Consider the following 56867-nt stretch of genomic DNA (forward strand, 5'->3'; position numbering starts at 1 on the left):
GAGCGACAGAAGCTCAAGCTGGCACGCACCTGTAGGTGTCATGAATTAGATAACGTTTACCTGAAGACTTAGGTGAACTGGTCACATCTTGGGCTCTTTCAAGCCCCCGTCACAGCGTAGCTTGACGGTGGGTTTGTGACTTAACAATTGCTTCAGTTAATCCCCCCAGGGTGTATTCTGTTGCTTCTATGTCAACTTTTCCTAGTAGTTGTTGACAGGTTTTGGAGGTTTGGGGGCCGATCGAAGCCACAGTAATTTTTTCTAACTTATCTAATGTTAATTTATCTTTAACTAACTGATAAAAATATTGCACAGTTTTGGAGCTAGCAAAAGTAATGATATCTATAGATTGCTGCTGTAATGCTTCTAAAATTTCCGGTGCAATTGAACTAGGACAACCGGACTGGTAAGCGGGAACTTCTGCTACTTTTGCACCTTTAGCGGTTAATTCTTGGACTAAAACTTCCCTCCCGCCTGTTTCCACTCTGGGAAAAAGAATCTTTTGGTTTGCTAACTCTTCAGGAAAATGTTCTACTAAAGAATCTGCCACAAAATCAGGCGGAATAAAGTCAGGAGATAAGCCATATTGTGCTAGAGATCCCGCCGTTTTTTTTCCGACAACCGCAATTTTAACTGGCTCTAAAATGTGCGGATTTTGCCCTTTGTCTTGCAATCGGCTAAAGAAGTAATCTACACCGTTAGTCGAAGTGAGAATTAACCAATCAAAAGTATGTAAATTAGCGATCGCTTCATCCAAAGCAAACCAACTCGAAGGAGGAGTAATTTCTAAAGCGGGCATTTCGATCGCTACTGCCCCTTGCTGTTGCAACAATTGGCAAAACTCGCTAGATTGTCCAGCCGCACGAGTTACTAGTATAGTCGTGCCTGCCAAAGGAAGTTCTGGGTTAATCTGATTCACGTTGTTATTAGTTCCAGAGCAATCTTGATAATTAAGCAGTTTAACTTAATCTGCTATCAAAATATATGATCTGAATCAATACTTTGCAAATAGGGGTGTAACCCTACAACCGCACCTATTACTATTACTGCTGGTGAAAGAGAAAAATTAGCTGTTACCTGAACGACATTTTGCAGTTCTGCTGTCCAAACTTGTTGTTCGGGATGTCCCGCCCAACGAATTACGGCGATGGGGGTTTTTGGCGATCGACCAAACCTCAGCAACCGAGTCACAATTTCCGCCAGATTTCTCCCCCCCATTAAAATCACCAAAGTTTCCATCCGAGAGATTGCCTCCCAATCCAACTCATCTGGTTCATGGGCGCTAAACACCGTAAAACAGCGACTTAACACGGGATCGGTCAAAGGAATTCCGGCTAATAAAGGTGCTGCTAAAGCCGAAGAAATTCCGGGTATGACTTCAAAACTACAACCAGAGCTTTTCAACGCTTGAATTTCCGAAGTACTGCGACCAAAAATAAACGGATCGCCACTTTTTAGCCGGACTACTTGTTTTCCTTGCTGACATTTTTCAACTAGCAAACAATTAATTTCAGCTTGTTTTGTGCTGGGTTTACCGCCACGTTTTCCCACATCAAACAGGCAACAATTTGCTGGTACTAACTGCAAAAGTTGAGCATCCACCAAAGCATCATACACTAAAACTTCCGCTTGCATTAACACTTTTTGTGCCCGCACAGTCAAGTAATCTAAATCACCTGGGCCAGCACCAACAATATAGACTTTGCCTGCTTGAATCGACATAAATTACTGCTTTGTGTTCAGTTGTTGGATCAATGTATCAATTTTTTGTGCTTCCTCATTTCTGCCTTGATTTGTAAATAACTCTTTAGCCTTTTGGAAATTAGCGATCGCCTCACTATTATTACTTTGGACTTTTGCCACTTCCCCTAATACCAAATAAGCCGGAGCAAAATCAGGCTTTAATTGCAACAACTCTCTAGCTTCCGCACTAGCTTCCGAGTATTTCTTTAGCTGTCCAAAAACCACTGCCAACTGCATTTGAGTAGCTGCCAATTGGTCATTTTGTTGTTGTTTTTTAAACAAATCCTTAGCCTTTTGCAAACTAGTTACAGCCTCCTCTGGTTTAGCTTGTCGCAGAGCAATTTCCGACACCAAAAGATGTGCCGGAGCAAAATCTGGCTTTAACTGCAACACTTCTCCCACTTGGGTGCTAGCTTCCGAGTATTTTTTTTGCTGTGCCAAAACCGCTGCCAACTGCATTTGAGTAGCTGCTAATTGGTCATTTTGTTGCTGTTTTTTCCACAAATCCCTAGCCTTTTGCAAATTAGTGACAGCTTCTGCTGGTTTACCTTGTCGCACAGCAACTTCCGACACCATCATATATGCGGGAGCAAAATCTGGCTTTAATCGCAACAGTTCTTTCGCTTGAGTACCAGCTTCGGCGTATTTTTTTTGTCGTCCCAAGAGCATTGCCAACTGCCATTGAGTAGCGGCTAATTGATCGTTTTGTTTTTGTTTTTTAAATAAATCCTTAGCCTTTTGCAAACTACTAATAGCTTCCTCTGGTTTATTTTCTCGCACAGCAATTTCTGCTAACAAAATATGAGCCGGAGCAAAATCAGGTTTGAGTGCAATAGCTTGCTGAATTTGAGTTCTAGCTTCCGCGAATTTACCTTGTTTTCCTAACAAATTAGCCAACTGAGCTTGCACGCCGACAGCTTGTTCTGTTCGCCCTTGTTTCTGCCATAAACCCTGAGCTTTTTTCAAACTTGCGATCGCCTCATCAGCCTTACCTTGCTCAGACAAAGCCATAGCTAAGACAATGTGAGCAGGTGCAAAATCCGGCTGCAAACGAATAGCTGTTTGTGATTGTGCGATCGACTCATCAAACTTCTTCTGTTCACCCAAAGCCACAGCCAACTTCATCACCGTCTCCACATCATCAGGCTTCAGACGCAAAGCTTCCCGATATTGAGAAGTCGCCTCATCCAACTTACCCTGACGCTGCAACAGCACCCCCAAATTAGTATGAACTACCGAATTTTTCGGATCTAACTCAATAGATTTACGCCAAGACTCTTCCGCACTTTTAAGATCCCCTTGTTGAGCACTAGCAATTCCCTTTTGATAAAAATCTGCCGCACTACCAGACGCAGGTGCAGCAGCTGTTGTAGCTGATTGGTCAATATTAGTTGGTTGGCTAATATTAGGAATACTTTCTACACTTGAACTCCCAGCCGTTGTACCCGGACTAGATTGTGCAATACTCGGCGTATTAGGAGCAGCCGGAACCGTACTAGGAACAGGTGTCGTAGCCGTTGAACTACTAGGTTGCCCAGAAGTTTTGCCATTCGTCGAGTTCGACGGCGAAGAAGAACACCCAACCGCAGCAAAGCCACAGCAAAGTACAGTAATCAGCAACAGGTGAATAGACTTGTGTTTTTCAGACATTCTTAAACAAAGGTTTTAACAATAACTCTTAGCCTAGTTTAAGCGCTCAAATCAAATAAAGGCAGAAGGGGGAGAAGAGGTAGGGAGGTGGGGAGATGAGAAGGTGAGGAGGTAGCAAAACCTCTATTCGTAGGGTGCGTTAACTAAGCGTGTAACGCACCATCCCACCTATTTGTAGGGTGCGTTAACTAAGCGTGTAACGCACCATCCCACCTATTTGTAGGGTGCGTTAACTAAGCTAGGACTTACGCACTCAGCCAGATTTTCAACGAGAGAATCAGCCTTGCAGCCTCATAACCAATGCCTAGAACAACGAAATTTCGTTTCAGTGCGTAAGTCCTATAAGCGTGTAACGCACCATCCCACCTATTCGTAGGGTGCGTTAACTAAGCGTGTAACGCACCATCCCACCATATTTAGTGGCGTAAGTCCTGAGTTAGTTAAATTATCTTCCCCCCCATTCCCTCATCTCCCCATCCCCCCATCCCCCCATCTCCCCATTCCCTCAGCGCCACTTCAGGAAATTCGATAACCAAAAAGGCTCTTTAGAAGGAGTGGGTTCAGGGTAGCCGCCTCGCAATAATGTCCAAGTAATACTATTGACGATGCCGTTATCTTTTAATTTATGCTTTTGTTGAAAGTCCTTAATAGCTAACTTAGTCTTCTGGTCAAAGATGCCTGTTCGGTTGATCTCATAACCATTGACTTGCAAGAGTCCCTGTAATTCATATACATCGCTGCCACTGTACCCCTGTCTGAGGACACGAGCACCTGGTTTCACAGAAGATTTTAAAGCAGCCCAGGTTTGCGGCCCGACTACGCCATTAATTCTTAAGCCGTGTTTTTTTTGAAATGACCTGACAGCGGCTTCTGTCAGGCTACCAAAGTCTCCGTCAATAATTCTAATAGTGTAACCGTGAGCGCGTAAGAGTCCTTGCAACTCTGCTACCGCAGGGCCAGAATCCCAAGGATGAATTTCTTTTCCTGTGAACGCCGCATCACAGGCGGTATCTGTAATTTTTTGATTCAAATTCATAGTAGCGACCTCCGCCGTAGGTTTTCAGTTTATGTTTTTTGGACAGCATAAGGCTGAGAAATAATATATTCCGTTGTGTTACTACAATAGCTATCGTTCTCTCGCCAGGATAGTTGCATGAGGGTAGAAGACAGGAGACAGAACTCAGGAGACAGGAGAAAGAAAATTATTCTGTTTTCTGTACAGACGTTGTATACAACGTCTCTACGGGCTCGTGTCTCCTAAAAAATGCTTTTTGTCCTGTTTTAGGTTGGTAGCCAATAAAATTTTTCCTGGGAAAAGCCTCTATCTCTGGAGAGAAAACGGTTACTTTTCTATATTTACTCTAGTAGTTTTGCCAAGCAAATACCAGCTTTAACAATCAAAATTTTGGGAACTAAAAGAAAAGACAGTCGCATTATCTGCCACTGTCTCTCTCTCACTCTCTCTAATGACCGCTAGCGTCTCCAAACAAATCTTCGGCAGAACAATTACCAGGAATTCCTTCTATTGTTGCCTTCCTCTTCGTAGTAGTCTTCATCACCAAACTCACCACCGCGAGACATTACCTCTTCTTGGGGATTGGTATATGGGTCGCCAGCATAAGGATCGGGCATATAACCACCGCCAGACATTCCCATATCCGCTGGGTCGCCGTAAGGGTCTTCACTGGCAGGACGCACATCACCGAACATCCCCATATCCGCTGGGTCGCCGTAAGGGTCTTCACTGGCAGGACGCACGTTACCATACATTCCTACATCAGCGGGATCGCCATAAGGGTCTTCACTGGCAGGACGCACGTTACCATACATTCCTACATCAGCGGGGTCGCCGTAGGGGTCTTCACTGGCAGGACGCACATCACCATACATTCCTACATCAGCGGGATCGCCATAAGGGTCTTGGCTAGCTGGATATACCTGTTCATCCTCTTGGTCATTATTGGAACCAAAAGCGATTTCGCCGATTTTTCTGAAAAATCCATCCACCATGATTCATTCTCCTATTTAAAGCTTTGGTTAAACGGCTGTGTAGATGGTTGAACTTCCACATAGCCTTGATTTGTCAAATGGTCTTTATCTTTGCTGGATACTAATGCGGAAAAGTCTTACAAAATGGGTTATTGTACTGGAGCTAAGTCTCTGAGATCTCTGCCTGTGGTTCTTCCGTTGTAACCTTGGAAGTCTTGGTATTGTCGGGCTTGTTCTTCGGGAACTCTGATTCCTCCGGGTGGTGGTGTTACCCACTGAGCACGACCTTGAGCATCACGATAGTAGACACGCCCGTTTTTGGAAAGATAATATTTGCCTGTTGACCCTTGCTCTTGTTTGTTCTTGTGTTGGTTGTACAGATAATAAAGTGCTGCTGCACCAGCCAAAATTGCTACTTTTTGTCCGGTTGATAGTCCTTGACGGGCTTGGGGTCTAGCAGGAGTTACAGGCGCGGTTCTATTAGCTGTATTTTGGACTGCGGGACGAGAATCGTTAACCGGAGTTTGGTTGGCTGTATTTGAGCCTCCACAAGAAGCAAGTATTGGTGCGCTTAAGCTTGTTGTCAGCAACAATGCTACGGTTTGTGTAAATTTTTTTCCTTTCGTAAGTATTTTATCCATTAATCTTTCCTGGTCTTTCTGGCGAGTAAGTTATGGTCGATGCAAGGGCTTGTAATTTTGCTTGATTACCAATAACTCTTTTGACTTTATAATTAAGTCTTTTCCTGACAAACTAAGGTTTGCAGATACTCGAATTTAGCCAAGATAGTTATTGGGTTTGATTTATTATTGCTGGCTATCCCAAATAGGTTCCTCCAACTTGGGATAGAATAATAGGTCATCCTGAAGAATGACCTGTTTTTGATTCGGCTAAGTGTAATGCTGTCAATTGTTAATTGTTGTACTTGAGCAGGCAAGTTAGGGGAAAGAGGAGATATTCTAAGAAGAATAGTTTCCAGATAAATTGATAGAATTTGGCGATCGCAGTTTTATCTTGTAAATCTACTTTTTGACTTTGCCACCAAAGTAAGCCTAGTGTGAACAGATGGGTGATGACTAGAAATATTCTATTAACTGAAGGTAGCCAGAAAATTCCCGCTATTATCATGCCTAAGTAGCAGGTGCTTAATAGCCAGAGTGAGAGGTTGAAGACGGTTTTTTGTCCTAGTTGAATGGTGAAGGTGGTAATGTTGTATTGTTTGTCGCCTTCCAGGTCGGGTATGTCTTTAAAGATGGCGATCGCAATTGTAAACACCAGAATAAATAAGGTTAATGCCCAAACTTCTGGGGTAATTACTTGTTTGGCTTGCAATACCCAACGAAAGTGTAGATATAGTCCTAAGTTGACGATCGCTCCTCGCACTGTAAAAATACAGATCGCTGCCCAAAATGGAAACCGCTTTAAGCGAATCGGTGGTAAGGAATAAGCTGTGCCAATGGCTAAACTAATTCCTACCATTCCCAGGAGAAATGGCCCCATTAATCCGGCGATTAATAAGGCTAAAATTCCTGAAATGCTGATAATTAAGATTGCTTGTTTGCGGGTAAATTCTCCTGATGCTAAGGGCAAATGTGGTTTATTAATTTTGTCAATTTCTACGTCTTCTATTTGATTTAATCCGACTATGTAAATGTTGCCGCCAAGACAAGCAACCCAAGCGCCTAACAATTGCCAGAGTAGTGATAGGTTAATATTGTGATTTACCGATGCGATCGCTATTAAATACAGCCCGATCGCACTGCAAGTAGTACCAATTACAGTGTGAGGACGGGAAAATTTCCAATAGGGATAAAACCAAGGTTTTGCTGGTTGGTTACAGGCAGAATCTACAATTGTAGCGGGAAATGAGGAAGTTTTTTGTCTAATTTCTTTCATTATCTTCTTGATCGGGTTTCTCGCTTGATTTTAATCTAAATATTAATCAAAAGATAACTTCCGATCGAGGTTTTTATTGCCAATCGATTCTGTTAAAATAGAAATTTTTATGCTGTGTAATTAATGTAGAGACGTTTCATGAAACGTCTCTACATCTGTTGTAAATTTGGGATTATTTATTGCCACAAAGCAAGCCGAATCTGATTAATCCGCGTTCGTATCCTCGCTGCATTAATCCGAGAGACATTGCGCCTTGAATTGTAGACCAACCGGAAAAGAGTAAGCCGATTATTGCTTCTAAACTAAAAGCTGAATCAATGACGACATTCCAAAAAGGTGCGACGGCTTTTGACCAATCTGCGGTGCGGATGTTTTGGAAAGATAGATTTTTGGCGATCGCTTCATATTCTGGCAAAGATATCACGAATGGTAAACAATAAACTCGATAAATTTCTGCCAAATGATGTAGTTCATCAGGTGTTAATGGCTGATTTGGCGACATAGTTGGACGATGACACCAAGTAGCCATTAAAAAAGTTCCACCTGGCTTTAATACTCGATAACATTCTCGTAAAAATTGCTCTTTATCTGCCATGTGTTCCCCACTTTCCATTGACCAAACAAAGTCAAAAGAAGCATCAGCAAAAGGCATTTGCAAAGCATCTGCGACTAAAAACTGGGTTTTTTCACTCATTCCGGCTGTCGCCGCCCTTTCTTTCGCCCTAGCCGCTTGTACAGGACTCAGGGTAATTCCCGTAGCTGTAGCGTTGTATTTTTGCGCCAAATATAAAGAACTTCCACCAATACCGCAACCTACATCTAGAATTTTCTCAGCTTGCTGTATTCCCGACCATTTCAGGAGTTCTTCAATCAAATCAATTTGCGCCTGACGACGTTCCTTTTTGATGTTTCCCTCCGAACCATAGTAACCGTGGTGCATGTGTTCGCCCCACACCTTTTCCCAAAGTCCAGAGGAAGCGTCGTAAAATTCCTGAATTCTTTGATTTAGGGTAGATGGCATAGAAGATGTCTCTGTGTTAAGTTCTGTAACATTAACAATTAGCCTAACAGAGGAGGTCAATCGATTTTAATTTTTCGATTTTTGATTTTAAACTAAAGTACTCAGAAAGCAGTAAGCTGCAAAAAGACTACTAAGTAAAGATTCGATGACCATATCTAGAACCATTTGTTTAGGTTTTCTCGCTGTAATCACTTTTGGGGCTCTCCTTTTAATGATGCCTTTCTCGACTAGCAGTGGGAATTGGAATGACCCTATTGTGGCATTGTTTACCTCTACCTCTGCGGTTTGTGTGACTGGGCTATCTGTGGTAGACCCTGGAAGTTACTTTTCTTTTTGGGGACAGTTGATTCTAGTTGCTCTTGTCCAAATTGGGGGACTGGGGTATATGACAACGACAACTTTTTTAATTTTGCTGGTGGGAAGGAGGTTTGATTTACGGCATAAAATGGCGATTCAACAAGCGTTGGATCGCCCAGGATTGCAAGAAGCTCCCCAATTAATTCGCTCAGTTATCGCTACTACGATGATTTTTGAAATAACAGGGATTTTCTTATTAATGCCTGTGTTTGCGCCCAAGTATGGGTTAAGTAAAGGTTTGTGGCTGTCAATTTTTCACAGTGTTAATTCTTGGAATAATGCTGGTTTTAGTTTGTTCAACGATAGTTTTATTGGCTTTCAATCCTCGGTTTTGTTAATTGCTGTAGTGACGGGATTAATTATTTTTGGGGGAATTGGCTATGGGGTGATTTTTGAGCTTTTTTTGTGGTGGCGCGATCGCATTCAAGGCAAAAAAGCTTGTATTAGATTCTCTTTAAATTTTAAAGTTGCCCTGAGTACAACGATCGCGCTTTTAGTCTTTGGCACAATTGCTTTCTTTTTTATCGAATGGAGGAACCCAGGAACATTTGGGCCGATGAATTTTGGGGAAAAAGTACTCAATGCTTGGTTCCAATCTGTGACTCCCAGAACTGCTGGATTTAACACTATTGATATCGGAAAAATGACCACTGCAGGGTTATTTTTAACTATTGCTCTGATGTTTCTTGGTGCTAGTCCGGGAGGTACAGGCGGAGGAATCAAAACTACAACTGTGCGCGTTCTCACTAGTGCGACAAAAGCTATTTTACAAGGGCAAGAAGAAGTTGTTCTCTATAAACGCGAAGTAGCTATTTCGTTGATTTTAAAAGCGGTTGGAGTCTTAATTGGTTCAGTTGCTACTGTGCTACTTTCGACAATTTTGATTTCCCTTACCGATCCAAATTTCGACTTTCTGCAAATTCTTTTTGAAGTTGTCTCAGCTTTTGCTACGGTCGGTCTTTCGACGGGAATTACTGCTAGTCTCTCAGTATTAGCCAAGATAGTTTTAATTTCCACTATGTACATCGGTCGGGTGGGAGTTTTATTGTTGATGGCAGCACTTTTAGGAGATCCCCGTCCTAAATCAGTTCGTTATCCAGAAGAAACTCTTTTAGTGGGATAATGTTTATATTGCCCATACCTTGTTACCCTAAAAAGTAATAGTAATCAATTCAATTTCAATATAAGTTATGAGTCTGTCATCGTTGAATTTTTTCCGCAGTTTACGTAAAGGAAATAACCAGTTTGCTGTAATTGGTTTAGGTCGTTTTGGTAGGGCTGTCTGCTCCAGCTTGTATAAAATGGGATACGAAGTAATGGGAACAGATGTAGACGAAAAAAGAGTTTCCCAAGCATTAACAGATCAGGTACTTTCTCATGCGGTGCAGCTAGATTCTACTGAACCTTCAGCGCTCAAGGAATCAGGAATTTATGAGTTTGATACGGTAATAGTGGCGATCGGGAATTATCTGGAAGAAAGCATTATTACTACACTCAATTTAAAGGAAGCTGGTGTTCCTCATGTGGTAGCAAAAGCTTCTTCGGAAGTTCATGTTAAGCTATTAAAACGAGTTGGTGCAGATCATGTGGTTTATCCAGAACATGAAGCTGGGTGTGAGTTAGCGCGAGCTTTAACTAAACCAAACATTATCGAAAGATTTGAGTTAGACCCAGAAAATAGTATCGTAGAATTGATTACTCCCGATGTGTTTCACAATAAAACTATCGCCGAATTACAACTGCGTAATCGCTACGGGGTGAATATGTTGGCTGTCAGTTATGATGGCAAGTTTGAGATTAATCCTAACCCCAACAAACGATTAGAGAAGGGTTCAGCAATGGTAGTGATTGGTTCTAATAAAGATATCAATCGCCTACCAATTTAACTAATTTTGCTATTTCTTAGTCTCCCAGCTTTGTTTAATTTGATTGATTAATTCGGTAAGTTCTGTCGCCTTGGAGTTGTTACCTTGGTCTTCATAAATTTTCCTAGCTCTTCTTAAGGATGAGAGGGCATTTTCTAATTTACCTTCCTCGTACAACAGCATACCTAAATTGTAGTGAGCAACGGGATCTTTTGGCTGACGACGAATTGCTTCGTTGTAAGCTGCGATCGCTTCTTCTGGTCGATCTTGTTGAACTAAAAGATTCGCTAAACTAATTTGTGCTGTCACTAATTTAGGATCGAGAACTGTGACTCTTTGGTAAGCTTCTATCGCCTCATCAAAGTTTCCTTGTTGCTCTAAAGCTATGGCTAAATTTAACAAAGCGTTGACTTTTCTGGGATTGAGAGCGATCGCTTGACGATAAGCATCAATTGCACCATCCAACTGTTTTTGCTCATACAATGCTACTCCCATATTGTAGTAAGCATTTGGGTTACGGGAATTAATAGCAATCGAACGTTGGTAAGCTGCGATCGCATCATCTAATCTACCTTGGCGATACAATGCTATGCCTAAATTGTAATGAGCCTCAGCTAAAGAAGGATCTAATTGAATGGCTTTAGAAAATTCTGCGATCGCATCTGCATTCCGACCATTTTGCAACAACACATTGCCCATATAATGATAAGCCATCGCAATACTAGGGTCACGTTCCACAGCTTTTTGAAAAGCCGAATAAGCTGCGGCTAAATTTCCCTCAGTGTATCTGTTAACTCCTTCCTGAAAATAACCCGCTGCTTCCAAATCTTGAGTATAAACGCCTTGAATTAGCTGTTTTGTTCCTGGCAAACTAATAGCAGGTTTACCCACAGCAATAGGTGTGAAAAACACAGCGGTAACAATGACAAGTAGATGACTATAAAAGATCTGTTTCAACATATTCGGTCGAGCGGAGAATTGTAGTTAAGGGTGGACAAAATTGGTTAACATTAAGTTAACAAACCACTAAATTTTAATTAATCCTGGCTTCTGGCAAAATCAGCATAGCATCGCCAAAAGAATAAAAGCGGTAATTTTGTGCGATCGCATCCTCATACAAAGACAACAACCGTTTCCTTCCGATCAAAGCACTAACCAGCATCATTAAACTAGAACGTGGTAAATGAAAATTCGTAATCAATCCCTCCACCACACGCCATTTATAACCGGGATAAATAAACAATTCAGTTTGACCGCAAAAAGGTCGTAATTCCCCATTTTGCGCTGCTCCTTCTAAAGAACGCACTGCTGTCGTTCCCACCGCAATAATTCTACCCCCTCTAGCCTTAGCCTCCTGAATTTTTGCCACTGTCGCCGCTGAAATCTCTACCCATTCCCCGTGCATTTGATGATTAGTAATTTTTTCTACTTCCACAGGTCGAAAAGTACCTATCCCAATATGCAAGGTGACAAAAGTTTGTTCAATTCCTTTCGCTGTTAATTTCTCCAATAACTCAGGAGTAAAGTGTAACCCAGCTGTCGGCGCTGCTACTGAACCTGGAGTCTGTGCATAAACAGTTTGGTACTGTTCTGCTAGAGATTGCGACTCTTTAATATAAGGAGGTAAAGGTACATGACCAAACCGATCTAAAATTTGAATTAAAGATTTTCCTTCCGGTAATTTAAATTGTAAAATTCGCCCGCCTGTAGCTTCATCTTTTTCCAGAATTTTTGCACTTAAAATAAAATCTGGCTGCCGATCTAAAGAATTTTTAGCTTCCAAATAAATTTCCGCTCCCGGTAGTAAGCGTCTACCCGGTTTTACCAAAGCTAACCAACAGTTATTCTGTTGCTCTTGAAGTAGCAAAATTTCTACAGGTGCGCCTGTAGATTTACGCCCGTAAAGTCTAGCATGAATCACACGAGTGTTATTCATCACCAGTAAATCTCCCGGGAGGAGCAATTCTACTAAATCGCGAAACACTCGATCACTGTGCTCGGTGGGGGAATCAACTACCAACAAGCGAGCGCTATCTCTCGGTGTTACCGGATTTTGGGCGATGCGCTCTTCAGGAAGTTGATAGTCGTAAGCAGATAATAAGAGGTCTTCGTTGCTCTCCCCAACAGGACTGGAAGATAAAAAGGATGCAGATTTTGGCTGGTTCATGCAAGATTTCAGTTCAGTTATAGTTCTTAATTTAACTCGTTAAAATCCCTTTCCTTTTACATACTTGAAAAATTTTTGAAATTTTTCGCGGACTATGAGATATTAATGATATATGAGCCGGAAATTTATTTTGCTCCTAATTCAACATCTTTCCCACCGAGTGAGAGTAAGAATTGGCATATCTTTATAGTTTTGTAAAGTTTTTATTCTACCTTGCGATACTTGATTTTATTATCTTAATAAAGCGGCAAAGATTAGCAACTAAATTGGGTAAACCTACCCAAGCAAATTAGGGGGGTTTTCCCCAGTATAAATTCCTCTTTTTTAGTGACAATATAAGGTGTAGCATTTGCTTTGCCCCCAAGCACCCCTTATGGATTACCTGTACTTCTTAGCTAACGCCAGTCTTACCCAAAGAGTAGTTGAGTTTTTACATAAAAATAACCAACTTCCCCTGTACTCTGTAACCGTTTTGCACCAAATTGACGGTTGGGTAATTAAAGTAAAAATGAGTAAGGAACTAGACTCTTATCTAGATGGCAACTTTAGAGCTTATCTGAGTGAATTAGGCATTCCTTACCAACCGGAAGTGCGCGTGAAGATGGCGCTTTGGAGTTTGGATGCAGGTGAACCACCGATCGAAGTAATGCGCCGTTATCAAGTAGCAATAGTGTCTCATGGTAGACCAGACAAAGAAGAAATTGAGACATTCCGTAAGCAATTTGTCAATGGGTTAGGATATTGCCCAGAAACTTTGGCTTAACCTGTATTTACCCCCTAATGTTTTTCCAATTTGTCATCGATCGTAAGTCAGGAATAGAAATATTTATAATATAAGACTTTAGATAGATGACAAATTAAAAATCATAGTTTATTGCTGACTCAATGTAGTGTTGTAAAACGAGTCGATATTCCGCAATATGTACAGTTGACTGTTGAATGAAGTCATCTGTATTTTTTAAGGGGCTAAAGCAGGAATAATTAGTAGTAATACTACTGTTAGAATTGGTTTCTTGAGATAAATTATTTTTTACCCTTTGACAAGTAACTAAAGCGACATCAAATCTACAGATTTTTTCAGCAAAATTGCCTGAAGCGAGAAATAATTGTGCTGTTTGCCAAAGTTTAGCTTGTTTTTGGGGAGTGATAGATAATAAACCATCATGATCCCAATTTCCGCGACTTCGAGTTTTGACTTCGACAAAGAGCAATAAATTTGACTGGTTTTCGGCGATGATGTCTATCTCTCCCCAGCGACAGCGCCAGCGACGATGGAGAATGCTCCAACCTTGTTCTTGCAACCATTGTGCAACTAGGTCTTCTCCTAATGCACCGAAATCGGGATAATTAGATACTGAACGATTCGCCATTTACTGTAAGCAGCATGAATTTTCGACTAGACAATCGGATTTCCAGGATATTACTCAGTTTATGGCTCTGGGCAGTAATTTGCTTAGTAGCTTTTGTAGGAACTGCGACTCCAGTTCTAGCTTTGGATTATAACAACGAAGCTCTGGTTGGTGCAGATTTTTCTAATCGGGAGTTAACTGATTCTAGCTTTACTAAAGCAAATCTCCGCAGTAGCGATTTTAGCCATGCAAATTTACGGGGAGTGAGTCTTTACGGGGCTAACTTCTTATATGCTAATTTGGAAGGTGCCGATCTTTCATATTCAACGATCGCAACTGCTCGTTTTACCAAAGCTAATTTGAAGGATGCAATTTTAGAAGGTGCTTTTGCTTTCAATGCTAAGTTTGAAGGCGCAAATATTGAAGGTGCTGATTTCACGGATGTTTTATTCCGGGACGATCAGCTAGAATTCCTTTGTAAAATTGCTACAGGTACTAATCCTGTTACCGGACGTGATACCCGCGAAACTTTAATGTGCCCTTAAAGTTGTAATAAATCGGAGATGGAAACTTGGCATTGTGCTTCTAATTCCATACTCCGTTGTCTGTAATGTATTAATTCATGGGAAGATTTTTCCCACAGTTCTGTTGCTGTGAAGTAGTCTGTTTTTTTCAACAGTTCACTAAAGTAAAAATATTGTTTCTCACACATTACTTGTTCCATACGAATAATCGCTGCTTTGATTAATTCCCCTGCTCGTTGTAAGTCTTTCTCTGCGAGTTCATCTAAAATAAATAGGCGGGAAGCTTGCGCCATTTCTTTGGGAAATTCTATCGCTTTATCTTGCAGTTTAGAAATCAGGTTTTCCGTAGTTAAATTAATATCAAATTCTCGGATTTGTTGCCACAAAAACCGATGATGAGAAAAGCTAAATTCTAGTTCCTGTTTTTCTAAACGATCGATGATATCTTGGCGATATTCGGGACAGTGAATATAAAGACGCAATAATAAAGCTTCGGCTATTTTTAAAAGGTCGTCTCGCTGAGTTGTGACTACTTTTTCTGCGTCAGCATTTTGCTTTTTAACTATGCGAAGTTGGGGTTTGACTTGGGGATAATTACGCTTAACTAAGTTCTCTACCAATAATGGCATTTGTAGAGATTGATTCTGGCAAATTAATGCTTTCCAGTGTTGAACAACTTTATTAAGTAGATTTTGAGAAATTAATGGTATTTGCCGGGAATCGCCTTTGCTCAAGCGTTCGGCGCATTGATTAACATAATGGGTTAGCTGATTATCGTCGATGATGCTACTAAGAATTTTCACCATTTCTTCGGCAACTTGCTGATATTGATTTGCTTGTTTGAGGTCTTTTCCTTCTAACAATTGTTCAAGTTGCCAAGCTAACCACAAAGGCGCTTCATTTAATAAATTTTGATATTGTTCTGCGGAATATGTTCTTAAGTATTCGTCCGCATCTTTGCCATTGGGAAGGTTGAGAATGCGGAGTTGAATTTCGCCTCGATAAGCTAAGTTAGCGATTTCTCCGATCGCTCTTTTGGCGGCGGTATTACCAGCTTTGTCAGCATCGAAATTTAAAACTAATTGTTTGGATTCGTTATAACGCAAAAGTAATTTTACTTGGTCTAAACTTAAAGCAGTTCCCAAGGAGGCGACGGCGTTAGTAATTCCCTTGGCGTGGAGTGCGATCGCATCAAAATAACCTTCCACTACTACTGCTAAATCTTGCTTGGAAATCGCATCTTTCGCCTTATCCAAAGCAAACAAAGTTTTGCCTTTATTAAATAGTTGTGTGTCGGGAGAGTTGAGATATTTGGGTTGTTCGTCAGCGAGAGTTCTGCCGCCAAAACCGATAATTCTGCCTTGGAAATCGTGAATGGGAATAATTAGGCGATCGCGAAAATAATCATAATAGCTAACTTGGGATTCTTTGCGCCGACGAATCAATCCCGCCTGTTCTACCAATTGCACAGAAAAACCCTTTTGTTCTACCAAATATCGATAAAGAGTTTCCCAACCCGCAGGCGCATAACCTAACTGAAACTTTTGAATTGTTTCATCATTTAACTGTCGTTGCGATCGCAAATATTCTAAAGCTGCTTTTCCTGAAGGTTGATACAAAGCGTGTTGATAAAACGCTGCTGTTACTGCCAGAATTTCAAATAATTGCTCTCTTAAAGTTAGTTGGCGTTGCAGTTCTTGACGTTGTTCCGATTCCAATGTTTGCACTGGTATGGAATAGCGTCGTGCTAAATTTAACACTACGTCAGCAAAAGATTGTTTTTCTAGTTCCATGAGGAACGTAATTACATTTCCCCCAGCTTGACAACCGAAGCAATAATACATTTGCTTGTGGGGACTGACGCTAAAACTGGGAGATTTTTCATCATGAAAAGGGCATAAACCTTGGAAATCTTTACCTCGTTTGCGTAAAACGACTTTTTCCGAGATGACTTCTACGATATCAGCCCGTTGTTTAACTTGTTCGATCGTGTCTGGATGCAGGCGAGGTATTTGCATCGGTGGCTTATCTTTTGCAACTTAAATTGCCATTCCATTATAGGCTACCCAACCCAGATCCCCGACTTCTTCAAGAAGTCGGGGATCTACGAGTAACTTACCATTTTCTCCCTTCTGTACCTCAGAGTACTTAAGTGATATTACGGTAATTGTTAATAATTGTCTCACAGGCGACTAAAAAATTGGTGGTTTTACTGTATCTTTAAGATAAATAGATAGTTTTGCATCGCGATCGGAAAAAGTTAGGAAAATTTTTCTGAATCCGATGCTAAGGGGTGCATCTATATATTGGATAGAGCAGAGAGAAAAAATAATCCAACTGATCGATAAGTAAGAATACGGGAAAGTGAAGTTCGACACTAAGTAATCTTACAAGCCGATCGGTTTCCGATTACAGGCGGCGCTGTGAGAGGAATTCAAGATTTATCATCTTGAACTATTAAGTCCTGCTTGTTTTCAAGCTAATTTCCCTGTCTTTAAAAAATTGGCGAGGTTGAATTATGGAACTGCTAGCTTATATCTACATGACTTTGGCGCAAAAACCAGACTTACAAAAAGGCTCTAAATCTAAGAATTTGGAGAAACAAGAAAGCCAAGAAATTTTTCAATATGTAGCTGTGGGATTATAGTTAGCTACTCTCTCGATCGTTCAGCGATTGAAATTGCGACTACACAAAACTTAGTTTGCTTGACAAGGACTAAAGAATCAAGGGGTATTTAAGCCGGATTGGGTATGAAGTTTTATTTGGCAATGATTCCCGGAATTTGAAGATATTTTCGGGAATCATTTAGCATAAATATTTAGTTTACTATAGCTCAAGCTGACTTGAAAAAGCGAATAATTTCCCGGACATGATCGAGAAATTGTCCATCGGTGGAAAGTTGGGCGATCGCTTGTTCTGCTTCTCGCGATAATCTGTTATGTTCGGCTTGATTATTAGCTTTTAAGTCTTCTAAATTAGCAGCAATGCGGTTTAAATCATGGCGTGTTGCTTCCCCTTGTCTTTGTTGTCTAGCTACCCAAGAGTCGGGATATTCGGGATTTAAGTTTTCTTCGATTCTTTGCACAGTTGCTTCTAATTGCGTAAAGCGGCTGCGTAATTCTAAAATATCTTCACGAGGATATTTAACTTGTTGGCGAATCATGGTTAATCTGGCGGCTAAATATTGATAGGCGCGAACTGCTGGACGTAAAATTGTTAGTAATAAAGCCGCAACAGAACCAAGATAACCGATCGCACTAATCCCCAGAACTGCTAAAGTATAGAAGCCGATCGCAGAAATTAGGTGGAGAGTGATGGCGATGAAGAGCGATCGTTTGGCGATAATTCGAGCATAATTTACTTGTTTTTGGTCAATTTTAATCCCTTTTTCAGTTGATTCTGTAGCCTCGGCAATTACTTCTTTAGCTTCAAAATGGATATTCCAAGGTATAGTGACAATTGCTAACAACCATTCAAAAATAGCCACAGCAATTACCCAGTCAAGAAAACTACCTGTGGGAATTTGTAACCATTTTAAAATGCCAAAAACTAACAATACGGAAAAGACTATGCCAATGTTAATACTGATGACGCTGTAATACATTTGAGTCACCGAAAAGATATTGTTTATTGTGTCGATCTTGGCTAATTGTAAAAATAATGATTGCTGGTATGTGACGGTTTTATAGGCTTCACATGGGTTTTTGCAGGGGTTAGATTAACTGAGATCGATCGATTTCAGTTGTCCGTATTTGTCAAACTGAATTGTTACCATTCCGTAGGGGCAATCAGCAGTGATAGTTTGATTTTGCAATTCTTCATCAACAACTTTAGCATCTAATTGAGGGTCATCGAATCTAATTTCTAGAAAGTATCCTGAGTTAGAATTTGGCTTGGCATCTTCTGCACCTTTTTGTGCTAAGATTTCTTGGATTTCGGAAATATGAATTTTCGCCATTATCATTACCTCTAGGTCAGTGGAATAAAGTCACCGCTAGCAATGCGGTTTCTGACTAAGTTTGTCCGAATTGGCCCGACTGAAATTATTCGCTGACTGTCGCCAGAAAGAGTAATTCTTAGAAGTCGGCCTTCTACTTCTTGGATTATATTAATATTGTTGCTTCTGGTGTCTAAGAAACGTTGCGCTGATGGGTTGTTTGCTAAACGCAGTAAGTCATCTACATTAAGTTTACCAGTCAGGCTGCCTAACCGCTCATCGTTTAACTGCTGAAATACGCGAGGATGAATATCCAATCAGTTTAATAACTCCTTTACACCAGATCTTGATTGATTATTATTTTAAGCGATCGTACTCTCTAAATTTCACTTTTTATGGTTAATGTAATAGTATATCCTGGCGTGAACAATGACGAATTCTCTAAATAACAATGACAAAAAAGACACTTGGCTTAGACAATCAACTCTATGATTACTTTTTATCTGTTTCTGTCAGACAGCCAGATGTTTTGCGGCGGTTGCGCGAAGAAACAGCTAATCATCCTTATGCTACAATGCAAATTTCGCCAGAACAAGGTCAATTTATGGCTTTGTTAGTGCAGTTAATTGGCGCAAAGAAAACTTTAGAAATTGGCGTTTTCACAGGTTACAGTTCTCTTTCTGTAGCTTTAGTTTTGCCCCCAGATGGCAAGATAATTGCTTGTGATATTAGTGAGGAATATACTAATATTGCTCGTCGCTATTGGCAAGAAGCCGGAGTAGCAGAAAAAATTGATTTGCGAATTGCACCCGCTTTAGATACTTTAGCGCAATTATTAGCTTCGGGAGAACAAAAAACTTTTGATTTTGCTTTTATCGATGCGGATAAAGGGAATTATCAAGAATATTATGAACGCTGTTTAAAATTAATCCGTCCTGGTGGGTTAATTGCCATTGATAATGTACTTTGGTCGGGAAGAGTTGCCGATCGCCAAGTGCAAGATGAAAGTACGCAGGCGATCCGTAAATTTAACGAGAAACTATTCCAAGATGAACGAGTCAGTATCAGTATGGTACCTATTGCTGATGGTTTGACTTTGGCACTGAAACGTTAATAGACATCTGCTTTCAAAGATTGTAGAGACGTTGTATACAACGTCTCTACAAGGTTCCTTGTATACAACGTCTCTACAAGGTTCCTTGTTACGAATTAGTGATAACGTTCTTCGATCCACATCCGCATTTCGGCTTCAGAATCTAAGCTAATAGAATTACCTGTATTGGGGTCGTAAGCGTTCCACCATGTATGACCTGCGCGATCGCGACTTTGCCAAACTCTTAATTCGCTTGCCTGATTAATTAATGTGACAAATCGTTCACAAATATTGTTAATCAATGTTGCTAATTTGGACTTAATTCCTTGCAAGTGAATACTGGAAGTTAACGGTGAGTTTGATTGATTTTTATGTAAAGAATTGTGCAGCATTTTTTTAGACTTCTCCTGATAAAGGCTTTTTTAAATCTGTCTATAAATCTAATGTACCCTTGATTCAATTAAGGAACCATCTATTCCTTGAATAGCTTATATGAATAAAATCGATAGATAGGAAGAGGAATGAGGCTGCGGTTTTTGGGACAATCTAAACAGTGCGTGTGAAAGCTATATGAATGAAATCAATAAAAGTCAGATCAAACTCTCTCAGTTGCTTGCTTTAGTTGCAGTAGCAGAACACAGAAATTTCAGCGAAGCAGCATTGCATTTAGAAATGTCTCAATCAGCAGTTAGTCATGCTATTGCTAGCTTGGAAGAACAGTTGGGAGTGGTGTTATTTTACCGAGGTCGTCATGGCGCACATTTAACGCCTGTGGGAGAACGAATTAAAGTTCATGCAAGGGAAATATTACGATCGGTATATGCCATTGAAAAAGAAGCTGATTTAGAAAAAGGTTTACAAGGCGGAGTTGTACGAATTGCTTGTTTTCGCAGTGTAGCAACGCATATTTTACCGACTGCGATCGCCAAATTTCACACCCTATTTCCTGATATCAATGTCAAAATTACAGAAAATGACAGTTTTTTTAGCATAGAAGACAGTTTGCGTGCAGGTTTTGCTGATATTGGCTTTACTTACTTACCTTCTAGTGATGAATTTGAAACTTGGGAAATTCTGCGAGATGATTACATCGTTCTTTTACCACCAAACAGCAATTTAGATACTAAAGAAATTTCTTGGCAACAGTTAGCAAAATTACCCTTAATTATCAGTGCCTTAACTCCCTGTCATGATTACATCCTACCCTATTTGAATCAAGCCGAATACCCACTGAATATTGCTTATGAAATACGGGAAGATTCCACAATTGTAAGTATGGTAGGAAAAGGTTTAGGCGCAGCTATAATGCCTCGTTTGGCTGCTGAACCTTTACCCCTTGGTATCAAAGAATGTAATTTACCCGTACCTTTGCAAAGAATAATTGGAGTAGCAATTTTAGCAAATGCTCTTCATTCTCCAGCAATTTACGCTTTTTTAGATGCTTTAAGAAATACTGGTAATTTTGCTAAAAAAGTAGCTGTTTAATGTGTGAGTATTTAGCCGTTTGTCATCTGTCATTTGTGTGATATCAATGATTAACAAAAACCTCCTGATAAATGAATAATAATCGGCAAAATTTGCCAAAATACCTCTCTAGTCAGACCATGCTTAATCTATGGGTAGAAGCTGATTTGAATGGGCAGTAGCTATGATTTTGAGAGTAATAAAAACTTTGATAAATCAGGACTTTTAATCGCTCATGAAAAACATACTTTCTGCTAGTCTGATAGGAACTGGAATGGTTCTTGCTTTAGCATTTGTAGCTGTAGCCGAGCAATCTGAACGTCAACCTAGCACATTACAAAACCGCCAAAATACCACAGAACAAAATCAAAATAGATTAAGTTCTTCAGATAGGCTGTTTATGAATAGAGCAGCACAAGGTAACTTAGCAGAAATACGCTTGAGTCAGTTGGCATTGCAGAGAGCAAGCAGTAATGATGTTAAGCAGTATGCACAACAAATGATCGATCAACATAGGCAAGCAAATAATCAATTGATGCAGCTTGCTGGTCAAAAAGGTGTTACTTTACCTAGACAATTAGATGCTCAACACCAACAAATAGAACGACAATTACAAGGACTTTCTGGTGCAAGTTTCGCTCGAGCTTATATGAGAGCAATGGTAAACGATCATGCTCAAACTGTGGCTTTGTTTCAACGACAAACTCAACAAGGTCAAGATCAAGATGTGGTAACTTATGCTTCCACATTTTTGCCAGCTATTCAGCAACATTATGCTATGGCTAATAGTATGATTCGTGACTTGGCAAATCGATAGTTAGATTTTTAACTGTTGCGGAAAAGGGCAATAATTAGTTAGAGCGATCGCTAATTTATCCGATTTGCGGAAAATAGCGATAGGTACTTACGTACAGGCGATTGCTCAACTAACCAGTTCCTTTAGTACCGCATTACTATGACACTTGCCACAGGATCTCGATCGGAATTTAAGCTACTTTTGGCATAGTGGCAAACTTCGATAACGTAAAATCGCTCATTGTTTAATTTGAGTTTTTCTTCTAAACAAGGAACTCTAGAAAATAGTTCTGTACCAAATAGAAAATTACCCTTAGTTGTTCTGATATACAAATCAACTGCTACAAAGAGCATAAGTTTATTTAGGGGAGTATGTTAATTCTATTTTCCAAATTTTTTTTATTAAGTCGGGATCATAATGGTAATTTTTGAACAACTTTTTATAAAGATAGTCAACTCAATTGTTAAAATTCATTAAAGTAGGCGGGGTAGCGGACAGTTCCGCCCAAATTATGCAAAGCATCAGGTTTTAGTCCCAAAATCATAAATGTTTCATCATTGAGAACCCCGACTTTGCAGAAGTTGTCAGGGTTCTGGTTAATTGGATTAAAATCTAAACAATAATGCTATACCCACTAAAGCTAACAAGACTCCAACAATGGCGCGAAAACTGATTTTTTCTCCCAGCCAAATTGCAATGGGTAAAACAAAAAGTGGACTAGTTGCGTTTAGGGTTTGGGCAATTCCAGCCGGGGCAAATTTTAGGGAAATTTGTTGTAACCAAATGCCTAAGTAAGTGCCAATAAAGGAAGTAAAAGTAATGATTACCCATAATTTTATTGTGAGTAAAGGTTGGGATTTCTGAATGGTATTTTTCTGAAGTTTTAGGTTGATTATTAATAGCAAAATTAGCAGGAAGAACTGTCCTGTGGTTAATCTAATTAGGGTACTCCACAGGGGACTAATTGTGGTTTGAGTTAGTGCTAAACGGGATAAAATTACAGCGATCGCATCGCCAAAAGTTGATACCATCGCCCAGAGAATACCTTGCCAAAAAAACGCTTCTTTGCCATTCGTTCCCGGAACTCTTTCGCTAACTACCCAAGCTACTCCTATTAGGGTGAGAAAAATTCCGCACCAAGCGGCAACGGAGAGAGTCTCTTGTAAAAAAACTAAAGCTATTAAAGCTACTAACGGCGAGGTTAGTATTTTTAATAACAGCGTGCGTCTTGCGCCTAAAGAGTTAAGCGCCGCAAATAAAGCTGTATCTGCGATCGCAATTCCAATCGCGCCACTGAGTAACAATAACCAAAAAGCTAAAGGATCGATCGCTGGTAATGTTTGTTCTGACAGCAAAAGCGTGATTACTAAAAAAACAATTGCGATCGCACCTTTAAGGAAATTTAACTCCAGTGGCCCAATGCGTTGTCCCACCTTTGACCAGACCACAGAAGCGATCGCCCACAGAAAAGCAGCACTTAGCGCCGCCAGTTCACCTTTAAAATTCGTCACCCCAAAATTGGGAAAATTTGCTATATAAGACATCAAATAAGCCTAAGTCTCTTAGATTAGGAGTAGAGGAATGAAGTACACTTTCGACATTCTCGGAGTCTCTCCAATTTTATACTTTTTTAATCAACAACAAGAGAGAAAAGAACAAAAATATAAGACCGGAGTGGAATATGTCGCCGCATACAAATGTACCCTGGACGCATTAATTCAATCTGTAGAAAATGTTCCTAATTACCGAGGTTGGGATTTAGATGCAGCGATCGACACGGTAGTTAATTTCTGGGTAAATAACTCAGATAGTATCAAATATTGGAAAGAACGCTTAAAAGATGCCGGAAGCGAAAATCTTTTAGTCGGAAGAGTTGCCAATGTCAAATCCTTAAAAGCCGAATTTGAAAACCTACTGGACAAAAATCGTTAATACCTGAAACATTTTCGCACTGACCAAGTGTAAAAGTATAAGCTGTCGTGCATTTAAATCATATATTCTCTGTTCAGGAGTTCCCTTTAACCATTTAAATGCCGAACAGCTTATTCCATTTCTGCGACTCTTAGAGAATACCCGGTTGCTAGGAGGTAAAATTGCTATAATGTCGAACTACAACTCTCAAAACCGGGTTTATTTGGAATTTTGTTATAATTGGGAGATTAATTGTTATACTGTTTTAGGTAAAATTAGATAAGTTGTTATTAATAAGGTATTTTCAAAAATGACCAAAGAAAGTGCCCATAAATTCCTAGAAGATGCTACTAGTGATTTGTCCTTAAGAGAAAAGATGAAAGAAGCTAGTAACCCGGAAGAATTCATTAAAATAGCGGAAAAGTTGAACTACACTTTTACAACTCAAGAACTCAAAGATGTGATCTCAGAAAATAGTGAAAATGTCACGATGAGAAGGCACACAGGAATTTGGCCTTGGCTGCGTGATGTCCATTGGATTTGAGTTCATCCCCGGTAGAATTCTGTGTTTTATTCAGGAGAAAGGGTAAAGCTGAAGGAAAATACTTTTCCCTTTTTCCCGAATCACAGCGAAAATTCTAATGACTATCTGGATCTTCTGGGAAACGAATAATATCATCTTCCCCTAGATATTCTCCATTTTGAACTTCAATCATAACTAGGGGAATAACTCCCGGATTTTCCACCCGATGCGGTGTAGAAGCAGGAACATAAGTAGACTGTTTTTGCATTAGCAGAGTTTCTTTTCCATTACAAAGAACTCTAGCTGTACCGGAAACTACAATCCAGTGTTCGCTGCGGTGATAGTGCATCTGAGTGCTAATATGATGACCTGCTTTAAGTTCAATGCGATTAATCCTGTAGCGATCGGTTTCTTCCAAAAGTGTAACAGTTCCCCAAGGTCGAATTCGCGTAGTCATAGGTTCAGAAGTCGAAGACAGAGTAGCAACTTGCTCATTTTGTTGGTTATCATTTATGGTCGTCATAGCTAATTCCTCATACAAGGATTTGTAATTTGTTTTATAGCCATATTTTAAGTTGGATACACCAGAAGATGACAGGGTGCAGCAAAATTTTGGATAAAATAACACATTTGCGGCATTTACATTAATGTTTAGTGGCAACAGAAAATGTATCGATTCTTAACTGTATTATCTCAAACTCTAGTTTCTGCCGTTGTGGTGACGGGGCTATGGATATCAGCTAGCAAAACCAGCCTTGCCCAAAATCCCACAGATAATATTAATGTATCTCAAGTTACGAATAGCATTACGCCACAACTTTTAATTAACCAACGTGCCATAACTGTAATTGGTCAAGGTCAAGAGAGTGCCCCCGCAGATACCGCCCGCTTGGAATTTCGCTTTGCTTCCCGCAATCCTTTGGGTAACGCACAAAGAAGTACTCCTTCACTTACTGAAGGTACAGTTTCTCCAGTTGAAGAACCTTTAAAACCTGTGGTTGATGCTTTACTTGCCATCAATGTTCCAGCTAATAATATTGAAATTCAAACTAGTTCTTTAGAAAATCCTAAGTTATTCGTAAAAATCTCGAAACCGACTCGCGAAAGAATGCAAGAAGTCGTAAAAACAGCGAATTTAGCAACAGAAACTAGTGGCAAATTATTTATTCAAGGTATTAGTGCTGAATATTCCGTAAACAACTGTCTACCATTAGAACGTAATGCACGCCGCAACGCTATCAGAGATGCAGAAACTCAGGTGCGAAGTGTGGCATTAGAAATGAATTTGCAATTAGGAGAATTGCTGTTAGTCACAGTTTATCCGATCGTTAGTCCCCCGTCTGTTTCCGCTTGCGGCACAAAACAAGCTGTTCCCCTTTCGCCTTTTTCTAACATTAATCAAAGTACTCCCCCTTATGATCCATCTGCGCTTCCAGAAGTACAAGTAAGAAGTCAAGTTAGCGTTACTTACGCGATTAAATAACGCCATTGAAATGTAGAGACGTTGTATACAACGTCTCTATAAGCCTAAAATAATCAAATACCTCTTGGCAGTAGAGAGTTAATGAAGTTAAATTTGGATAGTCGAAGCTGATAGTAACGATATCCTAGTTCGTTGTGAGGGCTTTAGTCCTTCTTTGTGGCAAGGAAACGACTGAAGTCGTTACAACAAACTTGATATATCTTAACAATCAACTAAATTACTGCAAAATTATGACTTACACAACTGAATCTGGAAGTTTTATTAGAGATTTAGATCAACTCGCCAAAGCTCGTTATGATTTTGCTCAATCTTTAAGTAAAATATCTGCTACTCTCAAAACATCGGAAACTGTAGGAGAAACGGCTTCGGGCGGATTAGGTTTAGCTAAAGATATAGAAGACATTGATTTAGCCAGAAAAAACATTCAAAAAGGTGTATTTCGGCTGTTAGTTTTGGGTGACATGAAACGGGGAAAAAGCACTTTTCTCAATGCTTTAATTGGTGAGAATTTGTTACCTAGTGATGTCAATCCTTGTACGGCTGTGTTGACAGTTTTGCGTTATGGCTCCCAAAAGAAGGTAACAGTTTATTTTAAAGATGACCAACCAGCCAAACAACTAGATTTTACCACTTTTAAACAAGAATATACCATTGATCCTGATGATGCTAAAAAATTAGAAGCGGAGAAAAAATTAGCTTTTCCTGATGTTGATTATGCGGTTGTAGAATATCCTTTACCTTTGTTAGAAAAAGGAATTGAAATTGTTGATAGTCCGGGGTTAAATGATACAGAAGCATTGAACAAATTATCTCTTAGTTACATCAATAATTGCCACGCAATTCTATTTGTATTTAGAGCCGATCAACCTTGCACTTTGGCAGAACGGCGTTACTTAGAAAATTATATCAAAGGTCGGGGTTTAACCGTTTTCTTTTTAATTAATGCTTGGGATGAAATCTCGAAGGGATTAATTGATCCTGATGATACTGAAGCAACAGAAGCGGCTGAAGAAAAGGTGCGGCAAGTATTTAAGAATTATTTGGCTGAATATTGTCAGGTGGAAGGGTTTGATATTTATGATGAAAGAGTGTTTGAAATTTACTCTTTAAAAGCTTTGCGAAAACGGGTAAAAAACTCGGAGGATGCTTTAGAAGGAACGGGATTTCCAGAGTTTATTGCTGCTTTGAATACGTTTTTAACTAGGGAAAGAGCGATCGCAGAATTGCGCCAAACTAAAACCTTAGCCCGTCTAATTTACAATCATATACATGAGGCAGTGGAAAGGCGAATTCCTTTGTTAGGACAAGATGTTGAAGAGTTGAAAAGGCGGATTAATTCAGTTGAACCTGAGTTTAAGGAATTGATGGAAATTCGCGATCGCTTCCAGGCTGATATTATCAATATGAGAGATAGTAAGGCAAGAGCGATCGCTGATTCTTTCCGTTCTTACATTTTGAATTTAGGCAACAGCTTTGAAACAGATTTCTTACAATATCAACCAACAATGGGATTTCTAGATTCTTTAAGTCAAGACAGAAGGGAAGAATTTAATGCTGCTTGTAAACGAGCATTTGAACAGTACATAAAAGACAAAATTTCCGCTTGGGAACTAACTGCTGAACGAGAAATACATGATGGCTTTGCTATCTTATCTAGAAGTGCAGCTGAGTATGGTTCAGCATATACCAAAGTAGCCAATACAATCAGCGAAAAATTAACCGGAAACGTATTTGCCGGACAAAACTTAGGTTATGAAAACGACTCTCCCACCTGGGCAAGTTGGGCAATGGGATTTTTCTCATTAATCACAGGTAACGTCGCTGGTATAGCCTTAGCTGGTGCTGGTTTTGACTGGAAAAACATTTTAGTAAACTGGCTAGCTGCAATTGGAATTAGTAGCTTTTTGCTAATTTTTACTGGCACATTTTTAGGCCCGATTGGAATTGCTTTAATTGGTTTAGGAATAGGTGCTTTACAAGCTGATCAAGCCCGGAAAGAATTTATTAAAGCCACCAAAAAAGAGTTTGTCAAATATCTTCCCCAACTAGCACAAGAACAATGGGAACCGATTCATCAAGCCGTTAAAGACTGTTTCAATAGCTATGAACAAGAAGTCAACAAACGGATCAATGAAGATATCAAATCTCGGCAAGCAGAATTAGATAATTTACTCAGACAAAAGGAATCACAAGAAATTAATTACCATGCTGAATCAAATCGTCTGAGATCTCTAGACACGGAAATTTTATCCGAATATCACAACTTGGAATCAGTTTATGAAGGCTTAACTTCCTATTATGCGTGATATCCTGGGAATAGAAATTACACTTGCCTCTGTTACATTTATTGGTGCCACGAAATGAGTAACAAAATTGAAACTGACCGTTTTCTTAACGATTTAGAAAAAGTTGTCCAAGCACGCAGCGAAGTAGCTAAAGCCTTCAACTGCATGACTGAAACTCTGGAAAAAGCCGAAATGGAAGGCAAAAAATCTTCTGGGGCACTTGGTTTAGAAAGAGAAATAGAAGATGTCAAAATAGCTGGTGAAAACTACCAAAAAGGTGTATTTCGTCTCCTAGTTTTAGGCGATATGAAACGAGGAAAAAGTACTTTTTTAAATGCCTTAATAGGCGAGAATTTGTTACCCAGTGATGTTAATCCCTGTACAGCAGTGTTAACGCTACTTCGTTATGGCCCAGAAAAGAAAGTAACGGTTTATTTTAAAGATGGAAAAAGTCCAAAAGAGTTGGATTTTAAGAGTTTTAAGCAAGATTATACGATCGATCCCGCCGAAGCAAAAAGACTGGAACAAGAAAAGAAACAAGCTTTTCCCGACGTTGATTATGCCATAGTTGAATACCCCTTACCTTTGTTAGAAAAAGGTGTAGAAATTGTTGACAGTCCAGGGTTAAATGATACAGAAGCAAGAAACGAATTATCGCTGGGTTATATCAATAATTGTCATGCAATTTTGTTTGTTTTAAGAGCATCCCAACCTTGCACTCTTGGCGAACGTCGCTATTTAGAAAATTATATCAAAGATCGGGGTTTAAGCGTGTTCTTTTTAATTAATGCTTGGGATCAAGTTCGAGAAAGTTTAATTGACCCAGATGATTTAGAAGAATTGCAAGAGTCTGAAGATAGATTGCGGCGAGTTTTTCAGGCTAACTTAGGCGAATATTGTGTAATCGATGGTCAAAATGTTTATGAAGAAAGAGTATTTGAAATATCGGCAATTAAGGCATTAAGAAAACGTTTAAAACAGCCTTTAGCTTCTCTAGAAGGTACAGGTTTTCCCGAATTTATGGGCGCACTCAACACATTTTTAACCAAAGAAAGGGCTCTTTCCGAATTGCGACAAGCGAGAACTTTGGCGCGTCAAACTACTACCCGCGTGCAAGAAGCTGTGTCAATACGAATTCCCTTGTTAGAACAAGATGTTCAACAGTTGAAAGAAAAGATTAGTTCCGTTGAACCAGAGTTTAAAAAATTGACGCATATCCGCGATCAATTTAAGCAAGAAATTCAAAATGTGGGGGATAGTAAAGCGAAAGCGATCGCAGATTCTTTTCGGTCTTATGTGCTAAACTTAGGTAATACTTTTGAATCAGACTTTACACGCTATCAACCCGATTTAAAATTCATGGATTTTTTGAGTAAAAGCCGCAGAGAAGCCTTTGAAGCTGCACTCAAACAAGCATTCGAGCAATACATTAATGACAAACTCTCTGCCTGGAGTCTGACTGCGGAAAAAGAAATGGATAGCGCATTTCTATTATTAGCTAAAAGCGCAGAAAATTACGGTGCTTCTTATAGCAAAATCACCAATACAATTACTGAAAAATTAACCGGAAAAAAAGTACAGACAGGAAGCAATTCATTACCAGAAGATAACTCTCCTGCTTGGGCAAAATGGGCAATGGGGTTATTTTCCTTAGCTAGCGGCAATTTTGCAGGTGTGGCAATGGCGGGTGCAGGATTTGATTGGAAAAATATCCTGTTAAACTTAATTACCGTGTTTGGTATTAGCACCATTATTGGTAGTGTAACTGGCATTATTTTAAGGCCATTATACCTAGCTTTATTAGGGATGGGTATAGGAGTTTTGCAAGCAGATCAAGCAAGAAAAGAATTAGTAAAAGCTGCGAAAAAAGAGTTAGTAAAACATCTCCCGCAAGTAGCGCAAGAACAATGGCAACCAATTCACGATGCTGTCAAAGAATGCTTTAATGTTTATGATAAGGAAGTTAGCGATCGCATCAACGATGACATCAACTCCCGCAAAGCCGAACTAGATAATTTACTCAAACAAAAAGAATCCTACGAAATTAATCGCGACAACGAACTAAAACGACTCAAAACAATTGAATCCGATGTCTATTCCAACTTCCAAAAAATCGATTCCGTCTACGATAATTTTCTGCAAGCTGTTGCTTAAATAACTGTTTACTCCCCGCCAGGGGAGTTAAAAATATCTAATCATCGGCAAAAATTCCGGGTACTAATATGGAACAACCAAACGAATATCAAAACCTAGTAAATAATCTACAAACCGCATTAGCATTACTCGAAGTAGACAAAAACACCCAGCTTTATCAAGATACCATCTCCGTCTGCAATCATCTATCTAAACCAGGATTTCAAATAGCCGTTTTTGGCCCATTTAATTACGGGAAATCAACCTTAATTAATGCCATTCTCGGCAATCGTACCCTACCAATTGATATTATACCCACAACAGGTGCAGCGATTTCCGTCAAATACGGCGAGGAATTAAAAACTAAAATTACCTTTAAAGGTGGCAGGCAAATAAATCAAACTGGCACAGAAATTCTTAAAGAATTTGCTATTTTAGATGGCGACAGAAGAATGCGAGAAGATGTCGCCTCAGTGCAGGTTTTTTGTCCTCATCCACTCCTGAAAAATAACGTTGAATTCCTCGACTTACCAGGAACAAATGACAGAGAAGCACAAGATAAATTAGTTCGTGACAAATTGCTAACAGCAGATTTAATTATCCAAGTTTTAGATGCTCGTCAATTAATGACTTTAACCGAACGAGAAAAACTGCATGATTGGTTAATTGATAGAGGCATTAAAAGCATAGTTTTTGTAGTTAACTTCCTCAACTTATTAGAACCAGAAGACCAAAAAGAAGTTTACAAACGCCTACGATTTGTAGCAGAAAGTTTTCGTGCAGATCTACCTTCAAACATCAGTAACCTTTACCGAGTTGATGCACTTCCCGCTTTAAGATCGAGATTAAAAGGCGATGTTGCAGCTGCACAAAGTAGCGGTTTAGTGATGTTTGAATCTGCTTTGCAAAGTATTTTGGCAGCAAAACAGGAAAAAATGGCAGATATTCGTTTACCCCGTGTCGTAACAATTGCCACTCAAATCAAACAATCCTTGCAAGCAAAAGCACAAAGCATCGTCAGTGAATTAAAAACCCTGGAAAATAAACACAACGGCAAAATTGAAATTCAACAAAAAGCCGAAAAACTAATTAAACAAGGTTTTATCACTAGCGTTTTAGAATTACGCAATTGGCTAGAGGAACAAACACTTTTATATCGCTATCAATCCGAAGCTACTGCTGCACTACAACAAGGTCAATTTAGCAATTGGGAAAGAAACTTTTTGCAACCAAAATTGGTTGAATTACAAGAATCAATTATCAAATGGGTAACGCAAGCTAGCGAATTTTTCAATCGTCCTCAACCCGAAACTCTCGCAATTTCACTTCCGCCTCACCCCCAAGTAAATTTGCCAAATAAACCGACAAATTCTGACAGTTTGGCTGACACTGCTTCCGTAGGTGTAGCCACTGGTTTAGGTTGGGTTTTAGGTGGGCCAGTGGGTGCCGCTGTTGTTGGTAGCGCCGCTTATATTTTGAATCAAAACCTTTCCAAAGGAAAGCAAGAAACTACCGAAGTAGCTTATCGCAATCAACTATTACAGCTATATACTGATGCTGCTAAAGATTATTTAATTCGCTTTAGTAAATCATCCCTTGAGCAGTTATTAAATTATCAAGAAAAAGCCGAAAAAATTATTAATTTTCAAATGCCGGAACCGCCTTTAGATGTTACTACTAAGCGATCGCAAATAACTTTGTTAAATGGTTTTGTGGAAAATATCGATCGCGAATTAGACTCACTAAAAACTTTGTAGGGTGCGTCAGATAGTTAACTTAATTATCTCATAAATAACTTTTTTGCTCTGACGCACCTTACGAAATGGGCGATCGCTTCCTACAAAAGCAGCTTTACGTTATAATTAATCTATCCATAGCCCAAATTAGGATAATAATAAAATTAAAAAACTTTGAAGGATAAAAATGCTGACAAAAAAGCTTGATATTCAGCAAAGTTCCATCAGCATCATAGATTTACTAGCCTTAGTACAGGATGATACAGAAATCGTTTTAACTGATGGAGATGTGCCTTTAGCTAAAGTGACTCCTATCGTAAGAATTCAGGAAAATATTGCACCTAAAGCTGGATTAAATTTAGGTGCAATGGTAATGAGTGATGATTTTGATGAGCCTTTACCCGATGAATTTTGGTTGCAATGAAGTTGCTGTTAGATACTCATACTTTTATTTGGTGGGATAGCGATCCAGCCAAACTGTCAAAAAAAGCGCTGGATTTGTTGTTAAATCAAGACAATACTCGCTTGGTAAGTGTTGTGACTCTCTGGGAAATCCAAATTAAAACCCAGTTGGGGAAATTAACTTTAAATCAGCCTTTAGCAAAAATCATTAACACTCAGCAGAAAAATCGGATAGAGTTTATCGGGGTTAAAGTTAATCATATTCTAGAGTTGGAGCAATTACCCTTATATCATAAAGATCCTTTCGATCGCTTATTAATTGCACAAGCGAAGGCAGAAAATGCTATTTTAGTTAGTCGAGATCCGGTGTTTTCTAATTACGCTATAAAAATTGAATGGTAAGCGTTATCCAGTGCGATCGCACTAACTAACCTCTCTTCCAACCAGATTTAACAGCGCATTTGTCGGGTGAAAAGTGCGTTGGCGTAGCCTGTCGTAGGCGTATCGATCGCATCAAATCAAAAAACTTTGTAGGGTGCGTCAGATAGTTAACTTAATTATCTCATCAATAACTTTTTTGCTCTGACGCACCTTACGAGATGGGCGATCGCATAAAACAAACACACATCATCCAAACTCTACCAAAAAACGCTATCCTTTTAAACATGAGTCTTAAGAGCATAACTTATGCAAATCACCCTCGAACTTCCCAATGATATCGCCGATAAACTACAACTGCAACGCACCAACATTTCCCGCAGAGTTTTAGAACTGATTGCAGCCGATTACTATCGTCAAGGTAGAATTGGAGCAGCCGAAGTTCACCGAATGCTGAACTTTTCTTCCCGATGGGAAACATATCAATTCTTGAAACAGGAACAAGCTTACTTACCCTACACTGAAGAAGATTTAGCAGAAGATATTCAAACGATTAATAACTTACGACGATCGCACCCCACCAACTCCAGCAACCAAGCCCACCTAGTTTAAAAAATGCTACAATCTGCCAATGGGTAAATTAAGTAAATTAATTGAATACCTTCTTTCCCGTCCTCCTGAAGCCAGATTTGAAGAGATTAGTTATGTTTTAGAAGCGTTCGGTTATCAGGAAGTGAGATCGCGGCGAAGTCATCATTCCTTTGAGAACGAACAAGGAGAAGTTATTATTATCCCTAAAAAAGGCGGTAAAAAAGTTAAACGAACTTATATTGAATAAACGATTAGATTACTAGATTTAGAAAATTGGAAAGATGAAAACTAATTCTCAACTAGAAAATCAACCTTTAGAATATTATCTTTCTTTAAAATATCCGATGTCTATTTACCCAGAAGATGATGGAGGATATACAGTAATTATTCCCGATCTTCCAGGTTGTATGAGTCAGGGAGAAACTTTAGAGGAAGCGTTAGAAAATATTAATGAAGCGAGAGAGTTATGGATAGAAACTGTTTATGAGAGTGGGAAAAAGCCGATTCCTTTACCTTCTAAACGAATTGCGATCTAAAAAGAGCGATCGCATTTCGGAAATCAATACCACCTGTTATGATGAAATTAATTAACTTGGCTATTTGAGGAAATACTATAATGCAAGCTTTTGAAGTGATGGGAACAATTGATGAAAAAGGTCAAATAATTTTAGATCACAATTTAAATATTACTACACCAAGTCGGGTTAAAGTGATTGTTTTATTAACTAATGAATCTGAATTTGAATCCGATCCTGATGATACCCCTGTTGCAGAAATTAAAGCAAGTTTAAGACGCTCTTTACAACAAGTAAAAACCGGAGAAACGCGACCTATTTCTGAATTATGGAATAGAATAGATGACTAATAATTTCAATCAAATTTCAGTAAGATTTGCTAACGAATTTGAAAATGAGTTGTATCGGTTATCAAAGAAATATCGCCATATTCGTGCTGATGTTGAACCGATAATAGCGGAAATCCAGAAAGGTAATTTTGTGGGAGATCGCTTATCGGGATTTGGTGCAGATTATTTCGTTTATAAAGTTAGAGCTAAAAATAGTAATATTCAAAAAGGTAAAAGTGCAGGGTATAGGTTAATTTATTTGGTTGAATCAGAAACCCATGTTGTACTGCTGGCGATTTACAGTAAATCAGAACGAGAAGATATTACAACCAATGAAATTAATTCTATTTTGGCTGAGTTTTATGGGGATTAGTAATCGATCGCATCAAATCAAAAAACTTTGTAGGGTGCGTCAGATAGTTAACTTGATTATCTCATCAATAACTTTTTTGGTTTGACGGAAAGTATGAGATGGGCGATCGTACATGACAAACACAAATTATCCAAAAAAGTTAAACCTCAAGAAATCTCTAAAGAAAGCGAGGTAGGTTAGCGTAAAAATAACAAATAACTTTAATTTCAAAATCGCCGATCGCCCACAAGAAAATCAAACGAGACTAAATCAAAGCTACGGTCTCAATATTGCCCCAATTGCATCAATCCAATCAGCATTTCCCTTATATACTTCTCTGTAAGTTTGCAAAATTTGAGCGGGGTTATATCTTCTACTACCAGATCTATTTCCAGGGCGAATTAGTTGATTAATTCGTTCGTGAATCCCACCACTACCCATCCTTCTGCTGTGTTGTTCTCTTGTGAGGAGTACGGCAGGCATATCATTTCCATTCATCCCAAATAATCTAGCAAAACGTCTCTCTATCAGATGGTGAGCCTGAACATCTTGCCCTTGTAATTCTCGTTGTAGCCAAGCTCGTCGTTGTGGATGATTTGCCAGCGCACTGTAAGGGCCAATAATACTACCTCTGTTGGAGCGATAAATACCCTTTTCTTCATCCAGCCATTGACCTCTACTGCTTCTAGGTACTCTTCCTACCCATACTGGCAAGCCTCCGCGAGGTCTTCTAGCTAAAAGAATTTCTGAGTCTGAAAGTAAGCGCGATTCTGGATTCCTTGTATCTGTGGTAGTACTAAATTTAGCTGCTTGTGTTTCGCTATTAAATAATAGGCACGAAGCTGCTAAAAGGATTAATGTAGTTGAACAAAATAGAGACTTTTTCATCATTTCCTCTCAAGAAAATTTGACTTCAACTATGATTTCTCGGCGTGGCTGACCACCTGCTTCAACAATTAGTTCAACATTACCTTGTCCACCGCGACCAGGTTGAATTAACTCATAGCGAGAAGTAACTTCACCTAAGACTGTGCGATAGTTTTGCAAACAAACATTTCGGTTTCCAGTACCATCAGGGAAAGTATCTCCTTCCCAGCTACACCAATCATCAAATTGAGAAAGCACGGGTAACAGTGAATCTGCAACCTGATTAGGAGAAAGTCCCTGTTTGGCTAGCACTTGAGTAGCAATATGAATGCCTGTCATTGTAGGGCCAGTAATTTTAGCGGTGCTAGTTTCACCTTGATACTTTTGAACAAAGCCAAAACCCACATTTGGCCCCCATTTATCTTGTCTTTCTTGCCCCCAAAAAATGCTGGTTTGAGCGCGTGCAAGTTCCGTTTTGTTTTCTCTGAATTGACGTTCAACGAAATCCCGGTCAGCTAGTTGAATTGCCAAAAGTTCTTCTTCAGAAGGGCCAAATGCGTCGGATAATGCGCCTCGAATAATTCTGCCAGCAGCAAAGCGCAATAAGCCACCAAAAACAGCACGGGATGTTAATGCTCTAAGAATAAAGCCGATGATAAATGCTTCTGCTGGTTTAGGGAAGAATATACCAGAAGTAGTTACCACGGAAGCACCACCCAAAATAGCTAACTGAGTAAATTTACGTCTGCTGATGCTCATAATTACTGTCTGCGGCCTGGTGATGAGGAAATAGGCTCAAGTAAGGCTTGGACAAATGAAATTCTTGTACCTTCACTATCGTTATTGCTCGGAATTTCTATGGCAACACTACTGATTTTGCTGACATCCAATAATAGAAGGGATTTTTCACCTACAGATAGCGATCTAGAAGCGGCTAAATTTCCATCAAGATAAACGTTTATATCTACTGGTTTGTTGGCCTTTTCATCATCGGATATACCAAAAGCTAGACGGAGAGTTTTAAACCTTGCTTGCGATCCAGCAGGTCTAATCCTACAGGTAATTAATGGACTCCATGTGTCATAGGCATAAGAAATTTCGGTAAATGCTTGCCTACCTATAGAGATATCCCTCTGACTGCTGTCCATACCCTGCCGCCGAACGCAGCCAGTTGAAAATAGAGAAGTAGTGCGCTGTTGTCCTTGCGCTACTTGCCAATCCGATCCCGCAAAAACCAGGCAGATTGTGCTAATTGCGGCAAATTTACGAATAAGTTTCATTTTTTCCTTGGTATCTAGCGCTTGTCGTGTTTTACTTAACAAAGTAGAACTTTATCCCATCGGTAAAATGCCATTTGTCTTATACTAAATCCCTTGTGCTAAACGCTACCAACTGAAAAAAAACAGTTTTTATGGGATTTTTATAACAAAGTTTTAAGTCAAAACCAGAAAAAACCTGATTTTCTCGATTTATAATAAGCTATGATTCCTAAAACCCTTATCCTACCTAGCCTCCATGACTATTACAGAAGTTTTACAATTTGTAGATCGAATAGTCGAGAAACAAACAGGAGAGCACCTAGACGACCTACACAAAACTGTTATTCAAGGACTTTGGCAAGGTAAAACTTATAATCAAATAGCAGATGAATCTGGGTATGATAAAAACTATGTTGGAGATGTTAGCCGTAAGTTATTTAAAATTTTATCTGAACAACTAAACGAAGATATTAATAAATATAATTTTTGTTGGACGCTAGAAAGAGTTATAAATTCTCAATTTGTTGGTTTAGTAAACACTAAGATTAATTGGTGTCCCTTTCATCCTCAACCAGATGCAAATCCACCTATCAATCAGGAAGAGAAAACGACCAAAAAGACAAGATATCAAGATTTAACCCTAGCACCGAAAATCACACATTTCTACGATCGCACACCCCAACTCCAAACCCTCTCCCACTGGATAACCACACAAAACCCCCGCCTCATCTCAATTTTAGGACTAAGTGGAATTGGTAAAACCACCCTAGTTAAACAATTCATTGACTCAAACCTACAACAATTCGATCTAATCATCTGGAAAAGTATCAAACTCTCCCCTTCCTTAGACAACATTATTACTGATATTTTCACACTTATTAACTACGAACCTATTCAAACCGAAAATAAATTAACTCAACTATTAAACCTTTTACGCCAGCAAAGATGTTTAATTATCCTTGACGACGTGCAAGAGTTATTTACCAGCGGACAATTTGCCGGACAATACAAAACAGAAACCAAAAATTATAAAACCTTCCTGTCAAAAATCACAGAACTCGAACATCAAAGCACCGTAATCTTAATCAGTCAAGAACAATGCCAAGAAATGACTTGCTTAGACGAAGAACTATATCCTGTTAAGTGCTTAGAATTACCAGGATTAGACGATACCGAAATTCTCAAAGCTTTGGGTTTAAAAGATGAGGAAAGCTGGTCAAAGCTGATTGAATTATATGAAGGTAATCCCGCTTATTTAAAAGATATTGCTAATTTAATTAAAATTATTTTCTTTGGCAAAGCCGATGAATTTGTCAGAGAAGAGACTTTACACTTAACAGAAGATATGAAATTTCGGTTTAATGAATTATTTGAACGATTAACCCCAGTAGAACAACAGATTCTTTTAGAATTAAGTAAATTTAATCAACCGACATCAAGAGAAGAATTAAGACAAAGTTTATCCTTGTCGTCAACGGATTTGATTAATGGGTTACTGTCTTTAAATCAGCGTTATTTGCTCAAAAAAATAGAAGGCGAAGAGATTTTGTTTAATTTATCTCCGATTTTTCGGGAATATGTGATAAATTATGGTTATTTGGCATCGATTATGCTGTAGGGACACGGCTTCATTAAAATTTTCAGCTACACCAATATATTTATGATGCCGTGTCCCTACCCTAATTTTGCTTTCCTTAATTCATAAATATCTGAACTAATATCCTCTTCCTCGACAGTCAAAAATTCATGCAATTCTTCTATAGAAATCGGAGCATTATAAACATTAGTTTCTGTTTGATAAACATCTTGCAAAGTCTCTATAGCCTCTTTAAGCTTACTAATAGAATCTTCTGGATTACTTCCCTGTCCTACTAATCCGTTTTCTAAACACAAAGCCACCCAATAACCTGCACTTTGTCTGAGTACCACTGTGTAAAATTGCATTGTTTTACCTGTTAATAAATCGGGTTTACTATGATAGCAAAATCGACCAATTTTATCAAAATCATGAATTACGCACTAATACTAAATATGATATTAAATATGGTGGAATGGTTCGTTACACTGGCGTTAACGCACCCTACGAATAGTTAGATTGTGCGTTACACTGGCGTTAACGCACCCTACGGATAGAAGCTTTGCGTAAGTCCTGAAACTATTCATAGCGATCGCTACTTTTCCCCCATCTTTTCTCTTAATTGTTGCACAAAAACTTGATGCTCCTCCGAACTAATTCCCCCTTGCAGAACTGTCAAAACTTGTGGCATATTTCCTTGCAACATTGCCGCTATATCTAACCACAACCCCGGAAATATTTCTGAGCAAATTACACCTTGTTCATTCGGCATCAACGAAACATAATCACCATCTTGTAAACTAAACCAATCAATTTTTTGTTCAAATACTTGCCAAACAATATATTCCTGTACCCCATTGCGTCGATAAGCACGCTTTTTATCCCTTAGATCGATCGCCGCACTACTAGCAGCAATTTCTATTACCAATTCTGGTGCTCCTTCCAAATATCCATCTTCACTCAAAGTCGAATTTCCGCCACTTTCTTGACTAATTAATAACACACCATCTGGTTGCGGTTCATTGTCAATATCCAAACGTACCGTTGGTTCAATTCCCATTTCTACCTGTGGTGTCGCCGCTTCATATACTCCTAACCAAGTGATTAAGCGTCCGTGTGGTTTGGCATGAGGTTTAAAACGTAACGGTGATGCCATGTAAACAACTCCTTCAATTAATTCGGCTTTTTTTACTTCTGACATAGCATGGTAACGGCGCTCAAATTCAGGACGAGTTAAGCGATCGCCATTTGACAACGGTGGCAATTTTTGAGAATCTCTTACTTGAGAAATCATCGATTTAGGCAATGAAGAAGTCATCTTAGTAGCCTCAATTTTACACTGGATTCTGGCAAGCTTTCTTACCCTACAACTATTCTAGTTCCTTACTCAATCTTAGTTATCCGATCGCCAAATTAGAAAAAACCAACTTGCAAAGTTTCTTCTAAAGTAAAAGGTGATTCTTTCGGAAAAAAGTTTAACTTAATTGCTGTTTCATCCGCTGCTTTCAGACGAGCTTTTTGATAACAATCATCAAACACTTCTGAAATTAGAGGTTTTAAGCTGGGACTATCTTCTAGTAATCCCTCAATACAAATACGCTGTTCGCTGATAGTACTACGCCAACTTTCACTACGTTTTTCCGGCTGATATTGCCATTTTAGCAAGTGCATTAAAAGCACAATTAAACGACTTTTCAGTTCTCGCTTTTCACTTCTGCCCATACTTTCAATTTCTTCTATTAAATTAGTCAAATCTACTTCATCAAATTTGCCTTCCTTTAACTGTTGAGCAGTAGTTTCTATCCAGAGATAAAAGTCTTGTTCGTAGAGACTGTTTGGAGTTGCGATCGATCGCTCTATCATACTTTAACCTCCTTTTCTTCTTGAATCATCTCAAACACATAGACAAGTTAAGCACGCGCTTCATCTGGCGTTTTTCCCCAAGCATGGCAACCAGGAATTGCTGGGATATATGCAACAAAAGTGCCATTGTCATCAGGACGAATAACAATAGTGTAATTTTGCAGTGACTTCATCATGGATTAACCTGAAGTATGGGATATATTTTCAGTTTAGAATAGCGATCGCATTTAAGGAAAATAGCGATAAAATTCCTTTCGGTGTAGTACCCGGCAAAATATGACTGTTCCACTATCAAATGTAAAAACTATTTCTCCAGTTCTGCTAATGCTTCATCTAAAGTAAGTGGAGTTTCGCCTTTTACTTCATTCATAGCGCGGATTAGTCCTTCATCTTCGATCGCTTCTAGAAGATGCAGATAATCACTAAAATCGATCGCAACTTTTTGGATAGTACCTTCAGTGTCAACGATCAATTCTTTCACAAATGGGAAATCTTCAGCTTTCATTAGAGTTTTGGGTTTGATAGTTATGTTATTAATTTAGCGCGATCGCCTAACCTGTGCTCTATTCACCGATCGAAAATCATACAACTTACCAATTTCCCCTTTGAGTTTTTGCAGCAACATACAGATAATCCAACATCTGCTGATTTCTTAGCTTATCCTTCATTTTTAATCTGGTTAAAAAACATCAACAAATAATTGACAATTGATAGATTAACGCCTATAGTAATACATTATATATCATACCTTAATTCCAAAAATAAAATGAATAAAAAGCGGCGAGGAACGGTCATTATTGAAACCGAAAATGGGATTTTACTCACTAAAATGAAAGGTAATCTTTTTATACTCCCCGGAGGACAAGCAGAGAAAAATGAACCTCGTATTATTACAGCTATACGGGAGTTGAAAGAAGAAACAAACCTGGATGCACAATCAGTTATTTTTTTATTCGCTCACGAAAGTACTTATTACTCACATAAGGTTTTTTATATTCAAGCAGAAGGAAAACTCAAGCCCAGAAATGAGATTGATGAATTGAATTTTACCCATTTAATAGACCCGCAGAATATAACCAAAAGCTCTCATGAGATTATTCAACGATTTCTAAGAGAGAAAAACGGTTATTTTGAGCATTTTAAAAAAATGTTTAAATCCCATAACAAAAGTACAACTTTCCATTGAATGTGACCCGCATAAATCCTGTTTAGACTACAGCAAAATCAGTAAACTTTCTCACCTCTGGAGGTTGAAATGCTAACACAATATCCTCTTTGGGAACGCCTAATCTTAATAACTCATTTGCCATTCCTTCCTCTGTCCAATCTTCCTCAATGTAAATCTTGTCATTTTTAATCCGAATATAAACAGAAATTCCTTTGACTCTTTTGCCTAGTTTCCAGCCAATATTAAACCAAAGGTATTGTTTTCTTTCATCATCAAACATTAACACTTCATCCACATCAGGAACAGGAACTTGTGCTGAAATACGTTCGTATTCAGTTAAAATTTGCTTAATCAAATTTTGATAGTTAATTATTTTTTCCATTGGACGATCTCCTCTTTATCGAAATCAACAATTAATAATGCAATTTGATATGTTTCTAGAATAAATTTGATAGCTATTTTTTGGAAAAATCCTTCGTAAATCTTTTTACCGATCGCCAAATATAATTGATAATCAGGATGTTCGATCGATAACAAAGCCCGATAAATGAGATATTGACCTAATGCCGTTTCCAACTCACGCATTGGAGAGAGACTCAGAAAACTTTTAATTTCAATAATAATTTGTTCTCCTTTTCTACTAGCAGAAATAGTTTTTTCACCAGCGAGATCTGCAAACAGCTTAACTTCTTCATATTTAATCGGATAGGGATCGGCAGTGATAGTCCAGCCATCCTTAATTAAAGCATTTTTAACAGCATCATGGTAAATATCCTTAGCAGGCATGACAAAATTTGGGATAAATTAGAGAGGGCAAAAGCCCTACTCTAATATTAAACTAGTTAATCATGTAAGGTGGGCAATTCTCACACTACTTTAACTATTTACCCGCCTTCACAGGCATCCCCAAAATAGCCTCAATCCGAGGCATTTCTTCCAGTCGTCACCATTCCTAAAGGGCCAGAATCTAACAACACTATTTTGCTCATCAAAAACTTTAGATAGATATGGAATTTTCTACTAGTGCTTTACGGAGAATTTCAGCGGTTTCTGTTTGCTCCTGTTCATCTCCTTCTTCTTCCCATTTTTTGAGTAATTCGCTTAAAGCTTTCTGCCGAGTTGCCTTTTTTTCTGAATCGGGATTGTTAATTTCATCCATAACTTTTTGCCAAGCATCTGATTGTGCAGATTTCATTGTCACACTTTCCCGAAACAGCCGAATCATTTGTAGTAAATTCGGCAAGTATTCTTCAGGCGTTTGTTGAATTTCTTGAAGTATATCTGTTATTGGTTCGCTGAGAGTAGGTTTGTTAATTGAATTCTGTGCCGACATAATTACCTCTTTCTTTTGTTATTACTCAGACAGTTTACTCAATCGTAGTTATACGATCGCAAAATCAGTAAACTTTCTGACCTCTGGAGGTTGAAATGCTAACACAATATCCTCTTTGGGAACGCCTAATCTTAATAACTCATTTGCCATTCCTTCTTCTGTCCAATCTTCCTCAATATAAATCTTGTCATTTTTAATCCGAATATGAACTGAAATTCCTTTAATTCTCTCCTGTGGTGTCCAACCAACTTGAAACCATAGATATTGATCTCTTTGTTCGTCAAAAGCTAAAAGCATTTCAATCTCAGGATTTGCAACTTGGGAACAGAGTCGATCGTACTCTGTCATAATTTTTTGAATTAGCGATCGATAATGACTTAATTTATCCATTTTGTAATTACCTCCCGATCTGAATCAACAATGATTAATTTCAGCTGATTTTCATCAACAACTATTTGGATAATTTCATCAAAATTAACTTGATAAACACGCTGAGTCATAGCTAAATAAAGTTGACGCTCTGGTGCAGTTCTTTGGAGAAAGTTACGATAGAGAATATACTGACCAAGAGCTTGTTCGAGATCGTAAATAAACGATGGATTAAGAAAACTCTTGACCTCAACAACAATTTTATTTCCTTCTCTTTCTGCTGCAAAGGGACGTTCAGCACCAATATCGGCAATAAGTTTTAACTTTTTGTATATTATAAAATAAGGATCGGCTGTAATTATCCAACCATCCTTAATTAAAGCATTTTTAACAGCATCATGGTAAATATCCTTAGCAGGCATAACAAAAGTTGGGATAAATTAGAGAGGGCAAAAGCCCTACTCTAATATTAAACTACTTAATCATCTAAGGTGGGCAATTCTCACACTACTTTAACTATTTACCCGCCTTCACAGGCATCCCCAAAATATCCTCAATCTTGGGCATATCTTCCAACGCAATTACCCGTCCTTCATCCGCAAAACCAGCAATTTGATCGAAATTCAAATAGCGATACAAATCACCAGCAAAAGGATTAATTTTCTTTGCCACAAGTTCCAGATATTCCTGCACAGTTGGGATTCTTCCTAACAGCGCACAAACAGCAGCTAACTCAGCGGAACCAAGGTAAACTCGCGCATCTTTACCCATGCGATTATTGAAATTCCGGGTAGAAGTTGAAAACACGGTTGTTGCATCTGCAACTCGCGCTTGATTACCCATACATAAACTGCAACCAGGCATTTCTGTACGCGCACCAGCAGCACCAAAAATCCCGTAATATCCCTCTTCTTTCAGCTGCTTTTCATCCATTCTGGTTGGCGGACAAATCCACAACCGAGTTTTTACCGCACCTTCCCCTTCCAAAACTTTCGCAGTGGCGCGATAATGTCCGATATTCGTCATACAAGAACCAACGAATACTTCTTGTACTGGATCGTTAGCAACTTCCGACAATAACTTAACATTATCCGGGTCATTTGGAGCCGCCACAATTGGTTCTTTGATTTCATTTAAATCAATTTCAATTATTTCCGCATACTCGGCATCAGCATCAGCTTCCATTAACACCGGATTTGCTAACCATTCCTCCATTTTTGCCACCCGACGCATGATAGTTCGGGCATCTTGATAACCCCTTGCTACCATGTTTTTCAACAGTGCTACATTGGAACGGAGATATTCGGAAACTGTCTCGATACTCAGTTTAATTGTGCAACCAGCACAAGAACGTTCGGCGGTAGCATCGGTTAATTCAAAAGCTTGTTCAACTTTTAAATCGGGCAAACCTTCGATTTCCATAATTCGCCCGGAAAAGATGTTTTTCTTGTTCTGTTTAGCGACAGTTAGCAAACCTTTTTGCATTGCTACATAAGGAATCGCATTCACGATATCTCGCAGCGTAATTCCTGGTTGCAATTCACCTTTGAAACGCACTAAAACTGATTCTGGCATATCCAAAGGCATGACACCCAAAGCAGCAGCAAAAGCTACTAAACCTGAACCTGCGGGGAAGGAAATTCCTAATGGAAAACGAGTGTGTGAATCACCGCCTGTTCCCACAGTATCGGGTAGCAACATTCGGTTTAACCAAGAGTGAATAATCCCATCTCCCGGACGTAATGAAACACCGCCCCGTTGTGCCATAAAATCAGGCAATTCTTTATGAGTTTTTACGTCAACTGGTTTAGGATATGCGGCAGTATGACAGAAACTTTGCATTACTAAATCGGCACTAAATCCTAAACAAGCGAGTTCTTTTAACTCATCTCTGGTCATCGGACCTGTGGTATCTTGGGAACCCACAGTTGTCATGATTGGTGTGCAAGAAGTTCCCGGACGAACACCTGGTAAACCGCAAGCTTTACCGACCATTTTTTGCGCTAAAGTAAAGCCTTTGCCTGTATCTTTTGGTGGTGTGGGACGGACAAATAATGTGCTAGGTTCTAATTCTAAAGCTTCGCGAGTTTTGTCGGTTAAACTGCGTCCAATTAATAGGGGAATTCTCCCACCTGCACGCACTTCATCAAGGATTGTTTCGGGTTTTAAAGTAAAGGTGGAAATTACTTCTCCTGCTTCGTTGGTAATCTCTCCTTTGTAAGGATAAATGTTGATTACCATGCCTGTTTCTAGCTTGGTAACATCGCATTCAATGGGTAATGCACCTGCATCTTCAGCTGTGTTAAAAAAGATGGGAGCGATCGCACCACCTAAAATATATCCCCCCGCCCGTTTATTGGGAACAAAAGGAATATCATTACCGATATGCCACAACACCGAATTAATCGCAGATTTCCGCGAAGATCCAGTACCTACAACATCCCCAACATAAGCAACAGGATGCCCTTTTTCCTTCAACTTAGCAATAGTTTCTAAACCCCCAGACATCCGAGTTTCTAACATTGCTAAAGCGTGCAAAGGAATGTCCGGGCGCGTGGTAGCATGGGTTGCAGGAGATAAATCATCAGTGTTAGTTTCCCCTGGAACTTTAAACACCGTCACCGTAATTTGTTCTGGTAATTTCGGACGACTAGTAAACCATTCTGCATTCGCCCAAGAGTCAACCACTTGTTTAGCATAAGGGTTAACATCTGCCATTTCAATTACATCATTGAAAGCATCAAAAACTAACAATGTTTTGCTTAAAGCTGAGGCTGCATGAGAAGCGATCGCAGGATTTTTTGCTTTCAACAATTCAATCAAAGATTGCACATTGTATCCACCTACCATCGTTCCTAACAAATATACCGCCCACTCAGGAGCGATCAGCGGACTGGTGATTTCCCCTTTGGCAATAGCGGTGAGAAATCCAGCTTTCACGTAAGCAGCAGGATCTACTCCAGGGGGAACGCGATCGCGCAATAATTCTACTAAGTACTCCTCCTCCCCAGCAGGCGGATTTTTCAGCAACTCACAAAGTTCCGAAGTTTCTTGCGCCGAAAGCGGTAGCGGCGGAATACCCAACTTCGCCCGTTCTTCTACCTGCTGACGATAAGCTGACAACATCAAGTATTCTCCTAATCTATCTCTCAGTTATATTAGTTACTTTATCGCTATTTAGGAGACAGTATGTTATGGGATAACGATTTTGTCGATATTAGGTTAAGCAAGAAGATAGTGAAAAATATTGGTAAAGGTCGAACTAATCAAGGTTATGGTTGCAACCATTCTGTATCAGGTTTAGCTAACAAGCGAGCATTATTATATGCCATATCTAAAGTTAAAATCGTTTCCCCGGAATAAACATTATTAGTTCTATTAATAACAAGTGCTACATCAGCTTTAGATGGTGAACTCATACAAAGAGGTAAAAGTAATTGTAGCTCTCCACGTTTAGCATTTCTATCCCAAAAAAATTGAGGTACTGCTGCTTTATAGTTTCTCTTAACTCTTTTTATTGCTAGTCTAACAGCGCCTTCTAGCGATACTTGTAGTTGATGGTCATTCATGGATTTATATGGTTCGGGAAAACGATCTCTATTTTCCCTCCTATTCTTAATATGGTCGTAATCGATCCGTGGATCACCTAAACGGATGTCATATATTAGATTAGTAGGATCGTCAAAATAACTAGCTCTTTCCGGTAATGGATTAAAACTTCTTAATATATAATCACTTTCTTTGAAAAAGTCCTTAAATTTCCACTGATGAGAAGCATTAATATTTCTGTCAAACACAGCAAATATATCTTCTTAGTTAGGAGTTACTAATCCAGTATTGAAACAAGCTATTTCAGTGTGTTCAATAACTTTATTTTCTTCTAGTAGCCTTTTAAGCGTATAGTTTAAATAACTTCTTAAAACAGGATGTTTTCTTCTTGAGCTTGAGTGACTATAACCCCAATCTTCGGGCGCTAACTCAGCTAAAATTTCTATTTTTTGATCAAACTGAGGAAAGTAAGCAAAATCGAATAGAGGACGCATACTAGATTTTTTCTGACAAGATACTCAATAATACTTATATATTAGTATAATTTGAGACTAATGTAAACCAACGAACATGAAGGGCGATTGGTTTTTTGAGTTCATTAGTTGTAGTTGTAGGGTGCGTCAGACATTTAAGTGTATTGTTTTACCAGTAATTTTTGCTCTGACGCACCCTACAAGGTAAGATAATCTTAGTTGGATTTCTTATTATGCCTAATTATCGAAGAGTAATCATACCTGGTGCAACTTATTTTTTTACCCAAGTAACTTATCAAAGAATACCCTGGCTATGTAGTGATATTAGTCGAGAAAGCTTGCGAAAAGGTTTACAAAGATTGCAAAAATTGTATCCATTTTCACTAGATGCGATCGTACTTTTGCCCGATCATTTTCATTGTATTTGGACTTTACCTGAAGGAGATAGTAATTATGCGGTTCGCTTGCGTTATTTGAAAAATTTTGTCACTCGCAGTTGTGGGCATAAATTACAATTACCAACCGAAATTAGTCTTTCTCGCCAAAAGCGTCAGGAAAAGAACTTATGGCAAAGACGTTATTGGGAGCATTTAATTAAAGATGAAACTGATTTTAACAATCATTGTGATTATATTCACTATAATGCTGTAAAACATGGCTTATGTCAATCTCCTAAAGATTGGGAATTTTCCAGTTTTCATCGGTTTGTCAAACAAGGAATTTATCCTGTTGATTGGGGTGTAAATATAGAACCTAATATTCCTGAAAATGTTGGCAATGAATAATTTCATACTTATAGAATTGTAGGGTGCGTCAGAGCGAAAATTTACTGGGGAAACAATTCAGTTAAATGTCTGACGCACCCTACTATACTATACTATAATAGACTAATATTGCAACTTAAATAAAGGTACAGATTTAGGCTCAATCATTTGGCGTACAGGTGAATTAGTGAGATTTTTTAATCCGAGACACGATCGCCAATCAGAACATTTCCATATTGAAAGCACAACAATTCAACCATAGAAAGAATTTTTCAGTTTAATAGTAGCGATCGCACCACCAAAAACCAACTCTTAAATTAATGCCAAAAGATACTTTTACCCGCAAGCTTTAAAACAAATCAATAATTAATTAAGTAATAATACTTGGTAAGTCTCGATATGTTAACTCAATAAAACTCACCCTCTTCGAGTGTTACACTAAAACTGGTAATGCCCACCAGTCTTAAAAACCAAGAGCAGCGGAAACAGGGAAGCAAATCATTTAGCTCAACCCAGATCCCTCTCTCACTCAAAAAACCCGTTTTCCCGGCGGAGTTTTGTAGGTGGAAAATCAAAAAACCCCTTCTCTGGCTGTGATAGATTCTGGCTGGAACCAGCAAGAAACTACAGCAATCATCTTACCCAAGGCAAAAGAAGAGCCTGAGTACACATGACCCCATTCCCACCCCAGGAACCAAAAATTGCGATCCGTCCCCTACAACGCCGGGACTTAGAAGCGATCGGCGCGATCGTCCTCCGCATCGCTGTCGGGAACGCAGACGCTAACACCAACGAAAAAATTCTCATTCAATCCCCAGAGGTAAACCACCTCGACAAGGTAAATGAGACACAACAACACCTAGAAAAACTCAACCAACGCTACGGGTTATGGAAAATTTTAAGTCTGTTTCCTAACCCCTTCCGCTACGAATTATGCGCTTATGTTGCTCAGGAAGAACAACAAGTTAGGGGCATGATTCAAGTTAAACCTTTTAATCGTACCCGGAGCACCTGGCGAGTAGAAAGGGTAATAGTTGACAGACGAACTCGCAGTCAAGCAGTTGGTTCTCTCCTGCTACGCCACTGCTTTGAAACTATTTGGGAAGCACGCACTTGGTTGCTTGAAGTCAACATTAATGACAAAAATACCCTAGCTCTTTATCGGCAAAATGGATTTCAACCATTAGCGCAGTTAACCGCTTGGGAAATCTCACCATCATTATTAGCGGAACTGCAAGAACGAGAGCCAGATTTACCCAACTTGCTCCCGGTGAGTAACGCCGACGCGCAACTGCTTTATCAATTAGATACAGCAGCTATGCCACCATTAGTGCGGCAAGTATTCGATCGCCACGTCCAAGACTTCAAAACAGGTTTCTTCAGCGCCCTCATCGATGGAATGCGTCAATGGTTTAGCCAAACCGAAGTCGTCAGCGGTTATGTATTTGAACCTCAGCGTAAGGCAGCGATCGGTTATTTTCAAATCCAACTCAGTCGCACCGGGAAAGAACCCCACAAAGCCGAATTAACAGTTCACCCCGCCTATACTTGGCTATATCCCGAACTGCTCTCCCAAATGGCACGCATCGCCCAAGACTTCCCCGCTCAATCCTTACAATTAACCTCAGCAGACTACCAACCAGAACGCGAAGAATTTCTAGAACAGATTGGCGCACAAAGAATCGCCCATACTCTATTAATGTCTCGTTCCGTTTGGCACAAAATTCGCGAATCTAAATTCGCCTTGGAAGGATTGCAACTCTCAGAAATGTTGCAAGGCTTACAACGCTCTCGTCAACCAGTCCCCGGACGAATGAGTTGGTTAAAATCTCCTCGCCAACTAGCTACCCCAGAATCAACTCCCTCCCATACCTCAGCCGGAGAAATGGCTACCAACTACGATAGCCCAGAAGGGGACTCCGGGAGCAGGGGAGCAGAGGGGCAGAGGAGCAGAGGGGCAGAGGAGCAAGGGAAATAGGAAGGTCACAAACCCACCGTCAAGCTACGCTGTGACGGGGGCTTGAAAGAGCCCAAGATGTGACCAGTTCACCTAAGTCTTCAGGTAAACGTTATCTAATTCATGACACCTACAGGTGCGTGCCAGCTTGAGCTTCTGTCGCTCAATTTTAAACAGGACTAAACGGGTTAATCCAGTGAATTGAACCTAACAAGATTAGATAACAGAACGAGGCAAACTTTACCCCTATTAGGGAGAACAAAATGTCTAATTTTGTATTCGTTTTAAACCCAAATAAACAACCTTTATCGCCAATCCATCCCGGCGAAGCAAGATTGTTGCTAACTCAAGGGAAAGCCGCAGTCTTTCGCCAATATCCCTTTACTATCATCTTGAAAGATGAAGTAAAACAAGATTCCGAACCAGTTGCCTTGAAAATAGATCCTGGCTCCCAAACTACCGGAATTGCTTTGGTGCAGAACAACCAAGTAATTTGGGGTGCAGAATTAACCCACAGAGGGCAACAAATCAGGGAAAAGCTACTATCAAGACGACAGTTAAGACGAGGTAGAAGAGGTAGAAAAACTCGCTATCGTCAACCTCGTTTTTTGAACCGGAATCGCCCTAAAGCTTGGTTAGGGCCTAGCCTACAACATCGAGTTGATACGACCTTAGCTTGGGTGAAGAGGTTAATCAAATATACCCCAATCACCTCAATTGCTGTTGAGTTAGTCAAATTTGACCTTCAAAAGCATGAGAATCCCGAAATTAGTGGTGCTGAATATCAACGAGGTGAGTTGCTTGGGTTTGAGGTAAAAGAGTATCTGCTGCAAAAGTGGGGTAGAGATTGCGTTTATTGCGGTGCTAAAAACACCCCATTGGAAGTAGAGCATATCCATCCAAAATCAAAAGGAGGTACTGACAGAGTAAGTAATTTGACATTAGCTTGCCACACCTGCAATCAAGCTAAGGGAAATCAAGATATTCGAGACTTTTTAAAAGGGAAACCCAACTTAGTCGAAAAGATTCTTAAAACTGCTAAAGCTCCACTGAAAGATGCAGCAGCAGTTAACTCGACTAGATGGAAATTGTTTAATTCCCTAAAAGAGTTGGGTTTACCTGTCACAACTGGAAGTGGTGGGTTAACTAAATTTAATCGAATCAGGCTTGGTGTCCCTAAAACTCACTGGCAAGACGCAAGTTGTGTTGGTCAAGTTGATAGTTTGACCTTTAAAACAAGTAAGCCTTTGTTAATTAAAGCGATGGGTCACGGTATTAGACAAAGATGCCGTCCCGACAAATTTGGTTTCCCAAAAGGTCATGCACCAAAACAGAAATTCTTCCAGGGATTTCAGACTGGTGATTTGGTTTTTGCTGATATCTCATTAGGTAAATTTGCGGGGAAATATGTGGGCAGAATTGCAATTCGCTTTCGTCCTAGCTTCATCCTGCAATTACCAGACAAAAAGTTTGATGTTCATCCCAAATATCTAAAGCACATTCATCGAAATGATGGGTACAACTATGCAACATGAAAAGATGATTCGCTGCGCTCAATCTGAGTTAGCTGGTCGCAATTCCCCTCCCGCTAACCCTATCGGGTGTAACAGGAGTCCCCTTGCTCCATTGAGATGGGAGAAAATCTTAGCAGGACAGAAGCCTTGGCTTCAACCTTCGCACCCAGAGGTTGATTATCTAGGAGAATTTGCAAATCCATCATTAGGTCTTTTATCAATCACGATCAACGATGGCTGCATGGTAGCAACTTACAACGACATCGTATACATACTCCAGCCTTATTGCTATGATACTTTTCTGGCAACACTTGCACCATACAACAAAATTACTACTAATGGTAGCCCATACCCCAATCCGATTCTTTTATCTTATTACACAGATAGTAATGGTGACTTATCCCGTCTTTCTTTTCCACTCGAACCTGCGCTTCAAGAATTAATTTTTCATCGACTTCCCTCCTTCAAGAGTGGCGAGAGCATTAAAAATAACAGCCTCTACTAGCAGCCCATCGCTTCCATCGATGCAAGCCTTTCTGTCAATCGTTCTTCAAAATGATAAGTATGCCCAGTGTTATGTTGAATCCTAATCCTCAATGGTCTACGTTGATTGATATCCTACGTTGGCGAGCCATCCACCAGCCTGACCAAAGAGCATATACTTTTTTACCCGATGGGGAAACGGAAATTTATTTAACATACACCATGTTAGAAGCACGGGCGCGTGTCATTGCCAAGGAGTTGCAAACCATTTGTTCTCCAGGCGATCGCGCTTTGTTGCTGTATCCATCTGGGCTAGATTTTATCACCGCTTTTTTTGGTTGCCTCTATGCAGGCGTGATCGCTGTACCCGCCTATCCCCCGCGACGAAATCAAAAATTAACCAGGCTATACTCTATTGTTACCGATGCCCAAGCAACGGTGGCACTGACAACCCAAGACTTGCTAGACAATGACATTAGTATTTATCTGGGACAAGACCCAACGTTAGCCCAACTGAAGTGGTTGGCTACGGATACGATCGCCACAACAAACGCAACATCTTGGCAACCACCCACTTTAACTGAGGAAAGCTTGGCATTCCTTCAGTACACTTCAGGCTCAACGGGAACCCCAAAAGGGGTAATGGTTAGCCATTTGAATCTACTCAGCAATGAGCGAATGATTCAGGACGCTTTTGGACATACTTCAGAAAGTGTGATCGTCGGGTGGTTGCCGTTGTTTCACGATATGGGGTTGATCGGCAACGTTCTTCAACCTCTGTACGTGGGAGTTCCTTGCATTTTTATGGCTCCCGTCACCTTTTTAACAAATCCATTTTACTGGCTCCAGGCAATTTCTCGTTATCGAGCCACGACCAGTGGCGGCCCGAATTTCGCCTACGATCTTTGTATTCGCTCCACAACACCAGAACAGCGATCGCAACTTGACCTGAGTTCCTGGCAACTCGCTTTTAATGGATCTGAAACAGTCAGAGCCCAAACGCTAGAAGCATTTACTGAGGTGTTTCAGTCTTGTGGATTTAAGCGGGAAGCTTTCTATCCCTGCTATGGAATGGCAGAAGCAACATTGTTTATTTCGGGGGGTAATAAAACGACATCTCCTCAAGTGTTAGGAGTTGATGACCAGGTTTTGGGGCAGAATCAGGTTTCAATTCTAGAACCAGATCGACCGGGTTACAAAGCTATTGTGGGTGTGGGGCATCCCTGGCTGGATCAATCGTTGCGAATTGTCTCTCCTGAGACAAAACAGATATGTGCGGAAGATCGGGTAGGTGAAATTTGGGTAGCTGGGACAAATATTGCTAGAGGATACTGGAATCGATCCGAGCAAACAGAAGAAACCTTTAACGCTTACACAGCAGATACGAAAGAAGGGCCTTTTTTACGAACCGGAGATTTAGGGTTTGTCCACCAGGGCGAACTCTTTATTACGGGACGTTTAAAGGATCTGATCGTAATTCGGGGACGCAATTATTATCCCCAGGATATTGAACTTACTGTAGAGCAATGTCATCCAGCATTGCGGGCTGGGTGTGGGGCTGCATTTTCTGTCGATGTGGCAGGAGAAGAGCGACTGGTGATCGTGCAAGAAGTTGAACGTAGTTATTTACGGAAATTGCAGGTTGAACCCGTTGTTCAGGCAATTCGTCAGGCGGTTGCAGTACAACATGAATTGCAAGTTTATGCGATCGCACTGCTCAAAACCGCCAGTATTCCTAAAACCTCCAGTGGTAAAATTCAACGCTCTAACTGTCGTAAAAAGTTTCTAGAAGAAAGTTTAAATGTTGTTGGAAATAGTATTTTGCAGGAGTCGATCGCACTGACAAGTGAAGACAAACCACTTCTGAGTCGGGAGATATTGCGATCGTTGTCTGAAACAGAGCGACGGATCAAACTGGAATTCTATTTGCAACAGGCGATTTTGGAAGTGTTGGGCATTTCGCCCTCTCCCCTAGACAAACAGCAGCCGTTGATTAACTTAGGTTTAGATTCGCTCGGTGCTGTCACTTTACAACATCGCCTGGAAACAGAACTAAGTTTATCTTTGTCGATAACAGCATTTCTGCAAGATAGCACCTTTGAGGAACTCATTCTTCAATTACTCGAACAATTGGACAGGCAGCCTATCTCTGGACTTCAAGGATTTGGGAGAGAATCTGAGGAGTTGCCTTTGTCCCCCAACCAGCAAGGGTTGTGGTTTTTAAATCAGCTTGCACCAGACAACGGTGCTTATAATATTGCTTTTGCAGTGCGGATTCGGTCAAAACTCAATGTAGTTGCCCTCAAGCAAGCATTTGAAAATTTGGTGACTCGTCACTCTTCCCTACGAACAACTTATATTCTCCGGGATAACCAACCTTGGCAACAGATTCATCAGCACTCTTCCTTCTCATTCAAGCAAATTGACACTTCCAATTGGTCTAACAATCAACTGCACAATGAGTTAATCACAGAAGCCTATCGTCCTTTTGATTTAGCACAAGAATCATTACTACGAGTGTTATTGTTTACCTCTGAAACGGATGCTCCGATTTTGCTATTGTCCGTTCACCATATCGCGGTTGATTTATGGTCGCTGCTGGTTCTGATGGATGAATTGGGTTTACTTTATTCATCAGCCAATGCAGGTACTATTGCTGAATTACCGTCAGTATCATTTTCCTATACAGACTATATCAATTGGCAAAGGGTGTATCAATTACCAGTTGTAGAACAAACTTCACAGTCATATTGGAAACAACAATTAGCCGATTTACCTTTGTTGAATTTACCCACAGCCCGCACCCGTCCGAATGTGCAAACTTATCAGGGAGCCTCTCACGGATTTTATATTAATACAGAGTTAACGAACCAACTGAAGCAGCTGGCTCAACGTTATCAAGTTACCCTCTACACTTTGCTGTTGACCGCGTTTGAGATTCTTCTGCATCGTTACACCGGACAGGACGATTTAGTTGTGGGTTCAGTCACGTCTGGGAGGCAACATTCCGATCTAAAACAGATTGTGGGCTATTGTGCGAATCCGATCGTGTTGCGAGTAGACCTATCTGGTAATCCTACAGTACAAGAGTGCTTCCATCGGGTGCGTCAAACTGTATTGGCAGCCCTGGAACACGCCGATTGTCCCTTTCAACGGCTAGTTGAGCTATTACAACCGGAACGGGATATCAGTCGATCGCCTCTGTTCCAGGTGATGTTTGTGTTCCAAAAGCCCCATCTTCTGCCAGAATCGGCACCCTTCGTGCTGCGGCAACCAGGCGCTGTTCTTGAAGTGGGTGAGTTAGTTTTAGAATCTGTTGCCATTGAACAGCGAACTGCACAATTTGATTTAACGCTCATCGTTACAGAAGCTCAAAACCAGTTGTTGGCATCGTTTGAATACAATACGGATCTGTTTGATGATGCTTCGATCGCTCGGATGAGCCAGCATTTTCAGACCCTACTAGGAGCGATCGCCCTCGAAACTGAAGCACGAGTTTCTGAATTACCTTTGCTGACAGCGGCAGAACAGTGGGAAACCATCAAAAACTGGAACAATACCGAAAAGCCATTAGCTGCACTTACCTGTTTGCATCATTTAATTGAAGCACAAGTACAACGTTCTCCAAATGCTATTGCAGTAGTATTTGGTGATGAACAATTGACATATCAAGCTTTAAATCAACGGGCAAATCAACTGGCGCATCACCTGCGATCGCTGGGCGTTGGACCCGATGTTTTAGTGGGCATTTGTGTCGATCGTTCTATTGAGATGGTCGTTGGTTTATTAGGGATTCTCAAAGCAGGGGGAGCTTATCTTCCCTTAGAGCCAAGCTATCCGCAAGAGCGATTGACCTTCATGTTGTCAGATGCTCAGGTGTCCGTATTACTAACACAACAGAGACTGTTGGCACAACTGCCCGAACAGAAAATTCCCACGATTTGTCTTGACACCGAAAACAGTTTCCTACAAACGCAATCGCTGCATAACCCATTGTTTGGGGTACAACCGCATCATTTAGCTTATGTAATTTATACTTCAGGTTCTACAGGTCGTCCCAAAGGAGTGATGAATACCCATCAGGGCATTTGCAATCGCCTTCTTTGGATGCAGGATGCTTATCAACTCAATCAAAGCGATCGTGTATTGCAAAAAACTCCCTTCAGTTTTGACGTATCCGTGTGGGAGTTTTTCTGGCCTCTCTTAGCAGGGGCTTGTTTAGTGGTAGCACAACCCGGAGGTCATCAAGATAATCCCTATTTAATCCGCACCATTGCCGAACACCAAATCACAACCCTCCACTTTGTCCCTTCCATGCTCCAGTTGTTCCTAGAAGAACCCAACCTGGAGCAGTGTCAAAGCCTCAGACAAGTCTTCTGTAGTGGCGAGGCACTGTCCCTAGCCTGCCAAAAACGCTTCTTCGATCGTTTGGATGCAGCACTGCATAATCTTTACGGGCCTACAGAAGCCGCCGTCGATGTCACGTTCTGGGAATGCGATCGCACATCTGAACAGTCAACCGTTCCCATTGGCAAACCGATCGCGAATATGCAAACCTATCTGTTGGATCGCTACGGTCAACCCGTACCGATCGGAGTTCCGGGAGAGTTACATTTGGGAGGTGTGGGCTTGGCGCGAGGATACCTCAACCGTCCAGAGTTAACGGCGGAAAAATTTGTCCCAAATCCTTTCGCTAAAGAACCTGGAGCAAGGCTTTACCGAACTGGGGATCTCGCCCGTTACCGATCGGATGGCAACCTTGAGTATTTGGGACGGAGCGATTTTCAGGTTAAGATCCGAGGCTTTCGGATTGAACTGGGAGAAGTGGAAGCGAATCTCAGACAACACCCAAGCGTGCGAGAAGCAGTTGCGATCGCTCAAGAAGTTAACACAAATGAACAAAGGCTAGTAGCTTATGTAGTTCCCCAAGTCGATACGCATTTGCTCAAAAATGAACTGCGAGGCTTTCTGCGAGAGCGATTGCCGGATTACATGGTACCATCCATTTTCGTTATCTTGGAGTCAATCCCTCTCAATCCCAATGGCAAGGTAGATCGGCGGGCGTTAAGAGTACCCGCTGACGATCGAGTTTTGCAGGCTAGCTACGTTCCGCCTAAAACGCCCACAGAAGAACTACTGACTGGCATTTACAGCGAGGTTCTCGGTCTTAAAACTATTGGGATTTATGACAACTTTTTTGAT

At 39.9% G+C, this 56867-nt stretch carries 59 protein-coding genes and 3 pseudogenes (1 of these 62 running past the window's edge); 29 read left to right on the forward strand and 33 right to left on the reverse strand.

Going from position 1 to position 56867, the window contains the following annotated elements:
• Nucleotides 1-109: 109 nt before the first annotated feature.
• The 7 genes and pseudogenes from cobA to ACE1CC_RS16555 all read right to left on the reverse strand — a co-directional run bounded on the left by cobA (nt 110) and on the right by ACE1CC_RS16555 (nt 8299).
• Nucleotides 110-1722: pseudogene (gene cobA / locus ACE1CC_RS36850) on the reverse strand (uroporphyrinogen-III C-methyltransferase).
• 3 nt (nt 1723-1725) lie between these two features.
• A complete protein-coding gene (locus tag ACE1CC_RS16530) occupies nt 1726-3393 on the reverse strand; it encodes a tetratricopeptide repeat protein (protein ID WP_413271532.1) in 1668 nt (555 codons plus the stop codon).
• A gap of 505 nt (nt 3394-3898) precedes the next feature.
• On the reverse strand, nt 3899-4429 hold the full coding sequence (locus ACE1CC_RS16535) for a peptidoglycan-binding domain-containing protein (protein ID WP_413271533.1): 531 nt from the start codon (nt 4427-4429) through the stop codon (nt 3899-3901).
• A gap of 620 nt (nt 4430-5049) precedes the next feature.
• Nucleotides 5050-5403: pseudogene (locus ACE1CC_RS16540) on the reverse strand (translation initiation factor); the annotation flags it as partial.
• Nucleotides 5404-5531: 128 nt separating this feature from the next.
• The gene (locus ACE1CC_RS16545; protein ID WP_413271535.1) at nt 5532-6023 is read right to left on the reverse strand and encodes a hypothetical protein; all 492 of its coding nucleotides are present in this window, start codon (nt 6021-6023) and stop codon (nt 5532-5534) included.
• A gap of 271 nt (nt 6024-6294) precedes the next feature.
• On the reverse strand, nt 6295-7278 hold the full coding sequence (locus ACE1CC_RS16550; RefSeq protein ID WP_413271536.1) for a homogentisate phytyltransferase: 984 nt from the start codon (nt 7276-7278) through the stop codon (nt 6295-6297).
• 172 nt (nt 7279-7450) lie between these two features.
• A complete protein-coding gene (locus ACE1CC_RS16555) occupies nt 7451-8299 on the reverse strand; it encodes a methyltransferase domain-containing protein (protein WP_413271537.1) in 849 nt (282 codons plus the stop codon).
• A gap of 145 nt (nt 8300-8444) precedes the next feature.
• Between ACE1CC_RS16555 and ACE1CC_RS16560 the strand changes: the two genes are divergently transcribed.
• Nucleotides 8445-9779, forward strand: coding sequence for a TrkH family potassium uptake protein (locus ACE1CC_RS16560; RefSeq protein ID WP_413271538.1), 1335 nt, complete (start codon nt 8445-8447; stop codon nt 9777-9779).
• Nucleotides 9780-9846: 67 nt separating this feature from the next.
• Nucleotides 9847-10542: a potassium channel family protein gene (locus ACE1CC_RS16565; RefSeq protein ID WP_413271539.1), complete on the forward strand. Its 696-nt coding sequence runs from the start codon at nt 9847-9849 to the stop codon at nt 10540-10542.
• Between the two features lie 9 nt (nt 10543-10551).
• Here the strand turns inward: ACE1CC_RS16565 and ACE1CC_RS16570 are convergent, their stop codons facing one another.
• Both ACE1CC_RS16570 and queA read right to left on the reverse strand, forming a co-directional pair.
• Nucleotides 10552-11481, reverse strand: coding sequence for a tetratricopeptide repeat protein (locus ACE1CC_RS16570; RefSeq protein ID WP_413271540.1), 930 nt, complete (start codon nt 11479-11481; stop codon nt 10552-10554).
• A gap of 73 nt (nt 11482-11554) precedes the next feature.
• Nucleotides 11555-12688: a tRNA preQ1(34) S-adenosylmethionine ribosyltransferase-isomerase QueA gene (gene queA / locus ACE1CC_RS16575; protein WP_413271541.1), complete on the reverse strand. Its 1134-nt coding sequence runs from the start codon at nt 12686-12688 to the stop codon at nt 11555-11557.
• A 373-nt stretch (nt 12689-13061) separates the two neighbouring features.
• Between queA and ACE1CC_RS16580 the strand changes: the two genes are divergently transcribed.
• Nucleotides 13062-13451 (forward strand): hypothetical protein, encoded by a 390-nt coding sequence (locus ACE1CC_RS16580; RefSeq protein WP_413265364.1) that lies wholly within the window; start codon nt 13062-13064, stop codon nt 13449-13451.
• A gap of 94 nt (nt 13452-13545) precedes the next feature.
• Here ACE1CC_RS16580 and ACE1CC_RS16585 read toward each other — a convergent pair whose 3' ends face one another.
• Nucleotides 13546-14058, reverse strand: coding sequence for a YraN family protein (locus tag ACE1CC_RS16585; protein WP_413271542.1), 513 nt, complete (start codon nt 14056-14058; stop codon nt 13546-13548).
• 14 nt (nt 14059-14072) lie between these two features.
• On the opposite strand from ACE1CC_RS16585, the gene ACE1CC_RS16590 reads away from it, so the two are divergent.
• Complete coding sequence (locus tag ACE1CC_RS16590) at nt 14073-14582, forward strand: pentapeptide repeat-containing protein (protein WP_413271543.1); 510 nt, start codon at nt 14073-14075, stop codon at nt 14580-14582.
• On the opposite strand, the gene dnaG is transcribed toward ACE1CC_RS16590, so the two are convergent.
• Entirely contained in the window at nt 14579-16579 is a 2001-nt protein-coding gene (dnaG, locus tag ACE1CC_RS16595; RefSeq protein ID WP_413271544.1) for a DNA primase, read from the reverse strand. The two genes, ACE1CC_RS16590 and dnaG, sit on opposite strands and share 4 nt — an antisense overlap.
• Nucleotides 16580-17079: 500 nt before the next feature.
• Between dnaG and ACE1CC_RS16600 the strand changes: the two genes are divergently transcribed.
• Nucleotides 17080-17208 carry a hypothetical protein gene (locus tag ACE1CC_RS16600; RefSeq protein WP_413271545.1) on the forward strand — a complete coding sequence of 43 codons (129 nt, stop codon included), beginning with the start codon at nt 17080-17082 and terminating at the stop codon, nt 17206-17208.
• A gap of 187 nt (nt 17209-17395) precedes the next feature.
• Here ACE1CC_RS16600 and ACE1CC_RS16605 read toward each other — a convergent pair whose 3' ends face one another.
• The 3 genes from ACE1CC_RS16605 to ACE1CC_RS16615 form a co-directional block, all read right to left on the reverse strand.
• A complete protein-coding gene (locus tag ACE1CC_RS16605; protein WP_413271591.1) occupies nt 17396-18166 on the reverse strand; it encodes a hypothetical protein in 771 nt (256 codons plus the stop codon).
• Nucleotides 18167-18280: 114 nt separating this feature from the next.
• Nucleotides 18281-18520, reverse strand: coding sequence for a hypothetical protein (locus ACE1CC_RS16610; RefSeq protein ID WP_413271546.1), 240 nt, complete (start codon nt 18518-18520; stop codon nt 18281-18283).
• 11 nt (nt 18521-18531) lie between these two features.
• On the reverse strand, nt 18532-18816 hold the full coding sequence (locus ACE1CC_RS16615) for a hypothetical protein (protein ID WP_413271547.1): 285 nt from the start codon (nt 18814-18816) through the stop codon (nt 18532-18534).
• Between the two features lie 134 nt (nt 18817-18950).
• Between ACE1CC_RS16615 and ACE1CC_RS16620 the strand changes: the two genes are divergently transcribed.
• Nucleotides 18951-19613 (forward strand): class I SAM-dependent methyltransferase, encoded by a 663-nt coding sequence (locus tag ACE1CC_RS16620; RefSeq protein ID WP_413271548.1) that lies wholly within the window; start codon nt 18951-18953, stop codon nt 19611-19613.
• Nucleotides 19614-19708: 95 nt separating this feature from the next.
• Here the strand turns inward: ACE1CC_RS16620 and ACE1CC_RS16625 are convergent, their stop codons facing one another.
• Nucleotides 19709-19984: a hypothetical protein gene (locus tag ACE1CC_RS16625; protein WP_413271549.1), complete on the reverse strand. Its 276-nt coding sequence runs from the start codon at nt 19982-19984 to the stop codon at nt 19709-19711.
• Nucleotides 19985-20162: 178 nt separating this feature from the next.
• On the opposite strand from ACE1CC_RS16625, the gene ACE1CC_RS16630 reads away from it, so the two are divergent.
• Together ACE1CC_RS16630 and ACE1CC_RS16635 are read left to right on the forward strand one after the other, a co-directional pair.
• Nucleotides 20163-21077, forward strand: coding sequence for a LysR family transcriptional regulator (locus ACE1CC_RS16630; protein WP_413271550.1), 915 nt, complete (start codon nt 20163-20165; stop codon nt 21075-21077).
• A gap of 214 nt (nt 21078-21291) precedes the next feature.
• Nucleotides 21292-21873, forward strand: coding sequence for a DUF4142 domain-containing protein (locus ACE1CC_RS16635; RefSeq protein ID WP_413271551.1), 582 nt, complete (start codon nt 21292-21294; stop codon nt 21871-21873).
• Between the two features lie 122 nt (nt 21874-21995).
• Here the strand turns inward: ACE1CC_RS16635 and ACE1CC_RS16640 are convergent, their stop codons facing one another.
• Both ACE1CC_RS16640 and ACE1CC_RS16645 read right to left on the reverse strand, forming a co-directional pair.
• Nucleotides 21996-22205, reverse strand: coding sequence for a hypothetical protein (locus tag ACE1CC_RS16640; protein ID WP_413271552.1), 210 nt, complete (start codon nt 22203-22205; stop codon nt 21996-21998).
• Between the two features lie 252 nt (nt 22206-22457).
• A complete protein-coding gene (locus ACE1CC_RS16645; RefSeq protein ID WP_413271553.1) occupies nt 22458-23396 on the reverse strand; it encodes a DMT family transporter in 939 nt (312 codons plus the stop codon).
• 37 nt (nt 23397-23433) lie between these two features.
• Here ACE1CC_RS16645 and ACE1CC_RS16650 point away from each other — a divergent pair, with 37 nt between their 5' ends.
• Nucleotides 23434-23784, forward strand: a complete 351-nt coding sequence (locus ACE1CC_RS16650; protein WP_413271554.1) for a hypothetical protein — start codon at nt 23434-23436, stop codon at nt 23782-23784.
• A gap of 289 nt (nt 23785-24073) precedes the next feature.
• Nucleotides 24074-24307: a Nif11-like leader peptide family natural product precursor gene (locus ACE1CC_RS16655; RefSeq protein WP_413271555.1), complete on the forward strand. Its 234-nt coding sequence runs from the start codon at nt 24074-24076 to the stop codon at nt 24305-24307.
• A gap of 94 nt (nt 24308-24401) precedes the next feature.
• On the opposite strand, the gene ACE1CC_RS16660 is transcribed toward ACE1CC_RS16655, so the two are convergent.
• The gene (locus ACE1CC_RS16660; RefSeq protein WP_459563860.1) at nt 24402-24743 is read right to left on the reverse strand and encodes a phosphomannose isomerase type II C-terminal cupin domain; all 342 of its coding nucleotides are present in this window, start codon (nt 24741-24743) and stop codon (nt 24402-24404) included.
• A 210-nt stretch (nt 24744-24953) separates the two neighbouring features.
• Between ACE1CC_RS16660 and ACE1CC_RS16665 the strand changes: the two genes are divergently transcribed.
• From ACE1CC_RS16665 to ACE1CC_RS16715, 11 genes are all read left to right on the forward strand, one after another.
• A complete protein-coding gene (locus tag ACE1CC_RS16665) occupies nt 24954-25769 on the forward strand; it encodes an SIMPL domain-containing protein (RefSeq protein ID WP_413271557.1) in 816 nt (271 codons plus the stop codon).
• Nucleotides 25770-25999: 230 nt separating this feature from the next.
• The gene (locus ACE1CC_RS16670) at nt 26000-28075 is read left to right on the forward strand and encodes a dynamin family protein (protein WP_413271558.1); all 2076 of its coding nucleotides are present in this window, start codon (nt 26000-26002) and stop codon (nt 28073-28075) included.
• Between the two features lie 54 nt (nt 28076-28129).
• A complete protein-coding gene (locus tag ACE1CC_RS16675; protein ID WP_413271559.1) occupies nt 28130-30208 on the forward strand; it encodes a dynamin family protein in 2079 nt (692 codons plus the stop codon).
• Nucleotides 30209-30276: 68 nt separating this feature from the next.
• The gene (locus ACE1CC_RS16680; RefSeq protein ID WP_413271560.1) at nt 30277-31944 is read left to right on the forward strand and encodes a dynamin family protein; all 1668 of its coding nucleotides are present in this window, start codon (nt 30277-30279) and stop codon (nt 31942-31944) included.
• A 166-nt stretch (nt 31945-32110) separates the two neighbouring features.
• A complete protein-coding gene (locus ACE1CC_RS16685) occupies nt 32111-32347 on the forward strand; it encodes a toxin-antitoxin (TA) system antitoxin (protein ID WP_413271561.1) in 237 nt (78 codons plus the stop codon).
• Nucleotides 32344-32727: a type II toxin-antitoxin system VapC family toxin gene (locus ACE1CC_RS16690; protein ID WP_413271562.1), complete on the forward strand. Its 384-nt coding sequence runs from the start codon at nt 32344-32346 to the stop codon at nt 32725-32727. Before ACE1CC_RS16685 ends, ACE1CC_RS16690 begins: the two co-directional genes overlap by 4 nt.
• A 285-nt stretch (nt 32728-33012) precedes the next feature.
• Nucleotides 33013-33315 carry a UPF0175 family protein gene (locus ACE1CC_RS16695; protein ID WP_413271563.1) on the forward strand — a complete coding sequence of 101 codons (303 nt, stop codon included), beginning with the start codon at nt 33013-33015 and terminating at the stop codon, nt 33313-33315.
• A 19-nt stretch (nt 33316-33334) separates the two neighbouring features.
• Nucleotides 33335-33541 (forward strand): type II toxin-antitoxin system HicA family toxin, encoded by a 207-nt coding sequence (locus tag ACE1CC_RS16700; protein ID WP_413271564.1) that lies wholly within the window; start codon nt 33335-33337, stop codon nt 33539-33541.
• 34 nt (nt 33542-33575) lie between these two features.
• Nucleotides 33576-33830 (forward strand): type II toxin-antitoxin system HicB family antitoxin, encoded by a 255-nt coding sequence (locus ACE1CC_RS16705; RefSeq protein ID WP_413271565.1) that lies wholly within the window; start codon nt 33576-33578, stop codon nt 33828-33830.
• Between the two features lie 80 nt (nt 33831-33910).
• Entirely contained in the window at nt 33911-34159 is a 249-nt protein-coding gene (locus tag ACE1CC_RS16710) for a type II toxin-antitoxin system RelN family antitoxin (protein ID WP_413256409.1), read from the forward strand.
• Nucleotides 34152-34511, forward strand: a complete 360-nt coding sequence (locus tag ACE1CC_RS16715) for a type II toxin-antitoxin system RelE/ParE family toxin (RefSeq protein WP_413256408.1) — start codon at nt 34152-34154, stop codon at nt 34509-34511. Before ACE1CC_RS16710 ends, ACE1CC_RS16715 begins: the two co-directional genes overlap by 8 nt.
• A 255-nt stretch (nt 34512-34766) precedes the next feature.
• Here the strand turns inward: ACE1CC_RS16715 and ACE1CC_RS16720 are convergent, their stop codons facing one another.
• Genes ACE1CC_RS16720 through ACE1CC_RS16730 form a run of 3 tightly spaced genes read right to left on the reverse strand, consistent with a single transcriptional unit; the run spans nt 34767 to nt 36637 of the window.
• Nucleotides 34767-35381 (reverse strand): hypothetical protein, encoded by a 615-nt coding sequence (locus tag ACE1CC_RS16720; protein WP_413271566.1) that lies wholly within the window; start codon nt 35379-35381, stop codon nt 34767-34769.
• Nucleotides 35382-35387: 6 nt separating this feature from the next.
• Nucleotides 35388-36116 carry a Tat pathway signal protein gene (locus tag ACE1CC_RS16725; protein ID WP_413271567.1) on the reverse strand — a complete coding sequence of 243 codons (729 nt, stop codon included), beginning with the start codon at nt 36114-36116 and terminating at the stop codon, nt 35388-35390.
• Between the two features lie 2 nt (nt 36117-36118).
• Nucleotides 36119-36637: a hypothetical protein gene (locus ACE1CC_RS16730; RefSeq protein WP_413271568.1), complete on the reverse strand. Its 519-nt coding sequence runs from the start codon at nt 36635-36637 to the stop codon at nt 36119-36121.
• A gap of 235 nt (nt 36638-36872) precedes the next feature.
• On the opposite strand from ACE1CC_RS16730, the gene ACE1CC_RS16735 reads away from it, so the two are divergent.
• On the forward strand, nt 36873-38234 hold the full coding sequence (locus ACE1CC_RS16735; RefSeq protein WP_413271569.1) for an NB-ARC domain-containing protein: 1362 nt from the start codon (nt 36873-36875) through the stop codon (nt 38232-38234).
• A gap of 56 nt (nt 38235-38290) precedes the next feature.
• Here the strand turns inward: ACE1CC_RS16735 and ACE1CC_RS16740 are convergent, their stop codons facing one another.
• On the reverse strand, nt 38291-38560 hold the full coding sequence (locus ACE1CC_RS16740) for a hypothetical protein (protein ID WP_413271570.1): 270 nt from the start codon (nt 38558-38560) through the stop codon (nt 38291-38293).
• Between ACE1CC_RS16740 and ACE1CC_RS16745 the strand changes: the two genes are divergently transcribed.
• Nucleotides 38560-38706, forward strand: a complete 147-nt coding sequence (locus tag ACE1CC_RS16745) for a hypothetical protein (protein ID WP_413271571.1) — start codon at nt 38560-38562, stop codon at nt 38704-38706. The genes ACE1CC_RS16740 and ACE1CC_RS16745 overlap by 1 nt on opposite strands.
• 81 nt (nt 38707-38787) lie before the next feature.
• Here the strand turns inward: ACE1CC_RS16745 and ACE1CC_RS16750 are convergent, their stop codons facing one another.
• From ACE1CC_RS16750 to ACE1CC_RS16765, 4 genes are all read right to left on the reverse strand, one after another.
• A complete protein-coding gene (locus ACE1CC_RS16750) occupies nt 38788-39510 on the reverse strand; it encodes a Uma2 family endonuclease (protein ID WP_413271572.1) in 723 nt (240 codons plus the stop codon).
• A gap of 95 nt (nt 39511-39605) precedes the next feature.
• Nucleotides 39606-40055: a DUF29 domain-containing protein gene (locus ACE1CC_RS16755; RefSeq protein ID WP_413271573.1), complete on the reverse strand. Its 450-nt coding sequence runs from the start codon at nt 40053-40055 to the stop codon at nt 39606-39608.
• Between the two features lie 47 nt (nt 40056-40102).
• Entirely contained in the window at nt 40103-40228 is a 126-nt protein-coding gene (locus tag ACE1CC_RS16760) for a type II toxin-antitoxin system HicB family antitoxin (RefSeq protein WP_459563861.1), read from the reverse strand.
• Between the two features lie 131 nt (nt 40229-40359).
• Nucleotides 40360-40560: a hypothetical protein gene (locus tag ACE1CC_RS16765; RefSeq protein ID WP_413271575.1), complete on the reverse strand. Its 201-nt coding sequence runs from the start codon at nt 40558-40560 to the stop codon at nt 40360-40362.
• Between the two features lie 261 nt (nt 40561-40821).
• Here ACE1CC_RS16765 and ACE1CC_RS16770 point away from each other — a divergent pair, with 261 nt between their 5' ends.
• The gene (locus tag ACE1CC_RS16770; protein WP_413271576.1) at nt 40822-41241 is read left to right on the forward strand and encodes an NUDIX domain-containing protein; all 420 of its coding nucleotides are present in this window, start codon (nt 40822-40824) and stop codon (nt 41239-41241) included.
• A gap of 22 nt (nt 41242-41263) precedes the next feature.
• On the opposite strand, the gene ACE1CC_RS16775 is transcribed toward ACE1CC_RS16770, so the two are convergent.
• The 7 genes and pseudogenes from ACE1CC_RS16775 to ACE1CC_RS16805 form a co-directional block, all read right to left on the reverse strand.
• Nucleotides 41264-41605: a XisI protein gene (locus ACE1CC_RS16775; RefSeq protein ID WP_413271577.1), complete on the reverse strand. Its 342-nt coding sequence runs from the start codon at nt 41603-41605 to the stop codon at nt 41264-41266.
• Entirely contained in the window at nt 41593-42009 is a 417-nt protein-coding gene (locus tag ACE1CC_RS16780) for a XisH family protein (RefSeq protein WP_413271578.1), read from the reverse strand. The genes ACE1CC_RS16775 and ACE1CC_RS16780 overlap by 13 nt, the downstream gene beginning before the upstream one ends.
• A gap of 211 nt (nt 42010-42220) precedes the next feature.
• The gene (locus ACE1CC_RS16785) at nt 42221-42556 is read right to left on the reverse strand and encodes a hypothetical protein (protein ID WP_413271579.1); all 336 of its coding nucleotides are present in this window, start codon (nt 42554-42556) and stop codon (nt 42221-42223) included.
• A 48-nt stretch (nt 42557-42604) separates the two neighbouring features.
• Nucleotides 42605-42946, reverse strand: coding sequence for a XisI protein (locus ACE1CC_RS16790; RefSeq protein ID WP_413271580.1), 342 nt, complete (start codon nt 42944-42946; stop codon nt 42605-42607).
• Entirely contained in the window at nt 42934-43347 is a 414-nt protein-coding gene (locus ACE1CC_RS16795; protein WP_413271581.1) for a XisH family protein, read from the reverse strand. Before ACE1CC_RS16795 ends, ACE1CC_RS16790 begins: the two co-directional genes overlap by 13 nt.
• A gap of 94 nt (nt 43348-43441) precedes the next feature.
• Nucleotides 43442-46051: a bifunctional aconitate hydratase 2/2-methylisocitrate dehydratase gene (acnB, locus tag ACE1CC_RS16800; RefSeq protein ID WP_413271582.1), complete on the reverse strand. Its 2610-nt coding sequence runs from the start codon at nt 46049-46051 to the stop codon at nt 43442-43444.
• A 146-nt stretch (nt 46052-46197) separates the two neighbouring features.
• Nucleotides 46198-46968: pseudogene (locus tag ACE1CC_RS16805) on the reverse strand (DUF3825 domain-containing protein).
• Between the two features lie 212 nt (nt 46969-47180).
• Here ACE1CC_RS16805 and ACE1CC_RS16810 point away from each other — a divergent pair.
• From ACE1CC_RS16810 to ACE1CC_RS16830, 5 genes are all read left to right on the forward strand, one after another.
• Nucleotides 47181-47732 carry an REP-associated tyrosine transposase gene (locus tag ACE1CC_RS16810; RefSeq protein ID WP_413271583.1) on the forward strand — a complete coding sequence of 184 codons (552 nt, stop codon included), beginning with the start codon at nt 47181-47183 and terminating at the stop codon, nt 47730-47732.
• A gap of 649 nt (nt 47733-48381) precedes the next feature.
• Nucleotides 48382-49689 (forward strand): GNAT family N-acetyltransferase, encoded by a 1308-nt coding sequence (locus ACE1CC_RS16815; protein WP_413271584.1) that lies wholly within the window; start codon nt 48382-48384, stop codon nt 49687-49689.
• 242 nt (nt 49690-49931) lie between these two features.
• Nucleotides 49932-51203, forward strand: a complete 1272-nt coding sequence (gene iscB, locus ACE1CC_RS16820) for an RNA-guided endonuclease IscB (protein ID WP_413271585.1) — start codon at nt 49932-49934, stop codon at nt 51201-51203.
• Entirely contained in the window at nt 51193-51687 is a 495-nt protein-coding gene (locus tag ACE1CC_RS16825; RefSeq protein WP_413271586.1) for a hypothetical protein, read from the forward strand. The genes iscB and ACE1CC_RS16825 overlap by 11 nt, the downstream gene beginning before the upstream one ends.
• Before the next feature lie 59 nt (nt 51688-51746).
• Nucleotides 51747-56867: the 5' portion of an amino acid adenylation domain-containing protein gene (locus ACE1CC_RS16830; RefSeq protein ID WP_413271587.1), read on the forward strand. It continues 3444 nt past the right edge of the window; the window shows 5121 of its 8565 coding nt (coding positions 1-5121); the start codon lies at nt 51747-51749; its stop codon lies off the right edge, out of view.

The sequence above is a fragment of the Floridaenema aerugineum BLCC-F46 genome (genome assembly GCF_041929345.1).
In the GTDB taxonomy this organism is placed as follows: Bacteria; Cyanobacteriota; Cyanobacteriia; order Cyanobacteriales; family Aerosakkonemataceae; genus Floridanema; species Floridanema aerugineum.

Coding starts and splice junctions, on each gene's coding strand:
- ACE1CC_RS16530 (WP_413271532.1), bottom strand. CDS start 3,393: ATGTCTGAAAAACACAAGTCTATTCACCTGTTGCTGATTACTGTACTT.
- ACE1CC_RS16535 (WP_413271533.1), bottom strand. CDS start 4,429: ATGAATTTGAATCAAAAAATTACAGATACCGCCTGTGATGCGGCGTTC.
- ACE1CC_RS16545 (WP_413271535.1), bottom strand. CDS start 6,023: ATGGATAAAATACTTACGAAAGGAAAAAAATTTACACAAACCGTAGCA.
- ACE1CC_RS16550 (WP_413271536.1), bottom strand. CDS start 7,278: ATGAAAGAAATTAGACAAAAAACTTCCTCATTTCCCGCTACAATTGTA.
- ACE1CC_RS16555 (WP_413271537.1), bottom strand. CDS start 8,299: ATGCCATCTACCCTAAATCAAAGAATTCAGGAATTTTACGACGCTTCC.
- ACE1CC_RS16560 (WP_413271538.1), top strand. CDS start 8,445: ATGACCATATCTAGAACCATTTGTTTAGGTTTTCTCGCTGTAATCACT.
- ACE1CC_RS16565 (WP_413271539.1), top strand. CDS start 9,847: ATGAGTCTGTCATCGTTGAATTTTTTCCGCAGTTTACGTAAAGGAAAT.
- ACE1CC_RS16570 (WP_413271540.1), bottom strand. CDS start 11,481: ATGTTGAAACAGATCTTTTATAGTCATCTACTTGTCATTGTTACCGCT.
- queA (WP_413271541.1), bottom strand. CDS start 12,688: ATGAACCAGCCAAAATCTGCATCCTTTTTATCTTCCAGTCCTGTTGGG.
- ACE1CC_RS16580 (WP_413265364.1), top strand. CDS start 13,062: ATGGATTACCTGTACTTCTTAGCTAACGCCAGTCTTACCCAAAGAGTA.
- ACE1CC_RS16585 (WP_413271542.1), bottom strand. CDS start 14,058: ATGGCGAATCGTTCAGTATCTAATTATCCCGATTTCGGTGCATTAGGA.
- ACE1CC_RS16590 (WP_413271543.1), top strand. CDS start 14,073: ATGAATTTTCGACTAGACAATCGGATTTCCAGGATATTACTCAGTTTA.
- dnaG (WP_413271544.1), bottom strand. CDS start 16,579: ATGCAAATACCTCGCCTGCATCCAGACACGATCGAACAAGTTAAACAA.
- ACE1CC_RS16600 (WP_413271545.1), top strand. CDS start 17,080: ATGGAACTGCTAGCTTATATCTACATGACTTTGGCGCAAAAACCAGAC.
- ACE1CC_RS16605 (WP_413271591.1), bottom strand. CDS start 18,166: ATGTATTACAGCGTCATCAGTATTAACATTGGCATAGTCTTTTCCGTA.
- ACE1CC_RS16610 (WP_413271546.1), bottom strand. CDS start 18,520: ATGGCGAAAATTCATATTTCCGAAATCCAAGAAATCTTAGCACAAAAA.
- ACE1CC_RS16620 (WP_413271548.1), top strand. CDS start 18,951: ATGACAAAAAAGACACTTGGCTTAGACAATCAACTCTATGATTACTTT.
- ACE1CC_RS16625 (WP_413271549.1), bottom strand. CDS start 19,984: ATGCTGCACAATTCTTTACATAAAAATCAATCAAACTCACCGTTAACT.
- ACE1CC_RS16630 (WP_413271550.1), top strand. CDS start 20,163: ATGAATGAAATCAATAAAAGTCAGATCAAACTCTCTCAGTTGCTTGCT.
- ACE1CC_RS16635 (WP_413271551.1), top strand. CDS start 21,292: ATGAAAAACATACTTTCTGCTAGTCTGATAGGAACTGGAATGGTTCTT.
- ACE1CC_RS16640 (WP_413271552.1), bottom strand. CDS start 22,205: ATGCTCTTTGTAGCAGTTGATTTGTATATCAGAACAACTAAGGGTAAT.
- ACE1CC_RS16645 (WP_413271553.1), bottom strand. CDS start 23,396: ATGTCTTATATAGCAAATTTTCCCAATTTTGGGGTGACGAATTTTAAA.
- ACE1CC_RS16650 (WP_413271554.1), top strand. CDS start 23,434: ATGAAGTACACTTTCGACATTCTCGGAGTCTCTCCAATTTTATACTTT.
- ACE1CC_RS16655 (WP_413271555.1), top strand. CDS start 24,074: ATGACCAAAGAAAGTGCCCATAAATTCCTAGAAGATGCTACTAGTGAT.
- ACE1CC_RS16660 (WP_459563860.1), bottom strand. CDS start 24,743: ATGACTACGCGAATTCGACCTTGGGGAACTGTTACACTTTTGGAAGAA.
- ACE1CC_RS16665 (WP_413271557.1), top strand. CDS start 24,954: ATGTATCGATTCTTAACTGTATTATCTCAAACTCTAGTTTCTGCCGTT.
- ACE1CC_RS16670 (WP_413271558.1), top strand. CDS start 26,000: ATGACTTACACAACTGAATCTGGAAGTTTTATTAGAGATTTAGATCAA.
- ACE1CC_RS16675 (WP_413271559.1), top strand. CDS start 28,130: ATGAGTAACAAAATTGAAACTGACCGTTTTCTTAACGATTTAGAAAAA.
- ACE1CC_RS16680 (WP_413271560.1), top strand. CDS start 30,277: ATGGAACAACCAAACGAATATCAAAACCTAGTAAATAATCTACAAACC.
- ACE1CC_RS16685 (WP_413271561.1), top strand. CDS start 32,111: ATGCTGACAAAAAAGCTTGATATTCAGCAAAGTTCCATCAGCATCATA.
- ACE1CC_RS16690 (WP_413271562.1), top strand. CDS start 32,344: ATGAAGTTGCTGTTAGATACTCATACTTTTATTTGGTGGGATAGCGAT.
- ACE1CC_RS16695 (WP_413271563.1), top strand. CDS start 33,013: ATGCAAATCACCCTCGAACTTCCCAATGATATCGCCGATAAACTACAA.
- ACE1CC_RS16700 (WP_413271564.1), top strand. CDS start 33,335: ATGGGTAAATTAAGTAAATTAATTGAATACCTTCTTTCCCGTCCTCCT.
- ACE1CC_RS16705 (WP_413271565.1), top strand. CDS start 33,576: ATGAAAACTAATTCTCAACTAGAAAATCAACCTTTAGAATATTATCTT.
- ACE1CC_RS16710 (WP_413256409.1), top strand. CDS start 33,911: ATGCAAGCTTTTGAAGTGATGGGAACAATTGATGAAAAAGGTCAAATA.
- ACE1CC_RS16715 (WP_413256408.1), top strand. CDS start 34,152: ATGACTAATAATTTCAATCAAATTTCAGTAAGATTTGCTAACGAATTT.
- ACE1CC_RS16720 (WP_413271566.1), bottom strand. CDS start 35,381: ATGATGAAAAAGTCTCTATTTTGTTCAACTACATTAATCCTTTTAGCA.
- ACE1CC_RS16725 (WP_413271567.1), bottom strand. CDS start 36,116: ATGAGCATCAGCAGACGTAAATTTACTCAGTTAGCTATTTTGGGTGGT.
- ACE1CC_RS16730 (WP_413271568.1), bottom strand. CDS start 36,637: ATGAAACTTATTCGTAAATTTGCCGCAATTAGCACAATCTGCCTGGTT.
- ACE1CC_RS16735 (WP_413271569.1), top strand. CDS start 36,873: ATGACTATTACAGAAGTTTTACAATTTGTAGATCGAATAGTCGAGAAA.
- ACE1CC_RS16740 (WP_413271570.1), bottom strand. CDS start 38,560: ATGCAATTTTACACAGTGGTACTCAGACAAAGTGCAGGTTATTGGGTG.
- ACE1CC_RS16750 (WP_413271572.1), bottom strand. CDS start 39,510: ATGACTTCTTCATTGCCTAAATCGATGATTTCTCAAGTAAGAGATTCT.
- ACE1CC_RS16755 (WP_413271573.1), bottom strand. CDS start 40,055: ATGATAGAGCGATCGATCGCAACTCCAAACAGTCTCTACGAACAAGAC.
- ACE1CC_RS16760 (WP_459563861.1), bottom strand. CDS start 40,228: ATGAAGTCACTGCAAAATTACACTATTGTTATTCGTCCTGATGACAAT.
- ACE1CC_RS16765 (WP_413271575.1), bottom strand. CDS start 40,560: ATGAAAGCTGAAGATTTCCCATTTGTGAAAGAATTGATCGTTGACACT.
- ACE1CC_RS16770 (WP_413271576.1), top strand. CDS start 40,822: ATGAATAAAAAGCGGCGAGGAACGGTCATTATTGAAACCGAAAATGGG.
- ACE1CC_RS16775 (WP_413271577.1), bottom strand. CDS start 41,605: ATGGAAAAAATAATTAACTATCAAAATTTGATTAAGCAAATTTTAACT.
- ACE1CC_RS16780 (WP_413271578.1), bottom strand. CDS start 42,009: ATGCCTGCTAAGGATATTTACCATGATGCTGTTAAAAATGCTTTAATT.
- ACE1CC_RS16785 (WP_413271579.1), bottom strand. CDS start 42,556: ATGTCGGCACAGAATTCAATTAACAAACCTACTCTCAGCGAACCAATA.
- ACE1CC_RS16790 (WP_413271580.1), bottom strand. CDS start 42,946: ATGGATAAATTAAGTCATTATCGATCGCTAATTCAAAAAATTATGACA.
- ACE1CC_RS16795 (WP_413271581.1), bottom strand. CDS start 43,347: ATGCCTGCTAAGGATATTTACCATGATGCTGTTAAAAATGCTTTAATT.
- acnB (WP_413271582.1), bottom strand. CDS start 46,051: ATGTTGTCAGCTTATCGTCAGCAGGTAGAAGAACGGGCGAAGTTGGGT.
- ACE1CC_RS16810 (WP_413271583.1), top strand. CDS start 47,181: ATGCCTAATTATCGAAGAGTAATCATACCTGGTGCAACTTATTTTTTT.
- ACE1CC_RS16815 (WP_413271584.1), top strand. CDS start 48,382: ATGACCCCATTCCCACCCCAGGAACCAAAAATTGCGATCCGTCCCCTA.
- iscB (WP_413271585.1), top strand. CDS start 49,932: ATGTCTAATTTTGTATTCGTTTTAAACCCAAATAAACAACCTTTATCG.
- ACE1CC_RS16825 (WP_413271586.1), top strand. CDS start 51,193: ATGCAACATGAAAAGATGATTCGCTGCGCTCAATCTGAGTTAGCTGGT.